Annotated in this window: 61 protein-coding genes and 4 pseudogenes (1 of these 65 cut by a window edge); 48 read left to right on the top strand and 17 right to left on the bottom strand. The window is 57.5% G+C overall.

The annotated features are described in order from the left end of the window. Positions 1-192, bottom strand: the start of a protein-coding gene (locus tag C451_RS02175) for a hypothetical protein (protein WP_007737155.1). 225 nt of this gene lie to the left of the window's left edge; the window shows 192 of its 417 coding nt (coding positions 1-192); it begins with the start codon at positions 190-192; its stop codon lies off the left edge, out of view. Between the two features lie 98 nt (positions 193-290). Continuing rightward, positions 291-1,205, bottom strand: a complete 915-nt coding sequence (locus C451_RS02170) for a sulfite exporter TauE/SafE family protein (RefSeq protein WP_007737154.1) — start codon at positions 1,203-1,205, stop codon at positions 291-293. Between the two features lie 279 nt (positions 1,206-1,484). Between C451_RS02170 and C451_RS02165 the strand changes: the two genes are divergently transcribed. The 4 genes and pseudogenes from C451_RS02165 (at position 1,485) to C451_RS02150 (ending at position 6,374) form a co-directional block, all read left to right on the top strand. After that, a complete protein-coding gene (locus C451_RS02165; RefSeq protein ID WP_007737153.1) occupies positions 1,485-1,820 on the top strand; it encodes a hypothetical protein in 336 nt (111 codons plus the stop codon). Between the two features lie 30 nt (positions 1,821-1,850). Continuing rightward, a complete protein-coding gene (locus C451_RS21575; protein WP_241431149.1) occupies positions 1,851-3,797 on the top strand; it encodes a transposase in 1,947 nt (648 codons plus the stop codon). Positions 3,798-4,056: 259 nt separating this feature from the next. Continuing rightward, a pseudogene (locus tag C451_RS24250) lies at positions 4,057-4,593 on the top strand (DUF7342 family protein). A 239-nt stretch (positions 4,594-4,832) separates the two neighbouring features. Then, positions 4,833-6,374: an aldehyde dehydrogenase family protein gene (locus tag C451_RS02150; RefSeq protein WP_007737150.1), complete on the top strand. Its 1,542-nt coding sequence runs from the start codon at positions 4,833-4,835 to the stop codon at positions 6,372-6,374. A 374-nt stretch (positions 6,375-6,748) separates the two neighbouring features. Here the strand turns inward: C451_RS02150 and C451_RS20510 are convergent. The 5 genes and pseudogenes from C451_RS20510 to C451_RS02125 form a co-directional block, all read right to left on the bottom strand. Then, positions 6,749-7,141, bottom strand: a pseudogene (locus C451_RS20510) (alpha-hydroxy-acid oxidizing protein); the annotation flags it as partial. Positions 7,142-7,183: 42 nt separating this feature from the next. Beyond that, complete coding sequence (locus C451_RS02140) at positions 7,184-7,495, bottom strand: 2Fe-2S iron-sulfur cluster-binding protein (RefSeq protein ID WP_007737146.1); 312 nt, start codon at positions 7,493-7,495, stop codon at positions 7,184-7,186. Further along, the gene (locus C451_RS02135; protein WP_007737145.1) at positions 7,492-7,779 is read right to left on the bottom strand and encodes a hypothetical protein; all 288 of its coding nucleotides are present in this window, start codon (positions 7,777-7,779) and stop codon (positions 7,492-7,494) included. The genes C451_RS02140 and C451_RS02135 overlap by 4 nt, the downstream gene beginning before the upstream one ends. Then, complete coding sequence (locus C451_RS02130; RefSeq protein WP_007737142.1) at positions 7,779-8,828, bottom strand: ribonucleotide-diphosphate reductase subunit beta; 1,050 nt, start codon at positions 8,826-8,828, stop codon at positions 7,779-7,781. The genes C451_RS02135 and C451_RS02130 overlap by 1 nt, the downstream gene beginning before the upstream one ends. Before the next feature lie 55 nt (positions 8,829-8,883). Continuing rightward, positions 8,884-9,579: an SCP2 sterol-binding domain-containing protein gene (locus C451_RS02125; protein ID WP_007737141.1), complete on the bottom strand. Its 696-nt coding sequence runs from the start codon at positions 9,577-9,579 to the stop codon at positions 8,884-8,886. Positions 9,580-9,767: 188 nt separating this feature from the next. On the opposite strand from C451_RS02125, the gene C451_RS02120 reads away from it, so the two are divergent. Further along, positions 9,768-10,778 (top strand): carbon-nitrogen hydrolase family protein, encoded by a 1,011-nt coding sequence (locus C451_RS02120; RefSeq protein ID WP_152420342.1) that lies wholly within the window; start codon positions 9,768-9,770, stop codon positions 10,776-10,778. Positions 10,779-10,862: 84 nt separating this feature from the next. On the opposite strand, the gene C451_RS02115 is transcribed toward C451_RS02120, so the two are convergent. Continuing rightward, positions 10,863-11,291, bottom strand: a complete 429-nt coding sequence (locus C451_RS02115) for a hypothetical protein (protein WP_007737139.1) — start codon at positions 11,289-11,291, stop codon at positions 10,863-10,865. A 946-nt stretch (positions 11,292-12,237) separates the two neighbouring features. On the opposite strand from C451_RS02115, the gene C451_RS02110 reads away from it, so the two are divergent. The 3 genes from C451_RS02110 (at position 12,238) to C451_RS02100 (ending at position 13,896) form a co-directional block, all read left to right on the top strand. Then, the gene (locus C451_RS02110; RefSeq protein WP_049912709.1) at positions 12,238-12,738 is read left to right on the top strand and encodes a hypothetical protein; all 501 of its coding nucleotides are present in this window, start codon (positions 12,238-12,240) and stop codon (positions 12,736-12,738) included. A 212-nt stretch (positions 12,739-12,950) separates the two neighbouring features. Continuing rightward, complete coding sequence (locus C451_RS02105) at positions 12,951-13,163, top strand: hypothetical protein (protein WP_007737137.1); 213 nt, start codon at positions 12,951-12,953, stop codon at positions 13,161-13,163. Positions 13,164-13,443: 280 nt separating this feature from the next. Further along, the gene (locus C451_RS02100) at positions 13,444-13,896 is read left to right on the top strand and encodes a RidA family protein (RefSeq protein ID WP_007737136.1); all 453 of its coding nucleotides are present in this window, start codon (positions 13,444-13,446) and stop codon (positions 13,894-13,896) included. Between the two features lie 235 nt (positions 13,897-14,131). Here C451_RS02100 and C451_RS02095 read toward each other — a convergent pair whose 3' ends face one another. Continuing rightward, entirely contained in the window at positions 14,132-14,392 is a 261-nt protein-coding gene (locus tag C451_RS02095; protein WP_007737134.1) for a bacteriophage holin, read from the bottom strand. 220 nt (positions 14,393-14,612) lie between these two features. Between C451_RS02095 and fer the strand changes: the two genes are divergently transcribed. Next, positions 14,613-15,254, top strand: a complete 642-nt coding sequence (gene fer / locus C451_RS20505) for a ferredoxin Fer (RefSeq protein ID WP_007737133.1) — start codon at positions 14,613-14,615, stop codon at positions 15,252-15,254. Positions 15,255-15,567: 313 nt separating this feature from the next. Here the strand turns inward: fer and C451_RS22425 are convergent, their stop codons facing one another. From C451_RS22425 to acs, 3 genes are all read right to left on the bottom strand, one after another. After that, on the bottom strand, positions 15,568-15,711 hold the full coding sequence (locus tag C451_RS22425) for a hypothetical protein (RefSeq protein WP_161605818.1): 144 nt from the start codon (positions 15,709-15,711) through the stop codon (positions 15,568-15,570). 113 nt (positions 15,712-15,824) lie between these two features. Continuing rightward, positions 15,825-16,439 (bottom strand): acetate uptake transporter, encoded by a 615-nt coding sequence (locus C451_RS02080; protein WP_007737131.1) that lies wholly within the window; start codon positions 16,437-16,439, stop codon positions 15,825-15,827. A gap of 26 nt (positions 16,440-16,465) precedes the next feature. Then, the gene (acs, locus tag C451_RS02075; protein ID WP_007737130.1) at positions 16,466-18,445 is read right to left on the bottom strand and encodes an acetate--CoA ligase; all 1,980 of its coding nucleotides are present in this window, start codon (positions 18,443-18,445) and stop codon (positions 16,466-16,468) included. Positions 18,446-18,752: 307 nt separating this feature from the next. Between acs and C451_RS02070 the strand changes: the two genes are divergently transcribed. The 7 genes from C451_RS02070 (at position 18,753) to C451_RS02045 (ending at position 26,508) form a co-directional block, all read left to right on the top strand. Continuing rightward, on the top strand, positions 18,753-20,465 hold the full coding sequence (locus C451_RS02070) for an amidase (protein ID WP_007737128.1): 1,713 nt from the start codon (positions 18,753-18,755) through the stop codon (positions 20,463-20,465). 405 nt (positions 20,466-20,870) lie between these two features. Next, positions 20,871-21,686: a superoxide dismutase gene (locus C451_RS02065; RefSeq protein ID WP_080503435.1), complete on the top strand. Its 816-nt coding sequence runs from the start codon at positions 20,871-20,873 to the stop codon at positions 21,684-21,686. 378 nt (positions 21,687-22,064) lie between these two features. Then, positions 22,065-22,805 (top strand): catalase, encoded by a 741-nt coding sequence (locus C451_RS23975; protein WP_007737123.1) that lies wholly within the window; start codon positions 22,065-22,067, stop codon positions 22,803-22,805. Then, positions 22,789-23,745 carry a catalase gene (locus C451_RS24245; RefSeq protein ID WP_007737121.1) on the top strand — a complete coding sequence of 319 codons (957 nt, stop codon included), beginning with the start codon at positions 22,789-22,791 and terminating at the stop codon, positions 23,743-23,745. The genes C451_RS23975 and C451_RS24245 overlap by 17 nt, the downstream gene beginning before the upstream one ends. Positions 23,746-24,152: 407 nt before the next feature. Continuing rightward, positions 24,153-25,220: an IS1595 family transposase gene (locus C451_RS02055; RefSeq protein WP_080503434.1), complete on the top strand. Its 1,068-nt coding sequence runs from the start codon at positions 24,153-24,155 to the stop codon at positions 25,218-25,220. 560 nt (positions 25,221-25,780) lie between these two features. Next, a complete protein-coding gene (locus C451_RS02050; protein ID WP_007737118.1) occupies positions 25,781-25,948 on the top strand; it encodes a hypothetical protein in 168 nt (55 codons plus the stop codon). 251 nt (positions 25,949-26,199) lie between these two features. After that, complete coding sequence (locus tag C451_RS02045; RefSeq protein ID WP_241431147.1) at positions 26,200-26,508, top strand: hypothetical protein; 309 nt, start codon at positions 26,200-26,202, stop codon at positions 26,506-26,508. Between the two features lie 116 nt (positions 26,509-26,624). On the opposite strand, the gene C451_RS02040 is transcribed toward C451_RS02045, so the two are convergent. Next, positions 26,625-26,930: a hypothetical protein gene (locus C451_RS02040; protein ID WP_007737114.1), complete on the bottom strand. Its 306-nt coding sequence runs from the start codon at positions 26,928-26,930 to the stop codon at positions 26,625-26,627. Positions 26,931-27,091: 161 nt separating this feature from the next. Between C451_RS02040 and C451_RS02035 the strand changes: the two genes are divergently transcribed. Beyond that, complete coding sequence (locus tag C451_RS02035) at positions 27,092-27,373, top strand: helix-turn-helix transcriptional regulator (protein WP_007737112.1); 282 nt, start codon at positions 27,092-27,094, stop codon at positions 27,371-27,373. A 66-nt stretch (positions 27,374-27,439) separates the two neighbouring features. Here the strand turns inward: C451_RS02035 and C451_RS22420 are convergent, their stop codons facing one another. Continuing rightward, positions 27,440-27,604 carry a hypothetical protein gene (locus tag C451_RS22420; protein ID WP_161605817.1) on the bottom strand — a complete coding sequence of 55 codons (165 nt, stop codon included), beginning with the start codon at positions 27,602-27,604 and terminating at the stop codon, positions 27,440-27,442. A 328-nt stretch (positions 27,605-27,932) separates the two neighbouring features. Here C451_RS22420 and C451_RS02030 point away from each other — a divergent pair, with 328 nt between their 5' ends. The 10 genes and pseudogenes from C451_RS02030 (at position 27,933) to C451_RS01990 (ending at position 35,811) form a co-directional block, all read left to right on the top strand. Then, a complete protein-coding gene (locus tag C451_RS02030) occupies positions 27,933-28,859 on the top strand; it encodes a hypothetical protein (RefSeq protein ID WP_007737110.1) in 927 nt (308 codons plus the stop codon). Beyond that, positions 28,860-29,450 (top strand): annotated as a pseudogene (locus C451_RS24490) (RPA family protein); the annotation flags it as partial. A gap of 749 nt (positions 29,451-30,199) precedes the next feature. Further along, the gene (locus tag C451_RS21565; RefSeq protein ID WP_152420341.1) at positions 30,200-30,379 is read left to right on the top strand and encodes a hypothetical protein; all 180 of its coding nucleotides are present in this window, start codon (positions 30,200-30,202) and stop codon (positions 30,377-30,379) included. Positions 30,380-30,689: 310 nt separating this feature from the next. Further along, positions 30,690-30,863 carry a hypothetical protein gene (locus C451_RS22415; protein ID WP_161605816.1) on the top strand — a complete coding sequence of 58 codons (174 nt, stop codon included), beginning with the start codon at positions 30,690-30,692 and terminating at the stop codon, positions 30,861-30,863. 317 nt (positions 30,864-31,180) lie between these two features. Further along, entirely contained in the window at positions 31,181-31,537 is a 357-nt protein-coding gene (locus C451_RS02015; protein ID WP_007737106.1) for a hypothetical protein, read from the top strand. Positions 31,538-32,227: 690 nt separating this feature from the next. Continuing rightward, positions 32,228-33,157, top strand: a complete 930-nt coding sequence (locus C451_RS02010) for a ParA family protein (protein WP_049912716.1) — start codon at positions 32,228-32,230, stop codon at positions 33,155-33,157. Next, the gene (locus C451_RS02005) at positions 33,154-33,639 is read left to right on the top strand and encodes a hypothetical protein (RefSeq protein WP_007737101.1); all 486 of its coding nucleotides are present in this window, start codon (positions 33,154-33,156) and stop codon (positions 33,637-33,639) included. Before C451_RS02010 ends, C451_RS02005 begins: the two co-directional genes overlap by 4 nt. A gap of 57 nt (positions 33,640-33,696) precedes the next feature. Continuing rightward, complete coding sequence (locus C451_RS02000) at positions 33,697-34,416, top strand: ParB/RepB/Spo0J family partition protein (RefSeq protein ID WP_007737100.1); 720 nt, start codon at positions 33,697-33,699, stop codon at positions 34,414-34,416. Then, positions 34,413-34,619, top strand: coding sequence for a hypothetical protein (locus C451_RS01995; protein ID WP_007737098.1), 207 nt, complete (start codon positions 34,413-34,415; stop codon positions 34,617-34,619). Before C451_RS02000 ends, C451_RS01995 begins: the two co-directional genes overlap by 4 nt. Before the next feature lie 178 nt (positions 34,620-34,797). Continuing rightward, positions 34,798-35,811 (top strand): IS110 family transposase, encoded by a 1,014-nt coding sequence (locus C451_RS01990; RefSeq protein WP_080503439.1) that lies wholly within the window; start codon positions 34,798-34,800, stop codon positions 35,809-35,811. A 377-nt stretch (positions 35,812-36,188) separates the two neighbouring features. Here C451_RS01990 and C451_RS01985 read toward each other — a convergent pair whose 3' ends face one another. Further along, a complete protein-coding gene (locus C451_RS01985; protein WP_049912713.1) occupies positions 36,189-36,626 on the bottom strand; it encodes a transcriptional regulator in 438 nt (145 codons plus the stop codon). 128 nt (positions 36,627-36,754) lie between these two features. Between C451_RS01985 and C451_RS01980 the strand changes: the two genes are divergently transcribed. The 4 genes from C451_RS01980 to C451_RS01970 all read left to right on the top strand — a co-directional run bounded on the left by C451_RS01980 (position 36,755) and on the right by C451_RS01970 (position 41,385). Further along, positions 36,755-37,360, top strand: a complete 606-nt coding sequence (locus C451_RS01980) for a hypothetical protein (RefSeq protein ID WP_007737093.1) — start codon at positions 36,755-36,757, stop codon at positions 37,358-37,360. Positions 37,361-37,526: 166 nt separating this feature from the next. After that, on the top strand, positions 37,527-37,655 hold the full coding sequence (locus tag C451_RS23960) for a hypothetical protein (protein ID WP_275039307.1): 129 nt from the start codon (positions 37,527-37,529) through the stop codon (positions 37,653-37,655). 149 nt (positions 37,656-37,804) lie between these two features. After that, on the top strand, positions 37,805-39,577 hold the full coding sequence (locus C451_RS01975; RefSeq protein ID WP_007737092.1) for a metal-dependent hydrolase: 1,773 nt from the start codon (positions 37,805-37,807) through the stop codon (positions 39,575-39,577). After that, positions 39,574-41,385 (top strand): hypothetical protein, encoded by a 1,812-nt coding sequence (locus C451_RS01970; RefSeq protein ID WP_080503432.1) that lies wholly within the window; start codon positions 39,574-39,576, stop codon positions 41,383-41,385. The genes C451_RS01975 and C451_RS01970 overlap by 4 nt, the downstream gene beginning before the upstream one ends. 494 nt (positions 41,386-41,879) lie before the next feature. Here C451_RS01970 and C451_RS01965 read toward each other — a convergent pair whose 3' ends face one another. Beyond that, a complete protein-coding gene (locus tag C451_RS01965) occupies positions 41,880-42,386 on the bottom strand; it encodes a hypothetical protein (protein ID WP_152420339.1) in 507 nt (168 codons plus the stop codon). A gap of 157 nt (positions 42,387-42,543) precedes the next feature. Between C451_RS01965 and C451_RS23215 the strand changes: the two genes are divergently transcribed. After that, positions 42,544-43,068, top strand: coding sequence for a hypothetical protein (locus C451_RS23215; protein WP_206536661.1), 525 nt, complete (start codon positions 42,544-42,546; stop codon positions 43,066-43,068). 274 nt (positions 43,069-43,342) lie between these two features. Here the strand turns inward: C451_RS23215 and C451_RS22410 are convergent, their stop codons facing one another. Beyond that, a complete protein-coding gene (locus C451_RS22410) occupies positions 43,343-43,486 on the bottom strand; it encodes a hypothetical protein (RefSeq protein ID WP_161605815.1) in 144 nt (47 codons plus the stop codon). A gap of 13 nt (positions 43,487-43,499) precedes the next feature. Between C451_RS22410 and C451_RS01955 the strand changes: the two genes are divergently transcribed. The 16 genes and pseudogenes from C451_RS01955 to C451_RS01885 all read left to right on the top strand — a co-directional run. After that, positions 43,500-45,329 (top strand): hypothetical protein, encoded by a 1,830-nt coding sequence (locus C451_RS01955; RefSeq protein WP_007737088.1) that lies wholly within the window; start codon positions 43,500-43,502, stop codon positions 45,327-45,329. A 54-nt stretch (positions 45,330-45,383) separates the two neighbouring features. Next, the gene (locus C451_RS22405; RefSeq protein ID WP_161605814.1) at positions 45,384-45,971 is read left to right on the top strand and encodes an HNH endonuclease; all 588 of its coding nucleotides are present in this window, start codon (positions 45,384-45,386) and stop codon (positions 45,969-45,971) included. 236 nt (positions 45,972-46,207) lie between these two features. Continuing rightward, the gene (locus C451_RS21555) at positions 46,208-46,876 is read left to right on the top strand and encodes a hypothetical protein (RefSeq protein WP_152420338.1); all 669 of its coding nucleotides are present in this window, start codon (positions 46,208-46,210) and stop codon (positions 46,874-46,876) included. Between the two features lie 219 nt (positions 46,877-47,095). Next, entirely contained in the window at positions 47,096-47,311 is a 216-nt protein-coding gene (locus tag C451_RS01940; RefSeq protein WP_007737076.1) for a hypothetical protein, read from the top strand. 6 nt (positions 47,312-47,317) lie between these two features. Then, a complete protein-coding gene (locus C451_RS20480) occupies positions 47,318-47,611 on the top strand; it encodes a type II toxin-antitoxin system RelE family toxin (RefSeq protein WP_080503430.1) in 294 nt (97 codons plus the stop codon). 234 nt (positions 47,612-47,845) lie between these two features. Then, positions 47,846-48,994: a hypothetical protein gene (locus tag C451_RS01930; RefSeq protein WP_007737073.1), complete on the top strand. Its 1,149-nt coding sequence runs from the start codon at positions 47,846-47,848 to the stop codon at positions 48,992-48,994. Between the two features lie 3 nt (positions 48,995-48,997). Further along, entirely contained in the window at positions 48,998-52,300 is a 3,303-nt protein-coding gene (locus C451_RS01925; protein WP_007737071.1) for a helix-hairpin-helix domain-containing protein, read from the top strand. Then, complete coding sequence (locus tag C451_RS01920; protein ID WP_007737070.1) at positions 52,300-52,632, top strand: hypothetical protein; 333 nt, start codon at positions 52,300-52,302, stop codon at positions 52,630-52,632. The genes C451_RS01925 and C451_RS01920 overlap by 1 nt, the downstream gene beginning before the upstream one ends. Further along, on the top strand, positions 52,629-52,817 hold the full coding sequence (locus C451_RS01915) for a hypothetical protein (RefSeq protein ID WP_007737069.1): 189 nt from the start codon (positions 52,629-52,631) through the stop codon (positions 52,815-52,817). The genes C451_RS01920 and C451_RS01915 overlap by 4 nt, the downstream gene beginning before the upstream one ends. Next, positions 52,817-53,191, top strand: coding sequence for a hypothetical protein (locus C451_RS01910; protein ID WP_007737068.1), 375 nt, complete (start codon positions 52,817-52,819; stop codon positions 53,189-53,191). The genes C451_RS01915 and C451_RS01910 overlap by 1 nt, the downstream gene beginning before the upstream one ends. After that, on the top strand, positions 53,188-53,580 hold the full coding sequence (locus tag C451_RS01905; RefSeq protein WP_007737067.1) for a hypothetical protein: 393 nt from the start codon (positions 53,188-53,190) through the stop codon (positions 53,578-53,580). Before C451_RS01910 ends, C451_RS01905 begins: the two co-directional genes overlap by 4 nt. Continuing rightward, positions 53,580-54,890: a hypothetical protein gene (locus C451_RS01900; protein WP_007737064.1), complete on the top strand. Its 1,311-nt coding sequence runs from the start codon at positions 53,580-53,582 to the stop codon at positions 54,888-54,890. Before C451_RS01905 ends, C451_RS01900 begins: the two co-directional genes overlap by 1 nt. Further along, entirely contained in the window at positions 54,883-55,173 is a 291-nt protein-coding gene (locus C451_RS21550) for a hypothetical protein (RefSeq protein ID WP_152420337.1), read from the top strand. The genes C451_RS01900 and C451_RS21550 overlap by 8 nt, the downstream gene beginning before the upstream one ends. Continuing rightward, positions 55,166-55,528, top strand: coding sequence for a hypothetical protein (locus C451_RS01895; RefSeq protein ID WP_007737062.1), 363 nt, complete (start codon positions 55,166-55,168; stop codon positions 55,526-55,528). The genes C451_RS21550 and C451_RS01895 overlap by 8 nt, the downstream gene beginning before the upstream one ends. Beyond that, the gene (locus tag C451_RS01890) at positions 55,521-55,985 is read left to right on the top strand and encodes a hypothetical protein (protein ID WP_007737061.1); all 465 of its coding nucleotides are present in this window, start codon (positions 55,521-55,523) and stop codon (positions 55,983-55,985) included. The genes C451_RS01895 and C451_RS01890 overlap by 8 nt, the downstream gene beginning before the upstream one ends. Next, positions 55,982-56,200 (top strand): annotated as a pseudogene (locus C451_RS01885) (hypothetical protein); the annotation flags it as partial. The gene C451_RS01890 and the pseudogene C451_RS01885, both read left to right, overlap by 4 nt.

Genomic DNA, 56,200 nt, shown 5'->3' with positions numbered 1-56,200 from the left:
GATCGCCACGCTGGACGCCCCGAGTAGCATCCCACCGAAGATGGCGATGGGTGGAAAAGTATCAGCTACCTCGGTGAATATCCCCATCTCGTAACCGGCATACCCCACGCCGAGGAGTCCACCGATTCCGACGAGTACGTCGAAAACGAACGCTTTCGTTTCGTCAATTCCTCGATTCGGGTCAGTGTTCATGGTTGCTGGTCGGTGTTCGTGCAATGATTCAGCCGCCGCAAATCGAACTCACCTCGAAGCGGACGAGGACGGTCGCGGTTGGCGGCGATTCGGACAGACTAAATGAGGAAATTCGTGACGACCAGAATCACGGCAATGGCGAGCGCGTATCCGGGAATGACGTACCGGTAGATTTTGTTCGGGATCACCCGCACGCTGTATGGTGCGACGACCGCCGCGAGGAGTGACCCCGCGAGAAGCGACGGGAGCAGCATGAAGTTGAGGTCGGCACCTGCCGCCTCGATAGCGAAGTACGTAACGACACCCACGAGCGACGCAAGTCCTTCCGAGATAGACGAAATTGCCGAGGCCGCCTTCTCATAGACGCCGGCGTACAGTTGACCCATGGTCGTGACAGGACCGAACCCGCCACCGCCGATACCCTTATTAAAGCCCGCAATCGCCGCGAATCCGACGAGTGACCTCGGGCGATACTCCGCATCTTCTGCGGGCTTGAAGTGTTCGCGGAACAGCACCGCAACCGCCATCACGAACACCAAAACTGTGACATACGCGTTGATAATGGTACTGTCGAACTGGATAGCGAAGTACGCGAGCAACACGGAGGCAATCGTCCCGAGCACCGCAACGCCCGTAATCAGACCCACAGCCTTCGTCTCCTCGCCGAGTGGGCGTTCAAGCGAGATGCTAACGTTCTCGAACTCGTTGTGCATCCAGCCCGAAACCAATCCGGTGAGCGTCTCCGACACCAAGAGGACGGGCACGACCGCGAGCGGGTCGAACCCGAGCACGATGAGCAGCACCGGCGAGAGTGCCGTCCCGAAGCCCATCCCCGCGGCCGAATCCATCGTCTCGAACAGAAACGCAAGCACGACGACTGACGGCACGAACGACCCGAAGACCGCCGCGTCGGGTGTCGGCAGGTCGAGGAACGTCACGATAGCTCCAATCGTCACGACGTAGAGAACGCCCAGTAGTCCAAGGCGCTTCAGCGTCCTCGGTTCGAGACGCATTCGGTCGCCAAGTGGCAACTCATTGATCGCCCGTGCGGCAGTCCCCGTTACGGTTGACTCATTGGATGAGGTCGAGGTCGTTCCTGTCGATGTGGACGGAGTGCTCACGGCACCGCCACCGTCCGCCTGCGCTGACTGTGAATCTGATCCACTCATGTGTGAACTCATTCAGCTATGAGTAGCCCCCTCTAATAAGTCTTGATGGTTCTTTCTAGCCACTGTATGACCACTCCATAACTTACGAGAAGATATAAGACCGCATGGTCTAATAGCACAGGTATGCCGGTCGCCAAACGAGAGTGGGTGCAAGCGGGCGAGCAGTATGATATCGTCACAGGAGTATACGAGATATTAAACGAGGGGTCGCCTCGCGCCTACTGCATCGACGATTTCTTTCGGGATGTGGGATCGGGTAGCCCCCACGAACACGGGTTACTGAAAGCGTTCAAGCGGGCTGTCCTCTGGCAGATGTCGAGAAGGCGCTCAAAGGCACTGGTTGAGAGGGCACTGGAGACGTTGGTCTCTCTCGGCGAGGTCGAAAAGCGGTCGATACCACGCGCTGGTAAGTCAGTCACCCACTATCGAATGAAACCAGCAGTCGAGAGGCGATTGTAGAACAGATACCACCTCCTGCTCGTGGCTGTCATGATCAGCTACCGAATTCTGGGCGACTCCCAGAGACGATTAGTTCGCAATCCAGAGCTAGCTATGATCACCATACACTGTCACTCTCTCCACTCGCTTCCCTGTACTCCGGGCCTCTCTTGCGACATCTACCTTTCAAGTGCCTACGAGCCACGCCCTCTCACCTCCACGTTCGACGACACATTCCCGTCCTCACTCGCCTTCCCCATGTCCGATACCGATACACCATCACCAGTTGCACCCCTACTTGCACAGGCCGAAGAGTTGTGCGGTTTCCACGACCACATCACACGGGTGATTGCCGACCTCGATATTCCCGAGGCAACGTTCTCTGACAGATATCCTCGTCCCGGCAAGGCTGATTTCGAATTTGCATCGGTCGTTCTGATGTTCCTCTACCAGCATGCTCGCGGGTTCGACCAGAGCGAATTGCACCGGCAGTTGACGGGCACTGCCTACGTCTACATCCGCTTCGGCTTGTCTCGACCGCCTACACAGCAGGCTGTCAGTTACATCTGGCGCAACCGGCTCTCACTCGCGGATCGTTGCACGATCAAGTCTACCGCACGAGAGATACGAGACATCGCCGCCGACCATGATATCGTCTCCGACGACGAACCGCGCCTCAATCCTGCTGAGATTGCTGATACTGAAATCACTGACGAGCTCATCATGAACGCGGTTGAAGCGGCACGCGACCGTGGTCTCGACGAGTTTGACAGTGACCGAGCAAGCAATGCTACGTTCGGGGATTTGGTGTTCTTCGAGCGCCAAGGCTACCTGAACATAGCTGATCGGGGTACAACGACACGCTCAGAAGGATCGAGCAAGCGGTTCGAGCGCATCAGCGACCGCAGAGAGACACCCCACGGCGACACCCACCTCCGCACAATGAAAAAGACCGCCGCTCCTCCCGAGCAGACCACGCTCGACGACTACGAGGACGGTCGGCGACCGAGGGATTGGCAGCGTATCCGCGACGAGGTGCTCGACCCATTCCATCGAGGAGTCGCAACAATCCTCGAAGGGGTCAGAGAGAACGGTGGTATCCGGGAGCCGGTCATCGCCGCTATCGACATCACGCCGTGGCCAGTCTTCACCTCTCCCTACAAGAACAACGAAGATGTGGCACGTAGCGACGAGCCAGTAGTAGTGAACGGGGAGGAACGATATCCGCGGGAGGAGTACCCGGAGATGGTACACGGGCTGAAAGAGAGTCACGAGCGCGGATACGAGATGGCGACGATCACCATCATCGGAGAAGACACGCCGATTGTCCTGGGTGTCGAACCAGTACGACGGGAATCCGATTGGGAGACAGAAGATGCAAGGAACACATCACAAGCGCGTATCGTCGAGCGATTACTGAAACAGGCCGAGCAGCACGTCGATATCCACAAAGTGTTCTGTGACCGCGGATTCGACGCGCATAGCGTTCGGGACACAATCGACCGCCACGATACGACCTACCTCATCCCGAAGCGCAAGTACCAAGCTGAAATTGAGGACATAGAGGAACTGGAGCGAGAGTCCGTTACCGGCGCGGGTGTCGTGCGAAACGTGCCACACGGGCATGACGGCCGGGTTCATACCGGGAGCATCATGTACGTGCCATCGACGGAGGAAGAGGGAGCCTACGCGGTGTTCACGACCAACCGCAATGTGCCAGTGGAACAGGTCCAAGGATTCGTCGGCCAGTACACGCAGCGCTGGCGAATCGAAAACGAGTATAAGTCAATCAAGAAACACTTTCTGCCGGCGGTGGGGTCGATGGATTACCGAGTGCGGTTCCTGTATTTCGTGATCGGCGTCGTAATGTACAACGTGTGGCGGCTCACGAATCTCCTGTTCCGTGAGGCCGTAGACGTGCATCTTGGGGAGCACCCGCCGATTCCAGCCGGTGAGTTCATCGAGATACTCGCGTTCTGCATCGTTCCGGGTGATTGAGGAGGGTCACTCCATTGTCGCGTTCATCTCGTTCTCGATAGCTGCGGGACGCGCCTGTAGACTCTATTCTCGGCGGCTCTCGACGATTGAGCAGTAGACTTGTATCGTTCAGCGGGTTGCATCCGGCGTACCCATTTCTCTCAGCCACGAGAACAGTCACTCTTCGCCGGTTTCGCTTGTAGAATCAGTCATCCTCCGAATCTCTGGTCGAATATCTGCGCGTTCCAAATGCATTACAAAGAAGCGTGTACTCCCCTCTATGGCTGATTTTGACCCAACACCATCCGAAGACGATATCAACACAGTGCGCCAGCGCTGGTCCGAGAACACCGATACGCTCGGGCGTGTCTACAACACTCTCCTCGGCATCACCAAACCAACGTCCTATCCTGACATCGCAGAGATCGCCGACTGCTCGCCCAACGCCGCGAAAAAGCGCCTCGAACGCCTTGCGGAGATGGGCATCGGCTGAGCCGACCGCCAGAGCCGCCCCGCTCGCTATGAGTGCAATGACGGCTCCCTCGAATGGCAAGATGCGAGCCGTCTCGCCGACGAACTCAGGATCGACGAGATTATCGATCGCGTCGGGCAGCTCGAAGATCACCGAGAACAGTTCGAACAGCGCTTCGAGACGGACGATCTCTCCTCAGTTTCAGTGTTCGAGCATGACGACCACGAGGCTATTCACGAGCGCATGAACGCCATCAGCGACTGGCAGTCGGTCAATCGCGATATTCGCCTTTACGAAATTGCACGACAACTCTCTGAGAACGACGGCCATCTTTTGCCGGCATAGATGATCCCTCCCAAGCGATAAGCCATCATCAACTGGTCGCCCGCGAATATCGAACCGAGCCAACCGACCGCAGTGGCTCGTGACCGCATCGGGAACCTTTGACACAGTAGGCATAGCCGGTACCCGATCATCAAACCCCGACGCCGTCGTTCATTTGCAATAGAGCAGATTCGTGGGTCTCTAAATCACCGTACATAGCCGTGAGAATTGCTATACAGGATACATCCTGTGTATACAGCATGCAAGAGGGACACGCCGACCGGGTGAGCGAGGAGATCGTCGACAAACACCGCAACACGGCCGAGGATGTCCTCACCGACGACGAATACGGCCATCTCATCGACGGCGAGTGGATCGACTCGGGAAGCAAGGAAACCATGATGGCGACTGACGCCACCACGGGCGCGGATCTCGCTCGTTTCCAACGTGGGACGCCCGACGACGTCGATCGGGCGGTGGCAAGCGCACGCGAGGCCTTCGAGGGAAGTTGGAGCCAGAAATCGCCGCGACAGCGCTCGGATCTCCTCCTCGAAGTGGCCGACGAACTCGAAAGTGAGAAGCTCCGCATTGCTCGCATCGACAGTCTGGAGATGGGGAAGGCCAACCAGCACTCGGCGTTCGTCGACGCAACCATCATGGTTGAGCAGTTCCGTTTTTTCGCCAGCCTCGCCCGCACCGAAAGCGAGGGACGGCTCCCGCCAATGGGATCGAACAAACTCGCCTACACCAAATCCGAACCACACGGCGTCATCGGCCAGATCAGCGCGTGGAACTTCCCCGCGATGTTCGTCGGTTGGAAGATGGCCCCCGCACTCGCTGCCGGCAACACTGTCGTATTCAAACCCTCCTCGCGAGCGACGCTCTCGACGCTCGAAATCGTGAACATCGTGGATGAAGTACTCCCATCGGGCGCGGTGAACGTTGTTACGGGTACAGGCAGCGAGGTCGGCGACGCCATCACCGCCCACCAGGGTATCGACAAGCTCTCGCTCACCGGTTCAACGGGAGCCGGCGAGCATGTGATGAAAAACGCCGCCGAGACCATTACCCCCGTATCACTCGAGCTCGGCGGGAAGAGTCCGAACATCATCTATCCCGATGCCGATCTGGAGAAAGCGGTCGAGGGCGCAGTCATCAGCATCTGGTTCAATCAGGGCGAGCAGTGTACCGCCGGCTCCAGACTGTTCCTCCACGAAGACATCGCCGAGGAATTTCTCGAACTGTTCGAGGAGCGAACCGCCGGTCTTACTGTCGGCGACCCGCTCGAAGGGAAGACTGACATGGGGCCGCTCGTGGACGCCGATCACCTCGATGAGGTACTCTCGTACGTCGAGACCGCCAAAGCCGAGGGCGCGACGATCCGATACGGCGGCGGTACGCCCGACGATCCCGCCCTCGATGGTGCGCCGTTTGTCGAACCGACCATCATCGAGGACGTCGAAAACGACCACACTGTGGCCTGCGAGGAGGTTTTCGGGCCGGTGCTCTCGGTGCTCGAATGGAACAACGAAGAGGAGATGCTCGCGGCTGCCAACGACACCCAGTACGGACTGGCCTCCGCCGTGTGGACCGAGGACCTGGAGACCGCCCATAGCGTTGCCGACGAACTCGAAGCGGGGACCGTCTGGATCAACACATATAACGATCTCTTCGAACCCGTTCCCCACGGAGGCTACAAGCAGTCGGGGCTCGGCCGTGAACTGGCCGAGGAGACTTACGACGAATACACGCAGACGAAATCGGTGATGATGAACTTCGGCAATCTGCCGCGGATGGGCTGACCGGCAGCGAACAGTGTATCGCGAGTCCATTCGTATTCGGTGAAGGAGGTGAATCTCAAGTCGATGGCTACCTGTGGCCGATGAGGAGAGGTGTGATGGACGAACGGCCCTCAGAAGCGATTCGTCATCACCTGACTTCGATGTTTCCCTCGCAAATGGCCGAAGACCTCGAAGCGGGGCACGAGGTTGTCGTCCGTGATCGGAAAATCGACGGCAGAATGCTCGTCTGGGCCGACTCATTCTCCGACGGTATCGCGGACGTGATAATCGGTGACGATGATCTCCAAGTCGGGTCGGCTTCGGCACGATCGGTTTGCGGTGCGTTCGTGAGGACGGTCCGCTTCACAACGGTGCAACAATCGGTAGAATCGCCGTCACTCGAACCGCGAAGCCCGAACGAGTGCAGAGCGGTCGACATCCGTGACGGTCGCGTGACCGGTGAGAGTGAAGGTCAAATCGAGATCGGCCCGGACGTTCTCTACTACCGCCTTCACGCCCTCCTCGCCACCGAGAGCGAGGCCGTAGACGTAGGGCCGGCCGAGCAACACCGCCTCGGCTCCAAGTGCGATGGGTTTGAGCATGTCGCTGCCACCTCGAATACCACTATCGAACAACACCGGAATCCGGCCGTCGATCGTCTCAACGATCTGCGGGAGCGCCGTCAGAGCGCCGATCGCGCCGTCGACCTGCCGACCGCCGTGATTCGAGACGACGATCCCGTCCACACCATGCTCGACCGCCAATTCAGCGTCGTCGGGATGAAGGACTCTTCCTAACATCTTCCGTGCGGTAATATTGTGTGAGTAATGTTAAAAAATATCAATCCCGAGCATATCCTCTTGTACCTTCCCGCCCGCTTGGACATGGCACTTGTCTTGAGGATACGCACTACAGAGCAATACGTATCCGTCTTTCCGGTCTTTCTTATCAAGCGCCGTCCCCTCACTCTGGTCGACCTCACCGTCAAGCAGTTCGCCGGTGCAGGTAGTGCAGTTACCCTCTCGACAGGAGAAGGGAAGATCAAGACCGCTATTGAGTCCAGCGTCTAAGATGTATTCGTCTTCGTCAACTTCGAGTTCGTGAGTCTCGTCTTCAAATTCAATGACAACGATATGACTCATAATTGCTGTCTGAGTTTGTACATTTCGAGCGCTTCAAGCCGCGGATCGCCCGTACTCCGGGTATCGTCTTCGAGGCTCGCACCGCTCACCATCTCATTGAAGGAGGTGCTGACGCCCTCCTCTTCGAAACTAGAATCCATAATGTATGCAACGTTATCCCGAACTTCCTCCTCTGATTCGTCGAGTTTGTCAGCGGCCTCGGCGATGGCCTCTTCGACTTCCTCGTCGCTTGCGGTGAACGACGCACCGCGGGCGAGTTCGCGGAGTTCGCGGTCCTGTGCCATCAGTCGTCGCCCCCGTCCATTGCGACGCCGCGCTTTTGTTGGTAGTGGCGCTCCTGCTCCTCAAGGCGGCTTTCGAGATCCCACTCGGAAATTTCGTTGTAGCGATCGCTGACGTTGTCCATGACCTGCATATAGTCGATATCACACCCGAGCGTCTCGTTGTACATCCCGTCAATCAGATTGCCACCGCGCATCAGCGTTGAGTCGATGTCGAAATCGAGCGGGTCACCCACCGCATCGGTATACATGTACGCGAAATCGGCCATGTACGGAACATCTTCGTAGAGCGTGCTCACGATGTTTTCCTCGACGCCCTGATAGGCAGGTTTGCCGGCCTGTTCCTTTTCAAGGAGTTCTTTCAACAACTCAACGCCGTGGGTGATGTGGCGACCCTCGTCGGTGCTGATGAACTTGAAGGCGTAGTTCAGCAGTGGGAGGTTCGCCCGTTCGGGCAACCGACTGATCGCCGTCGAGCCTACCCGCGCGAGGATACCCTCGACGTTGAGATGGTAGTTGGTCGCAGCCCGGGCGATGTCGACCGGATCGTCGGTTTGTGCAGCCTTCGCAGTCAGCAGCCCTTGATGTTCGAACACCTCGCCCAACCCCGTGGCCTGAACGATAGGGACGCGCGTCCCCTTTCGCGGATCGAGTTCGGCGTAGTTGTCGCGGTCATCCATCACCTCGTTCATGTAGATGTCAAGAAACTGAGTGTGCTTGTGCTCGGTGAGCGTGAGCATCGTCATGAACATCTCCTTCTGTCTGTTGCCCTCTAGACAGTCAGCACCCATCGCCCGCGAGAGATTGGTGGCAGCGTCACCGGCGACTTCGGTTTCGCCATCGAGAAAGCCCGACAGCAGATATCGAATCTGGGCGCGCTCGTCGTCTTCAAGCGACTCCCACGTCTCTTTGTCCTGCTTGAAGCCGATTTCGTCGAACAATTTCTCGACGTTCCACGTTCCCAACTCGACACCCTTCTGAAACAGCTGGTACCATTTGTCATCAGTATCTACGCGCTGACCACTGTACGACGGTTTGGTAGACTCCACCATACCCAGATATAGCACAGGAACGAGTATGATGCTTGATCCTGCAATATGGGGTAGTTTAAAAAAGATATCGGTCGTCAACTCGCCCGGCGGTGTCGCCCAATTCCTGTGCGGCTTCGCTGTACGGGAGAATCGTCGTCGTTGAGCCGTCAAGTTCGAGATCTTCAGAAAAGATAGATTCCATCACGTCTGCGCCTTCGAGGAGGTCCTTCCAGTGAGGGTATGGCCCGATGATGGCAAATCCGGGGTCGCGTGCCTCGGGGTCTTGGAGGACAGTAGTCTCGAGGCACTCGCCATCGTAGAGGTCAATATAGGCGTAGATGGTGCCGTCGTTGAGGTACTGCTCCAACTGGTCAAGTAGATTATCAAGGTCGGCAGGATATTCCTCACGGAGCGCTGAGAACGTCACTTCGGGGATATCCGAGATGGATGTCGAGAGCACCGCCGCGACGAGTCGCTCGTGGTCGTCACCGTCCTGTTCACCCATCCGTTCTTCAAGTGCCGACGGTGCGTCAGTGAGGAGTTCATCAACGTGTTCGTCGGATAGCGATTCGAGGTTTTCACGAAATTCACCGGAGAGGTCCTCGGGAAGGTCTGCGATAGTGGTTTCGGTAGGGATATCTGTGATTTCAAAGACGAAGTCACCGTCAAAATCGACACCCCAGCCTTCACTCGCTTCTCGATAGGTCTCGTTGTTGTTCAGCGCCGCCCGATACGTGTGAAGCCATTCGCGCGACGGAAACCACTCTGCCATAGTGTGCCTATTGGTACCACTGTCTGCCGATAAGCATTGGTGCCCCCAATAGCCGGCTATTTATACTGAGACTGATTGGATAAATCCGCTCGTGAGTTTTCTCCGATCCATTATATGAAATCTGTTATCAAAACTATATTCCTAATAGGAAGTAACTTGCATGTTGAGGATGAAAGTCAACAACACCCATGAATAGTGATGGACGTGATTTGTCGGTCGCAGCCATTCAGATGGAAGCCAGCGTTGGTGACGTTGCGAGGAACATTAACCAAGCAGAGCGCCTCGCCCGCGAGGCACTCGAAGAGGGGGCAGACGTAGTCGGTCTCCCCGAGTTTTTCACATCTCGGGTCGTGCTCGACGACGCGGTTTGGGAGGCAGTGCTGCCGACCGATAACAAGGCAGTGGCGATGCTTGAATCGCTCGCACAGGAGTACGATGCGACCGTCGGCGGTTCGATGCTCATGCACCGCGATGGCGATGTCTACAACACCTACTGTCTCGCTGGGCCTGACGGGACGGTTCGGACCCATGACAAGGATATTCCGACGATGTGGGAGAATGCGTTCTACATCGGTGGGGATGACGATGGCGTCGTCGAGACGGCGCATGGGACTACCGGGCTAGCCGTCTGCTGGGAGTTGATCCGGCAACAAACAGTGGATCGCATGGCCGGACGGGTTCAGTACGCCATTACCGGGAATCATTGGTGGACATTACCTAATAACTGGCCGGGTGTCGACCGGTTGCTTGGTTCCGTCCGTCAGTACAACCGCTATCTCTCGGAGCAAGCCCCGGTCGAGTTCGCCCGTGAGCTCGGCGTCCCGGTGATCCACGCTAGCCACTGTGGCGAGTTCGATGGACGCTTTCTTCTATATCCTGGCGATGAGCATGGTCTGCCCTATCGATCGTCGTTCGTTGGTGCGACACAAATCGTCTCCGCTGATGGGACGGTGCTGGCTCGCCGGGATTTGGATAAGGGCCCCGGTGTCGTCTCCGCAAACATAGAAATACCAGCCCATCCACCAACGCCCGCGACCCACGATCCACCTGATCAGTTTTGGATCCCGGAACTGACAGCCTCGCACCGACTGTACTGGTCGCATCAGAACGTCTGTGGATCAGCGTACTATCGAAACAACAAGACCGAATCACTCTCAACGCGTAGCCACGTAGCTGTCGAATCCAGCCCTGAACAGTAGCAGGCACCGATGTGGTTCAATGATCGAGTTCGATAGTCCGCGGTGGGTTTGTAATCCAATTCCAGCGGAATGGATGTGATTGACTTAAACTAGCGTCAGTATAACTCCGATAAAAAGCACTGAGAATCCACCGATTTCGGCAACGATCAACGCCCACATGCTACCGCGGAGTACAGTCGGATTGATTATGCCGGAGTCTCGAAACTGGTTATCCGTGTCACCCAAAAGCCCGTGGGTGATGTATGAGCCTACAGCAATTGCAAAGAACAAGATCGGAGCAACAACCGCAATTAGATTTACCGTCGTCGAAAACGGGCTGCGTTGGACGAATTCATAAATAACCAGTGAGGCAAACGAATAGAGAAGTGCAGCACGGTGGGCGACATTCACATACGTCGGCGCAGTACCCTCGTCGCTCCCCATCATGTGCCAGTATTTCCACACACCCGTGAGAAGACCGATTAAAAGGAACCCACCACTCGAAAAGAGCGCCAGCAATACAGGCAGTTTCATTGGAAAACTCCGATGAGTAGTACTAGTGTCAATAAGAAGCACCCATCATGATGCCGTCTGGTTGAGAGTCTTCTTGACGAGTGTTCATCCATCGAGCGCTTGATTCGACCAATCATGGTCGTAGTATGCCTAACTCGTTGTAGTGGTATCGCCACGTATGACCGATATGAATGTTTCCATCGTTGATTAGAATTATCCCTTCCATGGAAGGATGATGACATTGTGTCAGTGAAACCCCCTCATCAAGGTTCGTACGTGTGTTCGCATTAGACTATTCACTCGGCTCTGCACGGCGGTGGCGCAGAATGGTTCTCATAGGGTGATGGTTGGACCGGCGATGTCGTTGTCTCGTTCGTGATTTGTGAGTGCAACTGCGAGCCGAAGACACAGCGCCAAGAAGACGTGAGATTCAGCTCTATTGAAAACGACACACGGCGTCGGGATTGTTCGGTATTCGTTTGAGGAGATGTAGCCGAAGAGTCGGATATGGCGATCGTCCTCCTCGACTTCGTTTCCTCAAACTCTTACGGAGCAATCCCGTTGCCGTCGTCCATTTTTAATAGAGCATCGAAAACCGACATCTAGTATTATTGCAATTCAGCTTCGGCAGTAGCGGCGCTTTCTGGTGCTGGCTGAATACCATGCTAACTGTTCTATGACACCTTTTAGAACGGATGGGTGGCACCCGATCCATTCGGGAGGCGACTCCCTCCCGGCTCCTGCTGGCCGCCTAGCCGGACACACCGTGTTCGGAGTGAAATCTCGCCGCTTGGACGTGCTTTCGTTCGGCCGGAAGGCAGAAGGTGCATATCGGCGTAGCGAGGATATGGACGCAGACGAGCTCGACGAGTGCGTTGGCCGGTCTCGATTATATCGACTTGCGAGCATGGGAGAACCGATTGATGAGTAACGAGTGGGATGTTCTCGACCCGGAGGACCACTAGTAGTGAATCAAGAAACCGGAGACGGGTCAAGCCAGTCCGTCAGCCAACAGTCGGGGTCATCTGGGAAGATACGTTTCTATAACGAACCGCCAGCCCCGGACAGTTACTACTACGAATATTTCGACGGTGGGATGGTTCTCACCCACGAGACCCGCGACGAAGTTGGGTCGCCTGAAAACGCTGTCCGCGTTGAAGTTGACGAGCGCTATGACCCCGGATTTTCGCGTGAAAAGCTCGCTGCGACCCAAACGACAGTAAAGAACCTGTTGACATCGGCTCTCGTCAACGTGCTCATCGCAATTATCATCGTTTACACTGTTGTCACGAATGCACAGGTGGTGCTTTCGGCCGATGCTTCGCTCTCGATAGTGAACTGGATTGTGAGTTGCCTGTCCGTCCTTGTTGGTGGGTACGTGCTTTTTCACGGAGTCCGGGGATTTCGGAACCTGTATCGGTTGCAGGGAATCGGGCGGTCAATGTCACTCACCGATAATCAGCAGTGACCTTCCCGCTCCATTTTGCACTATGCTTGTCAGGGTTCCCAAAGCAGAGGCGATAGGCCGGTTCATGCGAGATATTGGCATGATGAGGAGCCGCCAAATCCTCCGAGTTTGCGGAGTCATCCAAGGATAATGCACTCGGTGACTACGAATGAGAGAGTAGAGCCGCTTGCTGGTCGCCCGTCGGATCATGGGGAGCGGTCACTCTGCACCGTATGAACTGGGAACGGCGAATCCCGCCGTTCGCCGAAGACGCTCTTGCGGTGCTCCAGGAGTCGGTCGGTGATGACGACGAAAGGCTGTTGAACGACGAGGCGGCCGCTGTACCGGTCGCTGATGAGCGGTTTGCGGAAGCTGATGCCGAATACGCGCTCGACGTGTTGCAGAGTCGGGAGCGTGTCATAGAATTCTCCCCACACAATAGTTAATATGCGTACTATTTTGTGACTAAACGGGTTTAGAGATCCGTGCACCAAGTGTACGGCATTCTAATCCAGTTAAAGAACACCATTTTATTTAATATTTCTGCCCTTTTGAGGCTGGCTACTCTGATTCGACTCTGAGCAAACAAGGTGTTGCGAGGATGGCTTCGGTACTTTCGGGACTATTGCCTCCAGATCCGTTGTTGACCATGCGGATCTTTCTATGACACCCTGATGAAAGCTATATCGGAAATCACTATCCCGGAGCCGCTCATGCTTACTCGAAATGCCGATCGACCGTACCAATCCAGACGAGATATTTACACCACCCGACGAAGCGAAGTACGCTCAAGTCCTCTCGACGGCTGGAAACACGCACGTATTCGTTGCAGGCGTTCTCTCGAAAAACGCTCACGGGGAGATGATCGGTGTCGATGACATGGAAACTCAGACCCGAACAGTCTTATCCCAGATCGAAACCTGTCTCGCCGTCGAAGATGCCACCATGGCTGACGTGGTTCGCCGGCGAGTCTTCACCATCGACATCGATCGTTTCCTCGCAATCCAGGGCGAGGTCTACGATGACTATTGGACTGATGGTGCGGTTCCTGGATCAACGCTCGTGCAAGTCGAATCGTTAGCCGACGCCCACCATGATGGAGTTGCACCAAGTGAACCAACCGACGTTGAACCGCGGTTCCTCGTTGAGATCGACGTGACGGCTGTTCTTGACGAGTGAAAACAAGCACTGCGCCATTGCGGAACCCGGCTGGCTGCTTGCTACGGATCGAGAGGACACGGATTGCTCGCTAACCGAGTAGTCCAGACGTTCACACCAGCGCACAACGGAACTGGGAGACACGACGACACAGATTCATGGGACTTCAAGCTAGATTAGGCGAAATATGACGGTATTGCGGTTAGATACTGCGCTTTCAGCCGAGAGTCGAGAGCGAAAATAGTGTGAGTAGTCCCTACGATTCCGCGGCAAATCGGTTGTACAACCTAGCAACGATATATGCATCGAAAACCCCATCAAGGAGAGCTAGGAAGCCGCCGATAACGAGTCCGGAGACTGTCTGATTGTATCCGGGATACAGATCCTCGAAAAGCGACTCCCAACGCGTTCCCCAGCCGAGTCGGGACGTAATCCCGACGAAAACCACAAGCGCTGACCAGAACAATCCCCATGCCTTCCCCAGTGCTTTCGGGTCGAGAGCGGTTGATTGAGTCATATACTAATTATCTATGGGTAATCACTTATGCGTTAGGGCGCTGATTCTATGAGTCTTCTGTACAAGTCTATCAAACGTGAGCATGGGAGAGTATAAAGATCGACAGTAGATGTGCTCTCTTCAGTAGTTTCATCGGAAATCCAGTGAATAAGACAGTCTTGGATCAACTCTGATCAGACGACATTGGGTCTAAATAGACTCGGGAGTAGGATAGAATGGTATGGTATCTCCATTCGACGTACTACAGATTGATTCGGGTGCGGACGAAGAGGAGATAGCACAAGCATACCGACAACGAGTAAAAGAAGCCCATCCTGATCAGGGCGGATCAATCAGCGAGTTTCAACGAGTCCAGACAGCGTACGCCAAACTCGAAGGAGATTACAGCGTTGAAGACCATGGCAGTGAATCCGTCGACGAATTTGATCCTCAACGGGAGAAGTCTCGAATCGAGTACCTCAACTATGAGATTCTCGATGATCACGGATGGAGCCACACCGACGAGGACTTGTTCGAAAAAGCGGCCGCTGTAGATCTCGATCCGGCCGACTATGGCGAGTTCCTTGCACAACCACATGAGTCACTTCTGGAGGCGGCCGAAAATCGCGGCTTCGTGTGGCCATACGCTTGCCGAGGTGGAGCGTGCGCCAACTGTGCGGTTGGTGTTGTCGAAGGGGAATTGGAGATGCCAGTTAATACCATCCTGCCACCGGCGATGATCGAGCGTGGCATTCGACTCTCCTGTAACGGCATGCCGGTCACTGCCGAAATGAAAGTCATCTACAATATCAAACATCTTCCGGAGCTTGACGAGCTTCGATTGCCACCCCGTCCATTTGAGCAGGCACATGCAAACGACTGATCCAACTTCGATAAAATGACAGAGTGTCATAGAACAGTTGGCATGGTTTTCGCGTATCGGTCGAGAGGCCCGCTACTACTGGCTCTAGATTGCGACAATACTGACTGCTTCTCAGATACCGTTTCTCGGGCTCTTGGTGAGGTGTGTGAAGAGTTTTATGGTTACTAGAATGTGATGGAAAAATACATCCAGATGACTTCCGCAAAGTCGTCCAACACCTCCATAGTAAGGACCGGACAATCTTCAAGTAGTCTCGTACTCAGACTGGTGAGACAATATCGGCTCACTCCACCTGCGCTCCTGAGAGCAACTTTCAACCGTCTTCTTTTTCTTCTTCGGCCGGAGAAAAGTCAGTGGCTTCCTCCTCGTCCTCGTCTTCTTCCTCGGCTTCATCTACCGGGGAGAAATCGGTAGCTTCCTGTTCGGATTCTTCCTCTTCTTCGTTCTCATTCGACATACGGATGAACGTATTCCCACCCTGTCGATAAACCTTGGCGTGACATACTCAGGCATATTATGTGGTGGCTGAGGGCCCGACGATTCTCATCGTCGAGAATCGGATTTCGAGGGTTAGTCGGCCGTATCGGCAGTTGTCTCGCTACTACTGTCAGCGATCGGCGCACTACCGATCGGCGCGACCGTTCGGGCGAACGACCAGTTCACCACTTCGGCGAAGCTCACGTACATTGCAAGCGCTCCAGAGAGGATACCGACGTAGCCACCGGCGACGCCCAGTGCGCCGATACCGAGCAGGTCGCCGAAGCCGAGCAGTGCGAACGTGATCCACAGCGTGAGGAACACGCTCCAGAGGCCCCAGTTGAGCCTGAACGTGGCGATCCACATGTAGAACGTGAACACACCCCAGAGGACGAGCGCCGCACCGAGCGTGGGGGTGTGGATCGACAGCCAGCCGTTGCCGTCGAAGAGTACGAGTAGGCCGAACCACCACCAGAACGCGCCGTAGCTGAAAAAGGCCGTCTGGCCGAAGGTGTTGCCGGTGCGAAATTCGAGGATGCCAGCCACGAACTGCGCCGTACCGCCGAACGCGAACGCGAGCGGCAGTACGACCGCCTCGCCTTCGCCGGGAAGGAGGCCTGCGTTGACGAGACTCAGGAGAACGGTCGTGAGGCCGAATCCCACGAGACCGAGCGGTGCCGGATTTCCGCGTTCAGTGTCGAGTGGCATTGTGTTTGTCTTCCAACTAATTTGTTTTAGTCCGCCTGTAGTTGATCCCGGATCGTCTCGGGCACGCTCGGGTCGGCGAGCGTGCTCGTGTTGCCGAGTTCCTCGTCGTTGGAGATGTCCTCGAGGAGTCGGCGCATGATCTTCCCCGAGCGGGTCTTCGGCAGTTCGTCGACGAAGAGCACGTTCGACGGCCGGGCGAACTTGCCGATACCCTCCTCGACGGATTCGACGATGCGCCCGCGCAGCTCCTCGGTTTCCTCGACGCCTTCCCTGACGGTGACGTAGACATCCGGAACCTCACCTTTCTCGGTGTCGTCGCGCGCGGCGACGGCCGCTTCGGCGACATCCTCGACCTCCGCGACTGCGCTTTCGAGCTCCATCGTCCCTAGACGGTGGCCGGCGACGTTCATCACGTCGTCAAGCCGGCCGAGGACCCGGTAGTAACCGTCCGCCTCTTGCATGGCAGCGTCGCCCGCCTCGTACACCCAGTCGGCGGAGTCGCCGGAGTCGGTGTCGGAAAAACGCTCCCAGTACTCCTCGATGAATCGCTCGTCGTTGCCGTAGACGGTCTGGAGCATGCCGGGCCACGGCCGCGTGATGGCAAGATTGCCCGCTTGGGCGGTTCCAGCCTCGATTTCGTCACCCCTGTCGTCGAGGATGGCCGGTTCGATACCCGGTGCGGGGCGGCCGGCGCTGCCGGGTTTCATGTCGTGAATCGCCGGGAGATTCGTGATGAGGTGGCCACCGTTTTCGGTCTGCCACCACGTATCAACGATAGCAGCACTCTCGTCGCCGATATGTTCGTAGTACCAGAGCCACGCCTCCGGCTGAATCGGCTCGCCGACGGTCGTCATGTGTCTGAAGTCGAAGTCGTAGCCCTCCAACTCTTCCTTACCCCACTTCATGAACTGGCGAACCGCCGTCGGGGAAGTGTGGAAGATGTCGACGTCGTACTTCTCGGCGATCTCCCAGGTCCGTCCCTTGTGCGGATAGTCGGGCGTCCCTTCGTACATTACCGAGGTGGTGCCGAGCGAGAGCGGCCCGTAGACGATGTAGCTGTGACCGGTGATCCAGCCGATGTCGGCCATACACCAGTAGGTGTCGCCGGGTTTGATGTCCTCGACGTAGTTCGCGGTCCCCGTTGCGTACGCGAGATAACCCCCGGTACGGTGCTGACAGCCTTTCGGGACGCCCGTCGTCCCCGAGGTGTACATGAGAAAGAGTGGATCCTCGGCGTCGCGGCTGACCGGCTCGACGCGTTCGCCCCGGTGGTCGGCGAGGAGTTCCGAAACCAGCGTGTAGTCGTCGCTGATGTCGGTCTGTGGCTCGTCGTGGCGCGTCCACGCGAGCACATCGGGATCGCCGTCGAACTCGTCGGTCGCCTCGTCAGTCTTCTCGATGTGTTCCAAGAAATCACCACGGCGGTAGTAGCCATCGATGGTGACGACGTGCTCGGAGTCGGCGGTGTTGACCCGTTCGGCGAGCGCGCCCGCCGAGTAGCCGGCGAAGACGACGCTGTGGGGTGCGCCGATACGCGCGCACGCGAGCATCGTGATCGGCAGCGCCGGCACCATCGGAAGATGGATCGTGACGATGTCGTCTTCCTCGACGCCGGCCGAGCGCAGCGCGGCAGCCATCTCGTTGACCTCGCGATAGAGATCCTGATAGCTGATGTTTCGCTGCTCGCCGCCCTCACCCTCCCAGAGCAGTGCGGTCTGGTTCTTGCGCTCGTCGAGATGGCGGTCGATACAGTTGTGGCTGGCGTTCAGTTTTCCGCCGACGAACCACTCGTAAAAGGGCGGGTTCGAATCGTCAAGCACCTCGTCCCAGTGCTCGTCCCAGTCAAGCATCTCGGCGTACTCCTCGAACCCCTCGGGGAACTCGTCGAAGCGGTCGTAGACCGCAGGATCGGCCATATTGGCCTGTCCGACGAACTCGGTCGGCGGTTCGAAATACTCCTGTTCGGCCAGTTTCGATTCGATCGTCAGATCTTGTTCGTTCGACATTTGTTATCTCACTTCATATCTAAATGTCGGCGGATATCATATAATGGTATCGCCGCCGTCATCGGTGGTGTCTACAACGAAAGTGTGCATGTTATTTGCCGAAATTCTGCTTTCATAAATGTATGACAGTGTAGAGATTTCATGGTTTACTCAGATTTGTATGTTGAGGGTGACACATCTAAGCGGTGAGAATCGGAGTACGAAGCAGTCTTTTCCGTGATTTCTGCAAATTCGACAAATTACAAAACAGTTCACGCCACCAAACAACCAAACTATTTACAATAATAGAATGTACACATAGTATGGTATGGCAATCGATAACGATTCACTGTTGTCGGACCGACGGGGCTATCTCAAAGGACTCGCCGCCGCGAGCGCGCTCCTCTGGGGTGGAACCGGCACGGCTACTGCGTGGGACAATGAGAAAAGCAATGGCGACCACCACAGTGACGGCGACGTCAACTTCGACATCCATTACACCTCCGCCACGACGCTCGCGGTGTTGATTCGGACCGGGGACGTTTCGCCTGTGGACCTTGTGGATGCCACACTCAAACGTCTCAATAACCGCGAGGACGCGACCAATATGTTCATCACTGTCACGGGAAAGCGGGCCCGGAAAGCCGCTAAAGACGCCGAACACGCGGTCGAAAACGGCGACGAACTTGGTCCGCTGCATGGGGTGCCAATCGCGGTCAAAGACCTCCAAGCCGTCAAGGGCGTGCGGTGGACCTCTGGTGCTGCCCCACTTTCGGACCGGGTTGCGGACGAAACCGAACTCGTGGTCAAGCGACTGTTCGACGCTGGCGCAATTCTTATCGGCAAAACCAATACACCCGAGTTCGGGTACACCGGGAAGTGCGACAACAAACTCATCGGCCCGACATCGACGCCGTTCGACCTTGACCGAAACTCCGGCGGGTCATCAGGCGGGAGTGCTTCGGCGGTCGCAAGCGGCGTCGTGTCAATCGGGACCGGCACTGATGGAGCCGGCTCACTGCGTATTCCAGCCTCATTCTGTTCGACCTACGGATTCAAAACCACCTTCCGACGTCTTCCCGACCCCGTAGTGTTCCGAACCGGGACCACATACAAAGACAACGGCGTCGAAACTCGGACGGTGCGAGACGCCGCACTCGCGCTGTCGATAATGGCGGGTCCTTCTGACGTGCCACAGGATCAGCTCGTGCTGCCAGACTGCGATATGGACTTTCTCGGAGCGGTAGAAAAAGGAGTCAAGGACATGAAGGTCGGATACAGCCCGGATTTGGGTGTATATCCGGTCGATGACCGTGTTCAGAACGTGGTTGGTGAGAACGTCGATGCGATTGCCGACGCCGGCGCGACCGTCGAACGGATCGATGTTGACCTCGGTGTGAAATATGACAAACTCATGCACAGCCTCAGAATCATGTGGGGGGAGGCCTACTGCACTCTCCCTGAAAAACTCGCAGAGCACGACATCGACATGCTCGGCGACGACCGCGATAAGTTCCCGAACGAACTCCTTGATTTCGTGGAATTCGGCCGGGATGAGCTCAGCACAGTTGCACTCAAGCGCAACGACGAGACCGTCCGGAAGACCGTGTTTAACGCGGTTCAGTCGATTTTCGAGGACGGTTACGACATCCTCGTCGCGCCAACGGTTGCAGTTCCCCCAATTCCGAACGATGTCGTTGGCCCGACCGAAATCAACGGGACGGAGATCGACCCTATCCTCGGATGGCTCATCACAGCAGTGTTCAACATGACCGGCAACCCGGCGGCGTCGGTGCCGGCGGGATTGACTGACGACAAGGAACTCCCGGTTGGAATGCAACTCGTCGGGAAACGACTGGCTGACGAGACGGTGCTCGCCGCGAGTGCCGCCTACGAACGAGTCAATCCATGGCACGACGATTACCCAAAACAAATCCAATCCCCGAACACGGAGACCAGCCAAACCAGCAGCAATACCAAAGACGGCGGGAACGGAAAGGCGAAACGCGGGGACAATTCGTCGTTAGCTAAGTCCATGTAGTCGAGCGGTTGCGTCGCGTGGCAATCCTTACAGGGACTATTTAGCCGGATCACGCCCGGATCGTCCCTGTCGCTGCTCTCTTCCCTATCGATATTAGACGCCAGACTGCTTCTGCCCACGATACGGCACCTGGTGTACGTGCAAAATTGAGTATTCAATAACTATTCCATCAGCATGTCATAGAACTCTTCACATACCTCACCAAGAGCCCGAGAAACGGTATCTGAGAAGCAGCCAGTATCATCGTAATTCAGAGCCAGCGGTAGCAGGCCTCTCGACCGATACGCGGAAACCATGCCAACCGTTCTATGACACCTGCTATGAATCGTATTTTCGAGTAGTGTTGTTGATTACACACAATCTTTTATTGTGTGCACGTGCGATAGAGGTTGGTGGCATGATAGAATGACCGATGAGAAACCTCAATCAGCTCAGCCCTTTGAGCAGCCGACGCGTCGAACAGCACTTCAAATGTTGGGTCTCACAGGAGCTGCTACGATCGGCGGTGCAGGTGTTGTGTCGGCCCACGACAAAGGTAACAATGCTGATAGCGAGAGCGACTCGGATGCCGTCACCAATGAGAGTGGTATCCCTCGCTATGAACTTCCACCACTGTCGTACGATTACGACGCGCTGGAACCTGCGATCAATGCTGAAATCATGCGTCTCCATCATGATAAACACCATCAGGGCTACGTCGATGGTGCAAACAGCGCACTCAATTCGCTCGAAGAGATGCGCAACAACAACGATTTCAGTGAGATCAAGCACGTGAAACGTGATCTATCGTTTAATCTATCGGGCCATGTTCTCCACACGACGTTTTGGGAGAACATGTCGCCGGATGGCGGCGGCAAACCGAGCGGATATCTAGCCAAAGCCATCAACAAGTATTTCGGTTCGTTCGAGAATTTCAAGGCAGAATTCAATGCAGCTGCGAAAAACGTCGAGGGTTCAGGATGGGGGCTACTCGTCTACGACCACCTCGCGGATATGCCACTCGTGACTCAAGCTGAGGATCACAACGACCTCGCAGTGCAAGGAGCAACACCGCTGCTTGTTCTCGATGTCTGGGAACATGCATACTATCTCCAATACAAAAACAATCGTGGAAAGTACGTGACCAACTGGTGGAATGTAGTTGATTGGGATGACGTTACCCAGCGGTACGAAGCCGCGCAGTACGCGGAGCTATCTGGAGACGGTGCACCCTCCATCTGAAGTCATTGTCTTCCTGCGCAATCAGTTGGTTGATCGCCGATCTACGCACACTCATGGAGCGAAATGGGCATTCTCACGTTGTCTGCTCCGCGTTCAGAATGGCTCTTATAAACATGCAAAGCTGAGTTGTTAGCAAACAGGCGATTTGTAGAAGCCCATCCCCGAATCTCTGGAGATAGTGGCTGTTCTCACTCTATCGTGTCTATTGTTACATGCTATTCCGCTAGTCTACACAAGAGCGGGACGCGTTGTTCTGAGCTGCTCGTCCGTCAGTATCGGATATAGGTTCTGGCCATAAACCAAAGAAAATTCTCCTCACAGAAAACTATATTGTGAGGGTTTAAAGTCATTCGGGACAATAGAAAATCGTAGGCAACGATGGCAGAGGACAACCCAAAACACGGCATGGGCGAAGCGGATTACGAAAAGGACGACCCCGAGCGCGAGACGCTGACGACGAACTCGGGCGAGCCGGTCCCCGACAATCAGAACAGCCGCAGCGCCGGTCCCGAGGGCCCCCTCCTGATGGAGGATTATCACTACTTCGAGAAGATGGCCCAGTTCAACCGCGAGGAGATCCCTGAGCGGATCGTCCACGCGAAGGGAGGCGGCGCGTTCGGCACATTCACCGTCACAAACGACGTTCTCAGCGACTACACGATGGCCGACATGTTCTCCGAAGAGGGCAAGGAGACCGACATGGCCGCCCGCTTCTCGACGGTCGCCGGCTCGCGCGGTGCGCCCGACACGGTGCGCGACCCGCGCGGGTTCGCGCTGAAGTTCTACACCGAGGAGGGCAACTGGGATATGGTGGGTAACAACACCCCCGTGTTCTTCATCCGTGATGCCTCGAAATTCTCCGACTTCATCCACACACAGAAGGAAGTCCCCAAAAACGGGCTGAACGATCCGACCCCGCAGTGGGACTTCTGGTCGCTCTCACCCGAGTCGCTCCACCAGATCACGACGCTNGAAGGAAGTCCCCAAAAACGGGCTGAACGATCCGACCCCGCAGTGGGACTTCTGGTCGCTCTCACCCGAGTCGCTCCACCAGATCACGACGCTATACAGCGAGCGCGGCATCCCCGCCTCGTGGCGCACGATGAACGGCTACAGTAGTCATACGTACTCGCTGTACAACGAGGACGGCGAGCGCCACTGGGTCCACTTCCAGTTCAAAACCGACCAAGGCATCGAGAATCTCGACCCCGACGAGGCCGAGAAACTCGCCGGCAAGAACCCACACTACCACCGCGAGGACCTCTGGGAGGCCATCGAGGAAGGCAACTACCCCACGTGGACACTCAAAGTCCAGATCATGCCCGAAGAAGAGGCCGAGGAAGTCGATTACAACCCCTTCGACATCACGCGGGTCTGGCCTCACGACGACTATCCTCTCATCGAGGTCGGAACGATGGAACTCAACGAGAACCCCGACAACTTCTTCCAAGACATCGAGGAAGCGGCGTTCTCACCCGCCCACACGGTTCCAGGGATCGCCCACAGCCCGGACAAGATGTTACAGGGTCGCATCCCGTCCTACGACGACGCCCATCGCTACCGCATTGGCACAAACTTCGAGGATGTCCCCGTCAACCGGCCGAAGAACGCCGACGTGTCGAACTACCACCAGAACGGCACAATGCGTTCGGACGGCAACAACGACGGCGGACCGAACTACGAGCCGAACAGTTTCGGCGGCCCTGTCGAGAAACCCGAGGTCGAGCAACCACCGCTCAGCATCGAGGGCGATGCGGACCGGTATGAAGCCGCCGAACGCATCGATGATTTCAAACAGCCCGGTGATATGTTCCGGGATGTGATGGACGAAGAACAGAAAGAGCACCTCATGGACAACTTCGCCGACGACATGGAACCGGTCGACGAGGAAATCCAGCAGCGACAGATCGGCCACTTCTACAAGGCCGACCCGCGCTGGGGTCGCGGCGTCGCCGACCGCCTCGGCATCGACATCGAGGCGGCTATCGACGACGAACTGCTCGCGATCGACGACGACGAAATCGCTCACGCACCGATTGTTGAGGAACTCCGCGAGTAATATTCACAGCAATATGAAGTGATTCAGCGAGCTCCAACACCGAATCACTTCACGCGCTATGCTGGTAAATCTGAGTTTTGGTAGTGAGTTGTACGGTTACGTCTCAGGTATCATAGAATGGTTGGGATGGTTTTGGCTCTCGGCTAAGAAGCCTGCTATCGCTGCCGTGTTGAATTGGAGGACGGCGCGCTGCTCACAGCTTCTCACAAACTTGTTCGATGTTCGAGATAGCGGACATCAAACGACGCTCTTGCCGAGTCTGGTGAAACAGTCGCGTAGGAACTACAGCATCCCGCCGTATGCTAGTGGATGTGCTCCAACGGACAGCTTTCGGCGGGATGCTCCGAGAANGACGCTCTTGCCGAGTCTGGTGAAACAGTCGCGTAGGAACTACAGCATCCCGCCGTATGCTAGTGGATGTGCTCCAACGGACAGCTTTCGGCGGGATGCTCCGAGAAGTTGTTGAGCGCCAAGCAATAATGTTCCGCCCTGAGCCACTCGACGCCATTGTCGAGCGGCGCTGCAAGCGTGCGTGGGAGCAGGCTCCCTGTCCCGAGTGTGGGGAAACAGCTCTCCAGACTCGGGACGGCAGTCCCCGAGTCTGGTGTCGCAACTGCCGCTATAGCTTCACATACACCCGAAACACGCCGTTCGCAAACACCGGTCTTACACCCGGTGAACTCCTTCTCATCTTCATTCTCTACGCTGATACCTTGCTCAGCATCAACCAGATCGCCCAACTATTCGATTCCTGCTACGACACGATCCATACGCAACTCCGCGATGGGGAAGCCGCGTTCGAACGCGGCTTTCCCCTCGTCTGGGAGCGCATCCAGCACACCGTTCAGGGACCAACACAGATCGATGAAACCGGCTCGAAGTGTTCGGGCTACAAAGGTCAATCGCCGCCGCGGGACGGTCTCTCCCGCGGCGGTTCTGGGGAACCGGGCCGATCACGTTGGGAGGGAGCACCGGGCGACAAACTCACGCTCGTCGCGGCGAGCCGCGACGTGCTTCGGGTGATCTCAGCCGAAGAAGGATCAAAATACGACGAGAATCTCGGGCCAGTGATCGAGGAAGCAGGCGATCTCTCCCAGCCGCTGGGAGAGATCTGGACCGACGAACTTCCCGCGTATCAGCAGATGAACCACGAGCATCGAACCGTTGTTCACGACGATAAGTACGTCTCAGACGAAGGCGTCCACACAAATCAAGTCGAATGCCTCTGGTCNATGAACCACGAGCATCGAACCGTTGTTCACGACGATAAGTACGTCTCAGACGAAGGCGTCCACACAAATCAAGTCGAATGCCTCTGGTCACTGATCCAACCGTGGCTGGAGAAGTTCCGCGGCCTCTCCAAACCAGGATTGGAGCAGTCCGTCCGAACCTACGGGTTCGTACGGACGTTGAATCTCGTCGGAGCACCGCTACACGGCCTCGTTGACTGCTTCGCCCTCAACGTGTTTCACTAGATTCGGCAAGAGCGNGTACGGACGTTGAATCTCGTCGGAGCACCGCTACACGGCCTCGTTGACTGCTTCGCCCTCAACGTGTTTCACTAGATTCGGCAAGAGCGTCAAACGATCTCACAGAACCCACGATACCAAGAATCTCGCGGAGTTCGCTGAAACAGCGGAGGCGATTTTCCGTTTCGCGGTAGCTGTGGTCGTCTTCAAGTCGATAACCGTGGATGGCCAGGTGCTTCCAGCGGGTAAGCCCACTCGGCGGGCTTGCCCGCATCGGTCCCAACGCTTGTTTGGCTGGCCGCCTACAGTTTCTGGTGAAGTCGAGGAGATCCACTTCGACCATGGCACCTTTCTCGGCTTCATCCTTACCGATATAACAGTCTATCCCGCCGCCGTACCCCCTATTCAACAGAACACTACAATGCAACTCTGTTTCTCACAACCTACGTAACAGCATTTTAGACACCGTTCGCTGAGCCACATGATCTTGCCAAGCCGAAGTGCTGATTTTACTTTCATCACGCTTTGATGAGGTATAAGTACGAATAGCCGGGAGTACAGGTTGCATGACGAATCTCATCGTCAAAGCGGCAGTCAAAGAACAGCTCGCAGACCAGAACGTCTCATCGGATTTCTACGACGCGCTCGATAGCGAAGTAGCGGACTTGCTTGCGGATGCGGCACGGCGATCAGATGCCAATGATCGCAAGACTGTCCAGCCGCGCGATCTCTGAGCAGGGATTGTTGAGACGGTACTTCTCTCAACTCGTGCCAGTCAGTTCCAGAGTGTGATCACCCGTCTGATCGCAACTTCTCCCACCAGAGTGAGATGCTCGTCGCGTGAGTGATACTCTGGAGGCTGACCACTCCATCTGAGAACGGGCGATTCCAGCTGCCGGTGCCGAAGCGATGTCGTCGGGCGCGGCACCCAGTCCGCCGTGGTGAGAGCGGGAGTATTATGTGTCTCTCTTGTGACCAGTGACTCATGCCGCTTGATGAGTCGGACTGGGAGCAGTTGGGACCAAGCAAGTCACAGATAGCGATCATGCGCGATTTCCTCGAAGACAACGCACCGCAGGCGTACACGCTGGAAGAAATCGCCGACGAAACCGAAGTCGTCATGGCCTCAAGCAGCGGGGGACAGATCCCCATGAGCAGTCCCGAGCAGGGTCTCGCCCAGGCAATCGGGCGCGTCTACCTCGAACTGTTGGCCGAGCCGCTAGTCGAAGATACCAACGTCGAACGCCGCGCCGACAGTAGCGGTGTCGAGTATTATCGGTACAACGTCGAGTAAGACGGTTACGTCGGCCATCCCGCGCAGACGTTCGCTTCGGGACGCCGCTGAACACTGCGTGAGAAGATGTTCCTTGTGGCGATATCGCGTATATCTGCTTGTCCTGCTGACCCGGGCTACTGGCTCATCTCGCCTGTCGTGTCGAGTTTCATCTCAGCGAGTTTGGTGCTCACCGCGTCGATCCGTCCGTCGAGTTCGTCAACGAATCCACTCGTCTGGTCGGTCGTGATCGCGCCTTCGCTGGACGGTTCGATCAGGTTCTCCTCTTCGAGCACGCGCAATGAGTAGCGGATTTTGTGATGAGCGTAGCCAGTTTCGTTCGACATCCTCACGATGCCGATCGGTTCGTTCTCGATCACCATCCCCAGCACCTGCAGATGTCGTTCCAGCTTATCAGCCTCCTTCTCCAGTCGATCTATCATGGTGTCTGTTGTCTTATTTTGTATAAAGTAAATCTTGTTATCGAAGAACGAACTGAGGAAGCACGTCACGGGTGAGATCGGTGGATATGAGAGCTATTCCCCGATAAATTGACGTTTCGAGCATCAACATATTTTCCCGTGGGAATAACCAACAGTAGGATATGTACGATCTGACTGGGTTCCAGCGCGACCTGCTGTACGCGATTGCAGGACAGGACAAGCCGAAAGGGCTCGCAATCAAGGATGAACTCGAAGGCTACTACGAAAGCGAGATCCACCACGGCCGACTCTACACGAACCTCGACGAGCTGGTCGAGAAAGGACTCGTCGAGAAGGGCGAACGCGACAAGCGGACCAACTACTACGACCTCACCCAGCGTGCCCATCGCGAGATCGATGCTCGCCGCGAGTGGGAAGACCAGTACGTCGCTGCCGAGACTTAGGCCGGCTGTCTGACACAGCTACAGAGAGACGAGTCACCGCCCGCCGTCGGTTGGTGGTTTGGCGTGTCAATCGGGTGGTGACTGTCGGCGGTTCTTCTGCCTGCACTCTTTGCAGAGAATCCGCTTGTCGGTGAGAGTTCCGACGCGCAGCACGTCGGGTGTGTCCTCGCCGCATTCTTCGCACGCACCCCAGTCACTACCGAGGTCGAGAGCGTCGTCCACGTCGGTCATGGTCGGTGGTTGAGCGTATCGTTATTCTCAGTCGAGTCGCTTTCGGTGATTTCTGGCCCGCCAGTGCTGAATCACTCCGACGTGATCCGGTGACATCCTCGGTTCAGAGTCACGTACAGCCACTGCGCCGCATCAGTCAGGACTCAGTTCCACTTTCACATCCCTTTCCGGGCTTTTTTGCTTGAGAGTGGCGAACAGCCAGTGTCTCCCATCGAACACACGCGGAGGCAGGAAATACCATGCCAGATGTGCAATCGCACGCCGAAGACANTGAGAGTGGCGAACAGCCAGTGTCTCCCATCGAACACACGCGGAGGCAGGAAATACCATGCCAGATGTGCAATCGCACGCCGAAGACATACACGACCAGTTCGCCGACCAGATGGACATCACTGTCGAGGAGGTCGAAGAGCGCCTCGACACGCTCGTCAACGAGTATCAGGTGCCCATCGACGAAGCGCGCCGCAGCGTCACCAGCAGCTACTACGATGAAGCCGATGCCGATCCCGAATCGGTGGGTGACGCGAACGAACAGCGCGAAATCGGCAGTGTCAACACAGCCGAAGAATGGATCGACATCACCGCGAAAGTCGTCGAGCTGTGGGAGCCACGGAGTGATTCCATCGCACAAGTCGGCCTCGTGGGTGACGAAACCGGCCGGATCAAGTTCACCTCGTGGGCGAAATCCGACCTGCCCACACTCGAAGAAGGGTCGGTGTACCAGCTCGGAAACGTCGTCACCGACGAGTATCAGGGCCAGTTCTCGGTGAAACTCAACCGGACCACTACCATCGAGGAAGTCGACGAAGAGATCGAAGTCGGCGACAACACCACCGAGATCGAGGGTGCACTGGTGGATATCCAGAGCGGGAGTGGACTGATCAAGCGCTGTCCCCACGAGGACTGTACGCGCGTGCTCCAGAACGGCCGCTGTTCAGAACACGGCGAGGTCGACGGCGAGTTCGATCTCCGAGTCAAGGGTGTCCTCGACAACGGTGCCGAAGTACATGAGGTGATCTTCAACCGGGAGATGACCGAGGAATTTGCGGATATTACGCTCGATGAAGCCAAAGAGCGTGCGATGGACGCGCTGGATACCACTGTTGTGGCCGACGACATCAGTGAGAAGGTTCTCGGTCGATATTATCGAATCAGTGGACCTGAACTCGGCCGATACGTACTGGCCGATGAGTTCGAGCAGCTCGGCGCGCACACGGATTCTGAAGAAGTGCTGATCACAGCGAGGTCGCTGTAGATGAGCGCAAGTTCAGACGCGAGCGAGTCGGCAGGACGGGAGGTCGCCAAGCGATTGTTCGCCCGCGAGTTCAACGACGCGACGTACACGTTCAAGGAGTCCGAGGATGAACTCGCGCCGAACTACACGCTACTCCCGACAGGTGATCGTGTGAATCGGCTGTTTTTCGCAGGCACGCTGACCGAGACAAACGATGTGGGATCGGATTCGGAATACTGGCAAGGGCGCGTGGTCGGTCCAACGGGGACGTTCTACGTCTACGCGGGCCAGTATCAACCGGAAGCGGCGAGCGCGCTGCGGCAGATCGAGACGCCCACCTATGTGGCGGTCGTCGGAAAACCCCGNTTCTACGTCTACGCGGGCCAGTATCAACCGGAAGCGGCGAGCGCGCTGCGGCAGATCGAGACGCCCACCTATGTGGCGGTCGTCGGAAAACCCCGTAGTTACGAAACTGATGAGGGAGAGACGAACGTCGCTGTGCGGCCGGAGTCGATCACCCAAGTGGATGAACCGACCCGCGACCGCTGGGTGGTCGAAACTGCCGATCAGACCATCGAACGCCTCCAATCGTTCGACGAGGAAACCAACGATTACGCACAGATGGCACGCGACGAGTACGGTGAGCGTCTCAGCCCGTACCGTGAGGCGGCTATCGAAGCGCTGGAAAGTCTCGATGCCACCGATGCTTCGGCGGCTGCCACCACAAGCGAGGCAGCGTCGGATGCTGTGGATGACGACTCGGTTGCTGACGATACCGAACAAGCCGACGAAGATGCTCACTCTCCCGGTGAGACTGGTGAGAGTGTCGGGAGCGATGAAAGCGTCGAGAGCGAGGAGACGAGTTCTGATGAACTCTCAGGNTTGAGGACCCGTCCGAGGATACTGGACTCGGCGAATACGAATGAGACAGTGTCGCCGCCTGCTGGCCAGCGCGAGTGTCGTACGGAAGGAGTCGATACGTCCCGTATGAACGGGCCGCGGCGAATTCCGCCGTTCGCCGAAGACGCTCTTGCAGTGCTCCGGGAGACGGTCGGTGATGACGATGAGGGTCTGTTCAACGACGAGGCGACCGCTGTGCTGGTTGCTGACGAGCGGTTTGCGGAAGCCGACGCCGAATACGCGCTCGACGTGTTGCAGAGTCGGGGCTATATCTACTACGTCGACGAGCAGGTCTACATTACCCCAACTGACGACTGACCAGTGGACAACGATAGCAGATATGACTCTACGTCGCTGCATGATTCGACTGGTTGAGAGATCATCCGCCGACAGAGAATCCCTGTTTCAGTCCTTGAACTGGGGGTGATGGACTTACTTGCTGGTAGGCCTGACTGCGGGGTATGGATGTTCCTGAGCTTCCAGCATCGGTGAGAGTGCAGCTGACCGACGGCGACACGCTCCGTGGGACGCTCCTCGAAGAGCAGTCGGATGGGTGGCTGCTCGACGAAGAGAGCGGCCGGTTGATCCATGTGTACTCGGAGGAGGTCGATCAGATCACCCCGCGTGATGAGTCGGAATAGCGTCCCGCGGTGGGGAGCAATTGAGATTGTTCTTTCATCTCGATTGCAGGGCAAGTCGGCCGCGGCCACTGCTCCGCCGACCGAGGCGCGTATCTGTTCGGACAGAGAACCGACTCTTGCCGCCCTCGTGTGGGAGGCATTGGTCCTCGCTTGGGAGGGGTCGGCTCCCTCCCTGGCTCCTGCTGTCCGATGTCTCGCCGCACACCGTGTTCTGAGTGATATCCCGCTACGGTCGTGGCTTTCTCTGAATGACGACACCGCTCTCGGGTCCACCAGAAGGTTGAGTTCGGCTGAGACTGGAAGTATGAATATGGCACCGAGCGAAAAGAGGCTGCTCCTCCGCTGCGTACAGTGTGGTGGGCTGTACGTGGGGTCGCTGACCAACGACGGCGACCTCGTCCCGGATAGCACGGCGAGCGGTGGGCGATGTCACGAGTGCGGTGGCGACGAATTCGAGCACGTCACGCTCACACCGTCCGACTGACTCTGTCGCGTTTCCACAGTTCACTTGGCGCTTCCTTAACTGGTATTTTCGTGCCTTCGCGTTTTGAGCGTAAATCGCAGGGAGCTGGCTTGTTGATGTCGAAATACCCCAAGAGCATCGATAATTTACTTTTGGCTCATAATCCTCACAGAGAGTCATGACTTCACAGATGGCACAGACCATTGTGAGATCTGTGATTTGTGGGTGAGTGTATCTCAAGATGCTCATAGAGAGCTGCGGAACAGGGTGGAGCCAACGAGAGATACAAAGGTGCAGTGATCAGTAACAACAATCAGTCCACGAGACGAAGGCGAACTATGATCGTCAGTATTCACCACTACGAATTGGCAGAGTCAGCGACTGATCAGGAGTTTCACGATGCCATCCGTGAGGCTGAGCGGCAGGGATTGTTCGATCTTCCCGGGCTTGTGGAGTACCAGTTTTTGCGAGGGATCAAAGGGACCCGGAAAGACGGGTATACGGCCCTCTGGATGTATGAAAGCCGGCAGGCTTGGCAGGCTCTCTGGGGTCCCAGTGAAGACCCAGTGTCGCAGGAGGAATACCCCGACAAGTGGAAACAGTGGGAAGAGGAACTCCTTGCACCGCTCATCCCCGGCAACCCGGATAACATCGATCATACATCATATGAGACAATCGATAGTAGCGACGATTGATTAGTTTCGCTCTCAAACCGACCTCACAACAAGTGAGAGGTCGGCCCTCGTGCTTTTTGAGCAGAATGCAAATGCTCGTGGAGCCGTCAATCCGCCGCCGAAATGTTGCGTACTCAGAACAGTAATGCGCCGATAGCCGGTGGACTTGACTTAGGGCGTACGGTCATGTGAGAATATATTGCCAATGGACGAGAGTTGTACGCGATGTTTGTACCTGTCTGAGAACGTGTGGGTGCGGAATTCGACGATCCAGTTGTTGTTCCCTGTCTTGCGTCCAATACCTCGCCAAACTCACCGACACATTCGTCGTCGGCATAGTCCCTCACTATCTCAATCGCTCTGTCCGCGTCCTCTATCTCCTCCGCCATAGAGGAACTATTCGTCTCGGAGATCATATACTGCTGGAGAAGACGGATGAATCGTGTCAGCCACCGCTGTTCCTTGTCCGATCTGCCAGACTGGCTATCGGCGTAGATGGCAATCAGCAGTGTATGTGCTCCTGAGTTCATGCTGGTGACCCGGCGGTTTCTCTGTGATCTCACAGAGCATACAGATGTCATAACAGTCTGTGATCAATGTCAGAGCTGGGTATTCTAATAACCCGTAAACGATAATCGTCGGCTGTATTGGACGATAAGAGCGGCGTCGATAGCTTTTTGATACAGCGTTATGACTGTTTCACAGAGCGCAATGACTTCACAGACAGCACAGACCTCACAGCAGTCGAGGATTTGCGTGACGAACGCAAAGGGTGGCACTGGGAAGACAACCGTCGCGATCAACATCGCCGGCGCACTAAATGAACGTGGGCGGGATGTCCTATTCGTGGACCTTGATCCGCAAGGGAATGCATCGGAGGGACTCGGACTTCAGAACGCCTACGACGCTGAACCGCCGACAATTTTTGACGCGCTCACCGATCATCACCAGCGGGGGGTCATCAATGATCTCATCGTTGAGCACGAGGAGATGGACGTCGTTCCTGGGAACGTCGACCTGCTGCAAGCTGAGCATGAACTGACGATTGCGGACCTGATGGCCCGAGCCGCCACCGATCCCGATCTCGACATCGACCCCAATGCACTGACGCCGCTCGCGTTAAATGTTACACCGGAAGCCATCACTGGGTCGCATGCGAAGGATCAACTTGACCGTGCGCTTGCGGCGCTCGACCACGAATACGACTATATCGTGATCGACTCGCCGCCGTTTTTCGGGGAACTCACCGACCTCGGTATCTATGCCGCTCGGAAGGTGCTCATCCCGGCGTTGACGGAAGCCGCATCCGAACGCGCTATCGAACTCCTGTTCGACCAGATCGGCAGCCTCGAAGCCCAGACTGAGATACGGGTCGAGGACATCGGCGCGGTAGCGAACCGCGTCGAGACTACGAACGAAGACGAGGAGATGATCGAGTGGTTGAACACAGTCTTTGCAGATGTGCCTGTGTGGGAGGTCCGCAAACGGGTGGCGCTTCAGCGGGCGTTTTCGGCCGGCGAGTCGGTTCTCGCCGCTGACCCTGAGTGCGACATGGCTGAGGTATTTCGAGACATGGCCGCCGAACTCGACCACATCTTCGAGAAACCGACCCCAGAGGAACAGGAGGTGGAATCAGCATGAGCGACGAGGGTGAAAGCGAATCCGACGACCGAATGGGACGCGCCGACCGCATCCGCAACACCCGCGAAGGTCGGCGGGACAGTTCCCGACGCTCCCGCTCAGGTGATAGCGAGTCATCCGCGCCAGACGAATCAACGAGCGAAGAACAGACAGCACAGACCTCCCAACGCTCCCAACGACCACAGAACTCCCAGACCTCACAGAAGGAACAGAGAAACGAACAAGATACGCAGAAACAGCCTGTGAAGCAGCGGCCCCATCGAACGATCTACCTTCCGGACGACCTTGATGACGAGTTTGAGTCTGTGATTGATCGGCTTCAGTACGAAACGAAAAGCGAGGAAGGGGTGAAGTTGGCGAAGAACCGCCACACCTACCCACTCATCGTCTATCTCGGTCTCGAACGTGCGAGTGATATGACGCCAGATGAAGTGCTCACGTCCCTCACCGAGACGGATATCCTCGATACGCCAGAATCATGATAGCCTACCAATCGGGCGAGCCGAAAAGCACCAACACCGACGGAAGGGCCCGATAGTATGGGTAAGAATCCGTTTCACGAGGACCTCGATGACACGTTCCGCGGCGTGCGCGTGCGCGCCCACACCGACGAACATACCTACGAAGGATGGTGCGGGCGGTGGTACTACAACGAGCACGCGGTGGTCATCTACGACGCCGAACGCGACGACGGTGAAGAGGTCGGCGCGGTCACGCTCTCCGAACCGGAGACAGTCGAGCGTCTTCCGCCGACCGACACTATTGAGGAAGTGCGAGTCGCGGATATCGCGCCGTCGCCGTACACCTACCGCTCGATGGACGACGCCGCCCACCAGAAATTCATCAAGGAAACCCGCGAACGCGGGCATCTGTTGACGTATCCGACCGTGCGTCCGGTGGCTGGTGACGAACAGCGCGACCATGAGTGTGCCTACGAGGTGGTAGCGGGTCATCGACGGTTCAACACAGCCCAGAAGGCAGGACTTGAGACCATTGCAGTGCGAATCGCGGATCTCGATGCATGGGAGGCCGTCGAGCGGTTCGTCGACGACCACGTGGCGATTCAGGGCGGCGATGAGCGTCATATGTACGGCCAAGAGGAGATCGACCAGATGCTCGCGCGCCTCCGGAAGAATTGGGACGACGACCGCCTCCGAGAGATAGAGGTACTCACGCCGTATCTCGAAGAGAAACTGGCCGCGACGCGCTCGGAAGCACTGCGACAGGGATACCTCGCTGACGGAAGGGGCGACCGATGACTGACGGGACCGATTTCTCGCCCGGTGATATAGTCCTTGACCGGGATGCCGACGAGGAGAATCCGGCCTACGTAGCGACACTGCCAGACGCGACCGCCAAGGATTGGGTTGCCTACGAGGAGGCGGACGAGGAAATCACAGTAGCCGAGGACAATCCTGACTCTATGAGAATCGCGCTCAAGACCCTAGAGCGTGAAGTATGATAGGGAGTACAAAGGTCGATCGATACCACGCGCTAGAAAGCGCGTAATTCTGACTGACCTGCTATGCGAAGGAACAGGAGAATTGGAAGGGCAGCCGGGCTGACCTACGGTCAGCCTCGGCTGACAGTCCGTAGGGATGACGTTCCACTTCACGCATGCGCACTCCAGAGGAAAGAACATGACTGAACACTACGTAGGCGTTGATGTTCACAAAACGAAGTCACAAGTCGCGGTGATAGACGACAACGGAGAGATAGAAGAAGAGGTTCGCGTCAAAAACGCGAACCTCGACGAGATCGCACAGAAGTACGCTGGAGGCGAAGCTGCACTTGAAGCCACCAGCAACTACTTCACGATCTACGATACGCTGGACGAGTACCTCGACGTCACGCTCGCCAATCCGCTGAAAGCGAATTGGCTCGCGAACCAAAAGCAGAAAAATGACCGTGTGGATGCGAAAAAGCTCGCACGGTTTCTGCGGATGGATGAGGTGCCAGAGAGTTACGTCCCGCCAGAAGAGCTCAGGAAGTACCGCGCGCTTGCGCGCGGTCGAAAGAAGCTCACCAACAAGAAAAACGACTTCCAGAACGAAGTCCACGCACTGCTTGATCAGCAGGGAATCACGCACACAGGATCGTTGTGGTCCGATGAGGGGCGTGAGTTCCTCGCGGAACTCACGCTCGAAGAACCGTGGCAATTCCTGCTCGACCAGTGGTTAGAGGCGATCGATGAATTCGATATGAAGATCACACGGTCGCAGCGGAAGATCGAGACGATAGCGAAGGAGTTGGAAGAGATGGATATCTTGACATCAGTTCCAGGAATCGCCGCATATTCCGGACTGATGATTTACGGAGAGATCGGCGAGATCGATCGTTTTGATCGAGCGAACGAACTCGTGAGCTATGCTGGCCTCGATCCAGTTGTCCGCGAGTCAGGCGACTCGCGGACTGAAGGGAGCATTAGCAAGCAATGCAACAAGTACTTGCGATGGATCCTGGGTCAAGCAGCGAAGACTGCGGTTCACAACTGTAAGGATCCGTATCTGAGCGAGTTCTACTGGCGGTTACGAGACGGAAAGAACAAACCGGCCAAAGTGGCGCTGGTAGCGACTGCACGGAAACTACTCGTCTCACTCTATCACATGCTGACAAACGAGGAGGTGTATGATCCACCAGAGGTGAGTGCCTGAGGGACGCCTGAGCGGCGTCCCTCACTGGCGGGCATACGGCGGTCGTGAGCAGCTGGTACCTCTACTGAGGTTACAGACAGCACCGCCACAGCACCGACCGCATGAAGATAGACCGCATCGCCTTCCGGCGGTCTTCCTCTGCTCGTTCGAGACGAGAGATACCCAACCCAAACGACTATAGCAATGGCGGTAGTTTGCTCAATCAGCGCGATTCTCAGGGATGGCGGTAGTTTGCTCAATCAGCGCGATTCTCAGGGATGGTATCGTGAGTTCCGAGAAATCGTCCTGATGTTCGCTATCTCGAACATCGAACAACTCTGTGAGAAACTGTGATCACCGTGCCATCCCCCAATTCAACACGGCAGTAGTCTCAACTCCTATGCACCAGGCCGGGGCATCTCCTCGATCTCTCGAATCCGAGCCGTTTTCTCGACAGCCTGATACTGACGTTGCCATGCTTCTTTCGGGAAGAGACCATTCCGGTCAAACAATTCCCGAGCCTCCTCAGTGAGTTCGTAGAACTTGTAAGGGTAATCCCGAAGCCGCTCGCCCGACTTGAACTCACGCTCCCGAACGACACCAACGTCCTCTAATGTATTGAGATGTCGGCGGATGGCGTCGTCACTGAGGGGCGGATTCATGTAATCAAGCTCTTCAACGCTGGCGACTCCGCTCGGATGACCGACGATGTCCGAGATGATATCGGCTCGCTTCTTGTCAGTCGCCTTCTGAAGAGCACGCCAAGAATCGAACTCCCCGTCGGTGACGCTCTGAGGACCTTGGGTCGGGTCGGCTATCTCTGCATCGGGCCTCATGTGCCTCTCTTGGAGAGCCATCAACATAAACATTTGTGCCTAAGTGAGGCCATAGTCAAAAATGATACCACAAATAGTTCCACGGAGAACACACAATTGATAGTGTTTGGGAGTACTATACTCGGATAATGGATTCAAACGAAGACAGCCTCGACACCGGCGATACTGAGGATGGAGAGATACCGGGCGAGGAGGAAGTGATAGCCGAAATCGAAGCGATCAGTCTCACTCCAAGCGAACACCAGCGAATCAAAGATTTGGTGAACGGCAAGCAAATGGACCACATCAAGGGCTACGACCGGCGGTATCTGGTCGTCGGAGCGGGCGGTGAGACCGGGGCCGCGACTCGCCGCAAAACCGTCTATGACTTGCTTGACGCACGAACAGATCCACCGGCGGTCGCCATGCAACTCGAAGACTTTGGACTCACACCCGAAGAGATTCGGCTCTGGACCCGTGTGTTCGATATTCTCTGTGGGAGAGCGACACATACCGTCGGCATTATCGAAGATTTCGACGGTGGCTACGTCTGGGAGTTGGGGCTGCTGTTCGCTCCATCCTACCGAGAGATCGTCTGGATACTGAAACGGCAGTATCCGAACAAACAAACGGAACGTGAGCGGTACGACAATGGAATGGCTGCGTCGTACGTCGAGCTACTTCTCACTGGCCCTCAGTGTTATGAGTGGGTCGATACCGATGAACTGCGGGACGTGGTAGACGAGGTTCCCTAAAATCCATAACCAAGAAGATGAATTCCTCATGAATTGCCGCGCACAGGACAAGTGGTGCGCTCGTCTCCCGTTCGGCTTCATCGTCAGTCCCGAGTGTCACCTGATGCCGAACGGCAACTACGACGGCCGTTACAATCCTTAACGAACTCGATAGGGGTGCGAGTACGTGCTTGACGCGCTTCATGGCGGCGATCTCTCGCGTTCCCACGCGCTACTAGATGAAGCGCGGGCAGCCGTCGAGTGCGCTCAGCACGACGACGTAGAACAAGCTTACCGTGAGACCGCCTACGACTGACGATTTGCTGTGATGATTTCGCTTCACGGACGCAGCCTCTTGTCACCGGAATGAAGAGGATTGATTACAGTATTCAATATGCAATACATCGTACATCTTTACAGTGCTCTCGCCCGGAGTTGTGGCTACACAATCCACTCTCACCTCCCATGTATCGGCTTGGTCATACTGGCATCGCGCTGCTCGTGCTCGCACCCCTCGCCTACGTTCTGGGAGAGGCGCACAAACCCCTGCTTGCGCTCATCACTGCGCTCGGAGTGCTGGCAATCGAACCACTCCCCGACCTTGATTTCAAACTGCCGTTTCTCGATCATCGCGGCGTCAGCCATTCGCTATTCGCCGCGGTGTGTATCGGCGGCTTCCTTGCACTCTGTGGCTGGTTCGCTACCGACCAACTGGCCCCTGCCCTCGCGTCCGTGTTCACTACCGTCAGCGGGGCCATCACAAGCGGCGCTACGGCGCTGCAATCGGTCACACCCTCTGGGGCTACCGGACGCTTCGCCGACCTGTTCAGGACGATTGCGGACGGTCTCTCATGGATCAGCACCCAGTTGCAGGGACTTGACCGACAGCTAGTTGCCGAGTACGGTTGCGCCATCGGGACGGGCGGTATCCTCGTTCATCTGCTCGGCGACGTGATTACCGTGAGCGGTATCAGACCGTTGCTGCCGATCTCGTCGCAGCGGGTGTCGCTGAGTTCACTGCGTGCGAACAGTACGCTCGGGAATACAGGCCTATTCGCGGGCGGTGTCATCGCTATCGCGATCGTACTCTCACTGACAGTCGGCGGCGCTGGCATCGCTATGCCCGCCGATCTCTCGCCTATCGGCGCTGCTCATGCTCAAGATGCGGCAGTTGACACGCAGAATGATCCAATGCAGATCAATTCCACAACGGCGAATCAGACGGGCGCGCAAACCGCCAGCCAGAACCAGACTCAGAACGCCAGTAGCGCCACCGCGACGGTCGAGTTCGCCAACCAGACCGCGAATGGTTCGACGGTCGCAATCAGACGGGCAACACTCCCCGAGGGTGGATTTGTCGTTTTGAGCAACGATCCCTACGAGGAAATCGGCCTGCTCGAAGAGAGCATGATTGCGGTGTCACAGCCGCTCTCGCCCGGTACCCACCGAAATATCACAGTGAATATCAGCCACAGCCCTCCGGGCGGCTATCAGAATCAGACGACGCTCAATACCACCAGCGACTATTCCGTGGGGCTGTACCGCGACTCGAACAACAACAGCCGCTTCGAGTACGTCACGTCTGCCGGCACCAACGATAGCGCGTATGAGGTCGACTCTGGCACCCAGCGGCGGTTAGCTTCGGATGCAGCCTCGATCACTGTTCCGGGGTCGGACACGCCGACACCGAACGCGAGCGTTCGGTTCACCGACCAGTCGGTGACTGATTCGACCGTCACCGTGCGGTCGGTCACGCTGCCAGAGGGCGGGTTTGTCGTCGTTCACAACGAGAGCTACTTCCGGTCAGGCACCGACCCGACGCAAACCGCTATCGGTCTCTCCAGCTATCTCTCGGCCGGTACGCATCGCAACGTCTCAGTGACGCTCACGAACGGCTCCGTCCAGCACGAGCAGACGCTTATCGCTATCCCTTCGCGGGATACGAACAACAATCACACCTACGATTACGTGCGCTCGGACGGCTTTCAGGATGTGCCCTACACGGCTGGCGGCGAGGTCGTGACCACCAGCGCGAGCGTGTCCATATCCGAGGGACCATCACCAACAGCAGCGACGAGCACGGCTGCATCCACCGACGATTCCCAGCCGACAGCTGAAGCAGCTAGCTCCGAGGGCGATAACAGCGGGTGGTTCTCCATGAACCCCCTCATCATTGGGGCCGGCATCGTGCTCGCCCTCGTCATCATCGGCGTCGTCACCCTCAGCCGACGGGCATGAGCGCAGGCAGAGAAGTATCACGGCGGACGTTCATAGCTGGCGCAGCAACCGCCGCCCTCGCTGCCAACTCCGAGAATTCGCTTGTGAGAGCGTCAATGACCGAGTCACGACCGGACCCGCAGCCCGCCAAGTTCGATCAGCCCGGAAATCCATCTCGGAAAGCCCACCGTGTGTACGCCGAGACAGAATACGATCACTATCAGCAGATGGGCGAGCGGCCCGCACAGCAGGGCAGTTCTGGCGACGGCAACAGCAGCGGAACCAGGAGCGGAGGAGGTGGGAATGGATCGGGAAAGCCGACCGCGCCGAAGTTCTCACAGACTGTGGACGCCGTGGAAGAGTTCGGCGTGGACCCGAACGGGAACCGGCCAATCGGTGAGGATATTGATTCGGTGCCAGAAGATACGCTTGTCGTATTCCCCGGTGGAACATTCAAAGTATCTGGCCGAACCCAGTTCCGCGCAACCAAAGCCGGAGTAGTAGGAGCGAGCTACCAGGACAAGAAACCGCCATCCGGCGACGGAAAGAACACCACGACGTTCGTGGCAGAGCAGGGAACGTTCGCAGCCCTGGATTTCAAGATGGACACCGGCCTCGTCGGGGGGTTCATGCTCGATTTCACCGCGACGAAGGCGCTGATAACGATGAATGCGCGGAGTTCGGGGTTCATGCAATATCGGGATGTTGTCTGGAATGGCCTCGTTGATAGGGTCGGATCGCAGGCAAACGACAGCAAAAACGGCGATTACCTATGCGCGATGCAACCCGACGAAGGCGCAACGTCGCGCGCGACCCGGTTCGTGATGAAGAACAACGGCATTCCGGGGTCGAAAAATATCGGCGGGCGGAATGGATTCTGGTGCGGAGAGTCGTGCAAAGGCACAGCGCAGATCGAGGACTGTGTAGTGAGCGCTGTCGCGGACAATGGCGTGTACGGGGGGAGAGCGCCCGGTGACGTACAAATCAAAGGCGGAGAGTGGGTCAACAATGAAGTCTCGCACAATCGGTACTCAGGAAAAGGGAGTTTCAGCGACGGTGCGACGATGGTCCTCGACGCGGACAATTACAATGGACCAACGGGCGAATATGGAAAATGGAACGATGAAATCGGGACTCATGCGATCAAGATCGAGCGCGGCGACAATGGAATCAGTAAGCCCTCGGGTGCAGTCCTCCGCAACGCCGAGATACAGTTACTGAGCGCAGGACCGCACGGGTTCGGTGCTGGAATCAGGGTTCGCGGCAGCGGTGGCGCGCTGAAAATCGAGAACTGCCGGATCACCAATAATGTTGACTGTGCATCAGTAGTTGCTGAATCGCCCGGTGACGGCTACTCCGGCTACAAAGCGCCCTCACCGCACAACATCACGATTACCGACTCGCTCTTTCAGGGGACAAACGCGGAGTCGATTGTCGATGTGAGCGGGCGGGAGAACTCGCTGGTGAGAAAGACGTGTTTCAAAATCCCCGGCGCAAGCTCATCGAATATTACCGGCATGACAATCGGGAGCGGCGTCGGGTTCGGCAAACAGTGTAAGTCGGGCGGTCTCAGCAATCCGAAGAAAGTCGGGAGCGGCGGTAACCTCTCAGCAGCGAACTTCTCGGCTCCAAACGCGAGTTCCACCGGAAGCGCAAGCACCAGCAGCGGCGGTGGGAGCGGGTGGGCTGGAAAACTGCTCGGCGGTCTCGCAGTGGCCCCGCTCATCGGAATTGCAGTCATAGCCATTCCGTTCATTTTCGGGCTGTTGGTGCTCGGCGGTGCCACCTTCGGTGGCCTGCTGCTGTTTTTCAAGAAGTTAAGTAGTTGAGTGTCGTAATACTGTTTCTCCCGGCTGTTTCCGAAAATATCTGTCAGGAATTGATTACAGTATTCAATGTGCAATACACCGCACATATTTTTAATCTCATGGACGGACCTAGCTGCTATGTCCGATGATAGGACACGGGTGACGGTACGGCTTCCAGACGACGCTTACGAGGAACTGTGTGATGAATTGCCAAGCTTTAGCGCCGATACATCCCGCTTTCAGTTTTTGGTGCAGTTTTATCTGGATTATAAACAGCTTGAACAGGTGCCCAGTTGCCGATGTGCCTCCGCGACTGATGGTGGAGCACCAGCACTGGATGAACCGAATGAAGCAACCGCAACCAGTGGTAGCGCAGACTCCCCTTCCTCACGGAGCGAGTCATCACGGCATCCATCACAGAGGCCCGAACAGCAACGTTCTGCTAACGGGGCTGGTCACGGCCGGAAACCAGACCAAGGGACAGAGAGGGACAGCTAGGGACTCGGTGGGGCGCGTTACTCAGCGCAACTGGCTTCAATAAGATCGTCTGTGTTGATGGAACCAGCCCGCCGATACAGGCATTCAGGGATGATTTTCAAGTACACGACTTCTTCTTCAGCTATCCCGGCCACAATCAGCGGTTCGGTATCGGTCGTGAATCGGTCTGTGTCGCATTTGTCGGGAATCGTCACCAGTTTCTTTCCGGCCCCGTCAGTTGCCTCAGCGCCCCAAATCGAATACACATCTATCTTTTCGTCAGTGATTTCGGTGCCTTCGTCGGTTCTCGTTTCTGGCTCCGTCCCTGGACGGCCAGCGACCTCGGCAGCGAGCGGCACCGCTTTCAGAAACACGACACGGCCACGGTGCCGACACGCATGCAGCCGCACCGACGTTTCGATACTCAAATCCACCGCACTAGGTACTGTTGTTACGAGCGAATTGCCTTGCTCATGGGCGGAATATCCGCCAAACGAACGCTCAACCGCCCCCTTCTGTCCCAGTCCGCCGGCAGCCTGAGCCATAGTCACAATGACGCATCTCCCCGCCTTAAATGCTAGGAAGTATTCAATAAAGAATACTGTAATCAATCCATGACAGACAGATGGGAGAAATTGATTACAGTATTCAATATGCAATACATCGTACATATTTAACCGGCTTGCGTCCTCGATTTTGGGTATGGGTGATGACGCTACCACACCCGAGACGAACGCTGTGACCGTAACCGAGGCGGGGAGCGTGCCTTCCCGTCTCCGGCAGTGGATTACCACATATCGTAACTCTCTCCCGTCGAAACGCCGAGTGCGCGGGAGACTGATTACGGCAGCCTACGGCCTGCTCGTCGTCGCCAACCTCATTGGCGTTGCCGCCGCTCAAGAGAATGGGAGTGGCGGTGGAGGCGGCGGTGGCGGCGGAAACATCGGCAGTGAAGTCTGTGGCACGGCGATTACGAAGACTATCAACGGTATCGCGCCGATTGTGTTGTTCGTCGTCGTTATCGGGGGACTCATGCTCGCCTACTTGCTGCACGCATGGGCGGGCTTCAAGAAAGATCCGCAGCAGGCGAAAACGATCAAGGATTGGCGGAACCGCGCCGGTATCAGTGCGATCTCCGCCCCGCTGCTCGGCAAGGCTCTCGAAATCATGATCGGCATCATGGGACTGGGCCTCGCTGGCTGTATCGACATCGTGCCGGGAATCTAACGAGGTGTAGTCTCAGAATGCCATTCTCTCGGCTGTCACCAACCTCTGAGCAGCTTCGCCAGCGGGTTCTCGCGGTGGTTCTCGCCGTGGTGGTTCTCGGTGGTCTGACGGTCGCTCCTGTGATGACGGCCAGCGCCCAACCAGCGAATGGGACGACCGCACCGAACGCGACGACCACGACGAGTAGGACGAGCGGGACGACAACCGCAACGACCACGAGCAGTCCTGGATCTCCATCCGCCTCTGGAACTTCCACCCCGACCGCAAACGGGAGTCAGAACACCACCCAGTCGGCGAACGTGACGAAGACGAATACGAGTGCAGGTGCCGGCGGAAACACGAGTCGCCTGTCGTCGGGGAATTCGACAGCAGCCTCTGGCTCTGGGTCCGGGTCGTCTAGTCTCAGGTCATGGGTCAAAGACCTCGCAGGGATGAGTAAGAGTCAGGCCAAGCAAGCCGTCACGGACAACCCGCAGAAAGCCGACCAACTGGCGAAGGCGCTGGGTCAAGCTGGCGTCCCGAACCCGAATAAAACCGTCCAGCAGCACCCGCGACGGGCCGCTCAGCAGGTGTCGGGCGTTCTTTCGATAGGCAACTCATCGGCGAACGGGAGCGCTCAGAATAATTCCTCGGCCGGTGGGCAAGTGAAATTGCAGAAATGTTCGGGTGGCGGGTTCATCGACTCGGCGATGTGTAAGGCGAAAAACGCCCTGTTCGGCTGGGTCATTGGTGGCGTCGTTGATTTCGTGCAGGGGATCATCAGCGGCATCGTGAACGTGATCGTCGGTACGCCCGTTCCCAAACACAACGAGTCGCCCGCGATTTTCCAGCCACCGACGAATCAGCCAATGAAAGGCGTCTATAACTCGTGGCTGACGTTCTCGATGCCGCTGGGTGTCATCGAATGGATACTGATGGTGCTCGGCATCCTGTTCAGTCAGGTGTTCATCTCCGGGTCGTCGGAAGAACTCAAACGCCGGGAGATGAAAAGTCGGTCCTGGAAAGTCCTGCTCGGTGTGCTCGGCTCATGGGCTATCGGAGCAGCGATTCTTCACCTGTCGAACGGAATCACGCTCGCGGTCGCACCCAACGGAGAAGACATCGCCTCGAACTTAGCCGTCTTTGCCGGGAACATCGGCGCGGCAGGAGCCGCCGGCCTGCTGTTGTGGTTCTTTGAGGGGGTCCTGTTCCTGTTCATCCTCCTGTTGGTGCTCTCAAAGTACGCCGTCGTGTTCGTGATGATGTGGTCGCTGCCGATACTGTTACCGCTCGCAGCATTCAACGTCGGGCCGATCAAGATCCTGTCGAAGCCCGCACGCGGAATCATAGATATGTTCATCCCGTTCGTGTTTCTGACACTGCCGATGGCGCTGGTCCTGCGCGTCGGCTACGTGGTCGTCAATAGCATGAATCAGGACCCTATCGCCCAAGCTGGCATGCACTTTTCCGGCGCGAACACGCTGCTGATCCTCGGGTTCTGGATCATGGCAGCTGTCTCGCCGCTGTTCGTGTTCAGTCACACTGGCCGCATCAAGGGCATGGCCGCCGGGATGCTCGGCGCTTCGTTAGCGACGAGTAACATCCAAGAGAAGGTCCAAGACGCCAAAGAGCGCGTCGATACGAACCCACCACCGAACGTCAGCGAGACGACGGACATCAACCCGGATGGAAACGACGGTGAATTCGGCGGCCCGCTGCCGAACGGCAACGACAGGCCCTCGATGCTCGAAGCAGGCACCAATCAGGATCTCGGACGAGCAGAGGACTCATCGCTTGCGGAAACGGAGGCCGAAACGCAGTCACCGCACGGCTGGGCCTCCGATGCAACAGCACCCGAGACGGATGAAGCCGGCGATCCCGAACTTCCACCCGGCGGTGGTGGTGCGACAGCGAGTGGATGGACAACGAATACCGCCAATGGATCGGGAACAACGTCGGGTGTAGACCCAGTATCGGCCAAAGACATAACGCAGGTCCAGCACCCCCGCGATCTCCCCTCGGGGACCAAGTATCGGATGGGGCATCTCAAGGACAATGGCGAGTTCCAGCCATCAGCTTTCAACAAGGGGCAAAGCCGCTCGATGTTCCTTAATGGAGGCTACAATAGACTAAATAACAGGACAGAAAGGTACGAGGACGAAAAATTGCTCTTACAATCGCAAGAAGATGGGTCATTCTACGATTTGGACTCGATGACCTATCGTGAGCAATCTTACGAGCAGATGAGCAGGGATACGTCCGAGAAAGTGTTGAATAGCTAACCATTATTGGCCAAGAACATATATATAATGACAACCAACACTACTGCACGAAACATGGCCGATAGCTCGACGGGCCTGTCGCTCTCGCAGAAAGATGAACACCACTTCATCTTTGAGCGTGATGGGGGGCGATGCGCCGTCTGTGGTACGCTTGGGCATCCGGGTGAGTTAGAAGATATAGACCAGTTAGCGTATCCTCCCCACCCAGACCATCATCCAAATGAGCAAATTCCCCTCTGTGGCGATTGCTTTATCACTCACACGAATGAGCAGTTAGACGAATGCGTTGCAGAGATGCAAGAACAGCAGCGCGCGCTCGAAGAGGACCCCGGAGACTACGAGGAAAACCGCGAACGCGCGTTCGAGCGCGACGATCATGCCTGCCAGTTGTGCGGGGAAGAAGGCTACCCGAAGACCGAACGCGGCCTCGTCGCGTACCCCGTCTGTGCGGGGGACTATCATCTCGATAATCTCGTGACGATCTGCAACGACTGTATCACCGACACGCTCGATAGCGACGAAGACGACCAGAAGGCAGCCGACCGCTTGCGGCTTCAGGCTGCCCGCGCGAAAGAATGGATCAGTTCAAACGATCCCAATAGCGAACGCACCGAGCAGACCGACAACGCCAAAGACTCTTGATAACCGCCGCTAACCGGCTTTGCTGAGGAGACACACGGTTTTATCACGGAGCGGATCAACAGCCGATACGCAAAGCTAGGAGCACGACCGCGCGCAGAAAGGGTATCCTTGGAACAGATGTCCCTTTCTGCCCCCGAGATAAGTAGTTTGCCCTCGTGTCGAGCGGCGGCACTGTCTCGCGGGGCGACGGTCCACCCACCGTCGGCGTCTATCCGGGAAAGAGCAACAGCACTGGAATGTCCACAACCGACGCCGAGAGTACGCAGACGAGCGAACACGCACAGGTCGAAACCACCGAAGTCGATGGCGAGGTAATGGTTCCGGCGAATCAGGTCAAACAACTCGTGCGGAACGAACTGACCCGATTCATCGAAATCCGAGGTAACGAAGACAGTCCCGGTTTGGAAGATATTTGGCTAGCCGGCCAGCCTCTCGGCAAGATAGTCGAATCGAACCGCCAAACAGCGAAATCAGCCGAAAAACAGGCCCGTGCAGCCGGGTCTTCGGCTTCGAAACCCACAGATAGTGGTGGTGAAGACGGGAGTAGCAATGGTCTCCTCCCCATCGAACGGTTGGTACGCGGCGAAGACCGCGATGATTGGTATGCTGGAAACGCTACCGAGTCCGTCGAGCGTGCCAAGGAACTCTACCGTCACTTCCAGGACTGGTCCAGCAACACCCAGAAGGGGCGAGTTATCAAGACCAGCGGCGGCAAACGCGGGACGGCCACCCTGAAGACGCTGTTGAATACCGTCCTCGACGAACCCGAGATCAGCTGGAAACAGGTGTATCGCGCGTGCCAGAAACTCGAAGAGTGGACGAAAGGAGCCATCCAGTTCACCGACCACCGCCGCCACGGGAAGATGCTCGTCGACGGACGAGCGTCGTCAGCGGCAAGCGGGTGAATTCCCGTCAGAGAGTCGCGTAACATTCAGACACCCTAATACGAACCGAATCCTTCCGTAGGGAGGGAGGTGAAAGGAGTGGTCGAGTAGCGGTGGGTATATCTCCTGTTTCGGCTGTTTCGGCACTAGGAGGGAACAGTTGTGGATGCTCATTTTCTGCCGACGAGCGTCAGTCAAACCTGACTGTTAATATTGTCCGGATTGTAAGGATTGGTAGTCATGTCGAAAGCCGAAAAGCGGATTCCAGTCACGGAGGACCGATTTCAAGAACTCGGCGAACTCAAAAACGCCGGGCAGACGTGGGACGAATTGCTCGGCGAACTCGCTCAGGCACGAAAGGAACAAAACCTCGCTCGGATGTACCGCGAATCCAAGGAAAACGACGAATTCATTCCGCTCCGTGAAGCGTTTCCCGATGACGAAAACGAGGAGTAGTGCGGCGTGACATACCAGGTTTTGTTGGGCGATCAGCCCCGTGAATTTCTCGATTCAGCCGATGAGAAAACATATCGCATCTGTCGCCAGAACCTCTTGAAGCTCGAAGACGGTCCGTATCCGGGAGGCGGCAAAGGCGATAAAGAACGTCTGCTTGTCGATGGCGAAGAACGCTATCGGTTGCATATCGGCCGAACACACACCGCTTTCTACGACATCGAAGAGAGTAGCCGTGAAGTGTTGATACACGAGATCACGGACATCGACACCGCGCACAAACGATACGGAGTAGGTCGGTAACGCGCCCGACTCCGAAAGCGTCGAGCAGTCCGAGACTGTTACCGACACAATCGACTAACGGCAGAGAATCCACGGGTTTGAACCGATTGTTTGTGGAGCGATTATCCCAGCGTCAGCTATTCGCTAGCCATTGCAGCCGGCACTATCCATCAATAACCCGAGAGAAATTGATTACAGTATTCAATATGCAATACATCGTACATATTTAACCGGCTTGCACCCCCGGTTTTGGGTATGGGTGAGCGCGATACGACACGGCGCATCCTCGACCAACTCGGAGAGGACGAAACGCTTCTCAGTACGGATTACACGGCCGCTGACCTGAAATTGTTCGGGCCGGCGTTCCTGCTCGTGATACTGGTTGTCGGGGTGATGCCGCCCGGGTGGGGAATTCTCGGCTTCGCGCTCGGTGCGTTGGTGCTGATCGGCACGGCCGGTCTCATCTGGAAAGCGCCGCCTCACCGTGTCGCATACGACTGGCTCACCGACGTAGTGGCCTTCCGCTACAAGAAATTCCGAGGGAAAACACTCATGCTTCCACACGACAGCGACGATGATTCGGACACTCGCACGCTCACCAACGTCGATACCGTCCTCCGACGCTGGAACTCCGTCAAGCGTACTGACGGCGGCCTCGTCGGTGCAATGCGCGTTCATCCCGCGAACATGGCGCTCGGTGACGAGAGCGACTGGGAGACGGCGGCCGACGCGCTCGCGGGATTCCTCCGCAGCATCTCGTTCGACGTACAGATTTACAGTACCGCGCGGCCGGTCGATGCCAGTCAGATCGTCGGCCCGTACCGTGATCGACTGGACGATCCCGACGTGCGCGATAATGACCGCTTGCGCGGTGTGATCCGCGCCTACCGCGATAAGCTGCCCAAAGAGTTCGAGCGGCGGCGCACCAGCGTCCGCGAATACTACATCATCATCTCTGTCCGCGAGATGGACGTGAAGCTCGCCAATCAGGGATGGCTGGATACCCTGCGTGACGCGCCCTACGTTGGCACGATCTTCGAATTCATCGGATCGGGCCGCAGCGACCTCAGCGACGGTGAGGTTCTTGTGCGCCAGCAGCGCGAACTCAACCGCCGGTTGCGAAGCATCCGGCGCGGGATTACCGGCCTGCCGGACTGTCGGCCAGAGGAGGTCAGCGCCGCACGCCTGACCGATCTGCTTGAGGAGTATTGGACCGGCGAGCCGAGCAACTACGACGAGGAAGGGGCGGGGAGCATCCGCAATCACGAACTCCCGATCATTCGCCCGGACCACGAGCAGGACCCTACGACCGGCGAGACGGACGACGCAACTATCGACTCACTCGATTCCATGACCGACTCACAACAGCTAGCCACCGATGGTGGCACCGACCGAGGTGCATAGTTCATGACTGACGACCGCGACGTAACCGCGATCTCCGGTATCGGCGAGACGCGCGCCGAAGCGCTTGCTGAAGTCGGCTTCGAGACCGTGGCCGACGTGCGCGCGGCCGACCCAGCCGCGTTGACCGACGCGAAAGGCATCGGCGAGAGTCGCGCGGACACGCTCATGAGCGCCGTCGAGGAGATGGAGACGGTACAATCAGAGGAGTCAGCCGACTCTCCCTCCGGTGAACCGGACGCGGACAGCGAGAGCACGGCAGCCGACACCGATACCAGGACAGCTACCACGGCGTCGGCGAGTTTCAGCGAGAACGGAGCCGAGGCCGACCAACGCGGGCCGATTGGCCGCGTCAAAGAAGCTGTCAGCGCGACACTCGGTAGTCCGCGAGCAGACGCAGACGAATCGGACCTGACTCAGATTGCCACGGTTCGACCGCAAAAAGCCGCAGCCCTTCGGGAAGCCGGTTTCGAGACGATTGGAGATCTAGCTCACGCCGATCAGACCGCGCTCGCAGCCGTCGAAGGTGTTGACGAGGCGAACGCCGCCTATCTCCAAGAGGCAGCCGCACAGCTAATCGAGACACCGGCTGGAGACACCGAGGAGATCGAGAACAGCGACGCTGGGGACAGTAGAAGCGTCGAAGACACCGAGGCCGAGAACAGCGGGGTTGCCGAAGACACCGACGACGAGCACGGGCATGCACCGCAGACTGAGCCTCATGGTGGGCATGGTGCGGCGACCGACACTACGGCTGACGATGCGGATGGCGTTGAGGCTGGCATCGCCACCAAGAGCGCAGGCGCGGTCAAGACAGCCGCTCGCGCGGTTGCTAACCCTGCTTCGGTCATACAGGATGATGGAGCCACCGCCGCTGAGAACGGCACTCAGCCCACCGCAGCCGACGGCGATCAGTTGGGCGACGAAGCGATTGCCGAAATAGCGGACGCGGCGGATGTCTCACCATCGAAAGCCCGCGAGTTGATTCAGAACGCCTCCGAGAACGAAAGCGTCGGCCTCACTGCCGATCAGAGCGCCGCGACCGCGGGTGTCACTACCGAGAACAGCGACATGGAGGAGACCTACGCGGCGGACCTCATCGCTCCGGCAAGCCTCCGTCTCTCCCCGTCGAGTTCGCAGACCAGCGGTGTGCATACGAAGACCATCTACGTCGAAGGCTATCCCGAATACGCCGAGACGAAGATGTTTGAGCAGCTATTCGCGGAATCCGACCACGTTGACGTGGATATGTCGATTCACGTCGGGACGCACGACCGCCTCGATGCAATCGGTCATATCCGCGATGCAATCGAGGATTTGCAGGTCCGAGTCGCCCAGAAAGACGACGAGAGCGATGTGACGATCCGCGATACCACCCGTCGGCTTGAAGGTCACGAGGACATGTATGACACCCTTTCGACAGGTCAAGACGAGGCCTTCGATGTTGGCTTCTACATCATCCTACGCGGGAACAGCGAGAGTGATGTAGAGGACGCGGCTGATACCATCGAAACGAAGCTCAAAACCAAGCAACTCACGGTCAAACCCGCCGATTACGCCCAACAGGACGGCCTCATGGCGGGTAGTCCCGTCGGAGCCGACCGCCTAGATCGCACTACGACGATGATGGGCGGCGCGGTCGGCTCGATGTATCCGTTCTCCAGTACCTCACTCATCGAACCGTCGGGCGTGCTCATGGGCTATCACGCGCTTACGGACAGCCCGATTGTGATGGACCGCTACGAGCGGTCGAACTACAACATGATCGTCGCCGGGGAACTCGGCGCGGGAAAGTCGTTCAACACGAAACTCATGCTGTTGCGGATGCTCGCCCGCGATCCTGAAACCATTGTCATCATCATCGACCCACGCGGCGAGTTCAGCGATCTGGTTGATACCCTCGGCGGCAACCGCATCGCCGTCGGTGGAACCAGCCCGATCAACCCGCTGGAAATCGAGGCTACCCCCGAGCACGTCCGCGACGAGATGGATACGAACGAGTATAATCCCTTCCGACAGGGCCGCTCGTCGGCGATGGACATCTTCGATTCGTATTTCCAGATGAACTCGACAGCCGGCGAGGGCGGCCTGTCGGCCGAGCGGCGGTCGGTGCTGGGCTTCGCGCTCGATGTGACCTACGCGATGTGCGGGTTCACGACCGACCCGGCGACCCACACGAACCAGAGTCCGGTTATCCCGGATGTGCGGTCGGTGCTCGGCGCGATCAACCGCAACCCAGAGCCGTTCATCCGCCTGTCGAACCGACCGCTCCAAGTCACACCCGACGTCGTGGACGAGCTACCGGGGATTGACGTTGCGAACCGCCGCGTGACAGCTGGGAGTTCGCCGGAGATTGCGCCGGTTACGGCGCTGCCGGAGATCACCGAATCCTATGCCGATCAGTTGGCCGACGCCGGGATCGACACGCTTGGGGACCTGTCGGCGAGCGATCCGCCGACCGTGGCACGAGCAGCCGATGTGCGCCTCAGCGAAGCCGACGAGTGGCTTGAGCAGGCGGTCACGCCCGGTGCCTACGCCGAAGCCCCGGCGACAGGCGGCGCGACAGCAGCCCCGGATGGCGGGACCAACCCGGCCGGCACGCCCGCATGGATGGACGATAACGAAGAAATCGAAATTGCCGATCAGACGGTCGAGGACTGGGAGAACCATGCGTCAGGGCTGAAAATCGCGCTCGCACCGTTCCGTCCGGGCGGCGCACTCGGCCATCTGGGCCAGCCCACCGACATTGACATTTCCGACGCGAATGTGACGCTGCTCGATTTCCAAGCAGCGGACACGGAAACTGAAATGTCGCTCATGACGAAAGTGCTATTCAACGCGATCTACGAGCGCGCGAAAACCAGCGAGAAGCGCATTGTCCTGCCGATTGACGAAGCGTGGCGGCTCATCAAAAACTCCGAGAGTCTGACATGGCTTCAGCAGGGTACGCGATTTTCGCGCCATCACGACCTCTCGATCCAGTTCATCACGCAAACGCTGGACGAGTTCTACGACCGTGAGGACGCGAAGTTCATCCTCGATAACAGCGCGACGAAACTGCTGCACAACCTCGATGGAGGCCTAAGCGACGAACAGGCCAACCATCTCAAACTGACCGACCGAGAGGCCAGATACGTCAACAACGCGACGATGGGCGAGACGGGTGCAGGCTACTCAGAAGCGTTGCTGATGGTCAAAGAGGAGGGCAAATACCCGCTGCGCGTCGAAGCGCTCTCCGAGGAAGTCCCGCTGATCGACCCCGAAGCGGCCGAGGAGATGGATATTGCGAGCAATGGAGGCTACACGTAATGAGCTACGCACAAACCAGTCCGACCGACGACCGAGACCGCGAGCACGAGTACCGCCATGACAACCACGATCACGACGACCGCCATCCGGCGCTCACCCCGCTGGTTATCGACGTGATTCCCGATCAGACCCGCGCGGAGTTAGAGGCAGTTATCGACGAGCCGCTGGCTGTTGAGCGGTTCGGCCGACACAGAGAGGGCGGGGACCATCACTCGTTCACAATCGGGACCGTCGGCGCGGGCAAATCGGTTAGCACGAAAGCGGAGCTTCTGGCGGATTCGCGTGAGGACAGTGAGAGCGGCAAGCACACCAACGATAGGAGAGAATCATGACCGACACCAGCGACACGGACGGCCAGCGAGTGGATACCGAACAGAGCACGCCCCAGCGAATCACGACAGCGAGAGAGTTCTTCCGCGAGAAGTTCGCGGACGCGGACGCCGATGAAGATGAATACGGGGAGATTGGCCCGTTCATCGACCCGAAAGCCGACGATAGAGAGGAGGTGAGTACGTGATGGCACACTCACGCTCGTCTCAGAGACCGATTCAGGTACGCTCCGAGCCGGGTGACCCGTGGTTCAGCAAGGAAACCGAGGCCATCGCTACGGACCTATTGACCGAGACTACCCCCGCAAGCGAGACGGGTGTCGAGTACGAGATGATCGTTCCCAGTTCTCGCACGCACGCCCTCGCCGTCTGGTTGGTGCGGACGGTCGCACGCCGTGGCGAGCCATTCACCGTTGAGGACCTGTACCGCGTAGTCGAGCGCGACAACGTGCCCATGCCGCAGGGGACGACGAGGGCCGATGTAGAGCCGTTACTGCGTCGGCTTGAACCCGACGGCGAACGATTCTCCGCTCCGCAAGCGGAGACAGGAGGCCAATCATGAGTCAGACCCCGCCCTCTCCCGATCTCAGCCGGTTCACTGTGAGGAATGAACGCGCTCGCACAACGCTTCAACTGCTTTCACAGACGGCCGCGATGACGGTGCTGTGGGTCGTGTCGTGGAAATGGTTCGCGCCGATGCTTGGTGTGCGAGTGCTGAATCCGATTGAGCTATTCCAAACGCTCTCCGCAGAGGTCGTCCCCGCGATTTTCACCGGAACGAGTGCATCGGCGTCTATTTCGGTTGTTGAGTTGATGCTAGGGGCTGCGATCTGGATGTTTCCCATCGCCGCGGGAGTGTTGGGAGTGGCGACTCTCAGCGCGGCACTCTGGTATGTCGTCGGCCGACTCATCGACCCGTCAGCAGCGGCAGACACGGGAGGTGAGGCATAATGGCCCTGTTCGGTAGCAGCGGCTATCCGGTCACGGCTGTCAGCGACGATCTGCGTTCGCACGTTGACACGGCGACCGAGACGATCACCCCGACGACCGATCCCAGCGCACTCAATGGCGACGAGCACGCGCTGGTTCACGTCCGCCCGTATGGCGATAGTGATGGGTTCGACGCCGCTGTTGAGTTCGTCCGCGACCTCTATCGCTCGCCGAACAGCGAAACGGGCGATCAATCCATCGCGTCGATGGAGTGGTGGTTTACCGACGGCCAACTCAGCCAGCGATTCTGCACGACGACTCCCGACCGGTTCGACCAACTCCTGGATTCACGCTATCAGAACTCGTCAGTGCATACCCCCGACCGAGCGTTTCTAGAGCTGTCCTCCGACGAGTACGTGGCGAGCGCGCGGTTGCATCTCCGCCAAGACTGTGCGTTCCCACTCTCCCACCAGAACGCCTCGGTTGATGCGCTCGCGACCGACCCGTACACGGCGATAGCGAGCGCGCTGGTCGGTCCCGACGACACCCGCGCGCTCGTTCAGTGTACGTTCATGCCAGTCGGCAAGCAGACGTGGTATCAGCGAGGTACGCTTGCGTCACTCCGCGGCCACGACGTTGATGGCATCGCCGAAAACCGCAAAGAAGGCACGGTCAAAGGCGAGGTCAACCCCCGAATTGTCGAATCCCGTACCGACCGTCTCACCGCGAAGGATATGCAGCGCCAGCGCGGCCGCCCCGCGTTTCAGACTGTGGTCCGCATCGTAGCGACCGGGCCGAGCAAAGCGAACGTCCGCACGCGAATGGACGATCTCGAAAGTGCCTTCGAGGAGTTCGCGTACCCCGCGAGCGAACAGGAGTTCGTCGCCGAGCCACTGTCAGGCCGGGCGCTCATCGACGGTATCACAGCGGCTGCCGGGCGCGAACTCCCGATGCAGGGCCGCATCAGGCGGACGCTGTTCGGCCGTGAGAGCGTGTTGACCGACGACGAACTCGCCGGACTCGTCCATTTGCCCAATCGGGAGATCAACGCGCCGCTGCTCGACTGGCAGCGCATGGAAGGCGGCGCGGGAAGCCCCGGCGCGAAACACCAATTCGGCGACACTACCCCCGAACCATCCACCCAACAGCCCGCGTCATCATCCAATCAGTCCGCGAGCGACGAACCCGCCGCGACGGAGAGCGGCCAGCAACAGGCCGAGTACGCGCCACAGTCCGCCGAAGGCATGGAGCCAGCCCCAACCGACGACCATGCGCCCGACGCCGAGAGCACCGCCGCTGACGGCCAGACAGGAGGCGTCGAGCATGAGTAACCCGAGATACCGCCAGCAGCGTGAGCGATTGGCGCGCTTCCGTCGAGCGTGCCGCCATCTGTTCAGTCGCGGGGTCAAATGGGCGGTTCTCAGCTATGGATTCATCGCCGTGTACGGCGCGCTGTACGGCTCCGAACCGGTAATGGTCCATCGCCTCGGCACGACGCTGGCAGCGCTCTCTGGCGGATTCGCCGGCCTGTTCATCAGTTTGGTCGTTCTCTCGAAACTCGCCGGAGCAGTGACCGCGTGGCGATACCGCCGCAGGAGAGCAGAATATGGGTAGTAGCAATGGCCGCCCGTACCTGTCGCCCGACGGCCAGCCGCTTATCCGGCAGTACCTCATCCGCGCGGCGAAAGCGTATCTCTGCGTTGGGTGCTGGTTCGGGGTGTGCGCGCTGCTGCTGCTCTACGGGCCAGCAGCCCTCAGTGTCCCGACCGATCCAGCCCGCGCGACTGGAGTCATGGCAGCGGTGAGCGGAGTCGTGCTGTCCGCCGGGGTTGCGACCGTTCTCACAATCGTTCTCGCGGTTGGAACGGTCGCTGTTATCGACCGCCGTCGGCGGAACCAGAGTGCCAACGAGCAGGAGCAAAGCGCTCCCGACGCGCCCGACAGTATGGAGGACGAAACTCATGCCTGACCAGTCTGCACCGGATGGAGATCGACCACCACACGAGAGCGAGCGTGCGACCGACAGCGACAGTAGCAGCGATCAGATTCTCAATCCCGAGACGCGCCGGGCGCTCCGCGAGTGGGGACGGCGATGCTACGCGGTCGGCGTTGGCGCGCTCACAGCTGTCTTCATGCTCATTCCGACCACCCTGACGACAGTACGGCCGAGTGGGGTGCTGTTCCATCTCGCCGTGACGCTCGTTTCCAGCCTCAGCCTGCCAGTCGTGACGGTCTATGTCGCGGCGAGAGCCTACGGACTCTCCCACCACGAAGTCGTCTCTGTGGCCAGACACGCGGCCAGAGAAGGCGCTGCTGCAACTGCCACCCTTGGCGCACACCAGCGAGCCGAACAGCCAACCGAACCCATCGAACCTGACGCGACGCAGTTCACAGATACCAACACCGACACCGACGAGACACAATGAGCTACGACACCACTTCCATCGACCGAACCGAGCAAAAACAGGACTACGATTGGCTCCACCTCACCGACGACGAGACGGTACTCTGGTCGGGCCGACCGAGCCTCTACACCATTGCACCGGGGTTGCTGGCTGGGCTCGTGCTGGCCGTCGTCGGCCTTGCTCTCACCGTTGCGGTCGCACTGTCGGTAGCCTGTCTCTTATACACATCTCTGAGC

Source organism: Halococcus thailandensis JCM 13552, assembly GCF_000336715.1.
Taxonomy (GTDB): domain Archaea; phylum Halobacteriota; class Halobacteria; order Halobacteriales; family Halococcaceae; genus Halococcus; species Halococcus thailandensis.
This window is presented reverse-complemented; position numbering and strand designations above follow the sequence as displayed.

Coding starts and splice junctions, on each gene's coding strand:
- C451_RS02170 (WP_007737154.1), bottom strand. CDS start 1,205: ATGCGTCTCGAACCGAGGACGCTGAAGCGCCTTGGACTACTGGGCGTT.
- C451_RS02165 (WP_007737153.1), top strand. CDS start 1,485: ATGCCGGTCGCCAAACGAGAGTGGGTGCAAGCGGGCGAGCAGTATGAT.
- C451_RS21575 (WP_241431149.1), top strand. CDS start 1,851: ATGATCAGCTACCGAATTCTGGGCGACTCCCAGAGACGATTAGTTCGC.
- C451_RS02150 (WP_007737150.1), top strand. CDS start 4,833: ATGCAAGAGGGACACGCCGACCGGGTGAGCGAGGAGATCGTCGACAAA.
- C451_RS02140 (WP_007737146.1), bottom strand. CDS start 7,495: ATGAGTCATATCGTTGTCATTGAATTTGAAGACGAGACTCACGAACTC.
- C451_RS02135 (WP_007737145.1), bottom strand. CDS start 7,779: ATGGCACAGGACCGCGAACTCCGCGAACTCGCCCGCGGTGCGTCGTTC.
- C451_RS02130 (WP_007737142.1), bottom strand. CDS start 8,828: ATGGTGGAGTCTACCAAACCGTCGTACAGTGGTCAGCGCGTAGATACT.
- C451_RS02125 (WP_007737141.1), bottom strand. CDS start 9,579: ATGGCAGAGTGGTTTCCGTCGCGCGAATGGCTTCACACGTATCGGGCG.
- C451_RS02120 (WP_152420342.1), top strand. CDS start 9,768: ATGAATAGTGATGGACGTGATTTGTCGGTCGCAGCCATTCAGATGGAA.
- C451_RS02115 (WP_007737139.1), bottom strand. CDS start 11,291: ATGAAACTGCCTGTATTGCTGGCGCTCTTTTCGAGTGGTGGGTTCCTT.
- C451_RS02105 (WP_007737137.1), top strand. CDS start 12,951: ATGAACTGGGAACGGCGAATCCCGCCGTTCGCCGAAGACGCTCTTGCG.
- C451_RS02100 (WP_007737136.1), top strand. CDS start 13,444: ATGCCGATCGACCGTACCAATCCAGACGAGATATTTACACCACCCGAC.
- C451_RS02095 (WP_007737134.1), bottom strand. CDS start 14,392: ATGACTCAATCAACCGCTCTCGACCCGAAAGCACTGGGGAAGGCATGG.
- fer (WP_007737133.1), top strand. CDS start 14,613: ATGGTATCTCCATTCGACGTACTACAGATTGATTCGGGTGCGGACGAA.
- C451_RS22425 (WP_161605818.1), bottom strand. CDS start 15,711: ATGTCGAATGAGAACGAAGAAGAGGAAGAATCCGAACAGGAAGCTACC.
- C451_RS02080 (WP_007737131.1), bottom strand. CDS start 16,439: ATGCCACTCGACACTGAACGCGGAAATCCGGCACCGCTCGGTCTCGTG.
- acs (WP_007737130.1), bottom strand. CDS start 18,445: ATGTCGAACGAACAAGATCTGACGATCGAATCGAAACTGGCCGAACAG.
- C451_RS02070 (WP_007737128.1), top strand. CDS start 18,753: ATGGCAATCGATAACGATTCACTGTTGTCGGACCGACGGGGCTATCTC.
- C451_RS02065 (WP_080503435.1), top strand. CDS start 20,871: ATGACCGATGAGAAACCTCAATCAGCTCAGCCCTTTGAGCAGCCGACG.
- C451_RS24245 (WP_007737121.1), top strand. CDS start 22,789: ATGAACGGCTACAGTAGTCATACGTACTCGCTGTACAACGAGGACGGC.
- C451_RS02050 (WP_007737118.1), top strand. CDS start 25,781: ATGACGAATCTCATCGTCAAAGCGGCAGTCAAAGAACAGCTCGCAGAC.
- C451_RS02045 (WP_241431147.1), top strand. CDS start 26,200: ATGCCGCTTGATGAGTCGGACTGGGAGCAGTTGGGACCAAGCAAGTCA.
- C451_RS02040 (WP_007737114.1), bottom strand. CDS start 26,930: ATGATAGATCGACTGGAGAAGGAGGCTGATAAGCTGGAACGACATCTG.
- C451_RS02035 (WP_007737112.1), top strand. CDS start 27,092: ATGTACGATCTGACTGGGTTCCAGCGCGACCTGCTGTACGCGATTGCA.
- C451_RS22420 (WP_161605817.1), bottom strand. CDS start 27,604: ATGACCGACGTGGACGACGCTCTCGACCTCGGTAGTGACTGGGGTGCG.
- C451_RS02030 (WP_007737110.1), top strand. CDS start 27,933: ATGCCAGATGTGCAATCGCACGCCGAAGACATACACGACCAGTTCGCC.
- C451_RS21565 (WP_152420341.1), top strand. CDS start 30,200: ATGGATGTTCCTGAGCTTCCAGCATCGGTGAGAGTGCAGCTGACCGAC.
- C451_RS22415 (WP_161605816.1), top strand. CDS start 30,690: ATGGCACCGAGCGAAAAGAGGCTGCTCCTCCGCTGCGTACAGTGTGGT.
- C451_RS02015 (WP_007737106.1), top strand. CDS start 31,181: ATGATCGTCAGTATTCACCACTACGAATTGGCAGAGTCAGCGACTGAT.
- C451_RS02010 (WP_049912716.1), top strand. CDS start 32,228: ATGACTTCACAGACAGCACAGACCTCACAGCAGTCGAGGATTTGCGTG.
- C451_RS02005 (WP_007737101.1), top strand. CDS start 33,154: ATGAGCGACGAGGGTGAAAGCGAATCCGACGACCGAATGGGACGCGCC.
- C451_RS02000 (WP_007737100.1), top strand. CDS start 33,697: ATGGGTAAGAATCCGTTTCACGAGGACCTCGATGACACGTTCCGCGGC.
- C451_RS01995 (WP_007737098.1), top strand. CDS start 34,413: ATGACTGACGGGACCGATTTCTCGCCCGGTGATATAGTCCTTGACCGG.
- C451_RS01990 (WP_080503439.1), top strand. CDS start 34,798: ATGACTGAACACTACGTAGGCGTTGATGTTCACAAAACGAAGTCACAA.
- C451_RS01985 (WP_049912713.1), bottom strand. CDS start 36,626: ATGAGGCCCGATGCAGAGATAGCCGACCCGACCCAAGGTCCTCAGAGC.
- C451_RS01980 (WP_007737093.1), top strand. CDS start 36,755: ATGGATTCAAACGAAGACAGCCTCGACACCGGCGATACTGAGGATGGA.
- C451_RS01975 (WP_007737092.1), top strand. CDS start 37,805: ATGTATCGGCTTGGTCATACTGGCATCGCGCTGCTCGTGCTCGCACCC.
- C451_RS01970 (WP_080503432.1), top strand. CDS start 39,574: ATGAGCGCAGGCAGAGAAGTATCACGGCGGACGTTCATAGCTGGCGCA.
- C451_RS01965 (WP_152420339.1), bottom strand. CDS start 42,386: ATGGCTCAGGCTGCCGGCGGACTGGGACAGAAGGGGGCGGTTGAGCGT.
- C451_RS23215 (WP_206536661.1), top strand. CDS start 42,544: ATGGGTGATGACGCTACCACACCCGAGACGAACGCTGTGACCGTAACC.
- C451_RS01955 (WP_007737088.1), top strand. CDS start 43,500: ATGAGTAAGAGTCAGGCCAAGCAAGCCGTCACGGACAACCCGCAGAAA.
- C451_RS22405 (WP_161605814.1), top strand. CDS start 45,384: ATGGCCGATAGCTCGACGGGCCTGTCGCTCTCGCAGAAAGATGAACAC.
- C451_RS21555 (WP_152420338.1), top strand. CDS start 46,208: ATGTCCACAACCGACGCCGAGAGTACGCAGACGAGCGAACACGCACAG.
- C451_RS01940 (WP_007737076.1), top strand. CDS start 47,096: ATGTCGAAAGCCGAAAAGCGGATTCCAGTCACGGAGGACCGATTTCAA.
- C451_RS01930 (WP_007737073.1), top strand. CDS start 47,846: ATGGGTGAGCGCGATACGACACGGCGCATCCTCGACCAACTCGGAGAG.
- C451_RS01925 (WP_007737071.1), top strand. CDS start 48,998: ATGACTGACGACCGCGACGTAACCGCGATCTCCGGTATCGGCGAGACG.
- C451_RS01920 (WP_007737070.1), top strand. CDS start 52,300: ATGAGCTACGCACAAACCAGTCCGACCGACGACCGAGACCGCGAGCAC.
- C451_RS01915 (WP_007737069.1), top strand. CDS start 52,629: ATGACCGACACCAGCGACACGGACGGCCAGCGAGTGGATACCGAACAG.
- C451_RS01910 (WP_007737068.1), top strand. CDS start 52,817: ATGGCACACTCACGCTCGTCTCAGAGACCGATTCAGGTACGCTCCGAG.
- C451_RS01905 (WP_007737067.1), top strand. CDS start 53,188: ATGAGTCAGACCCCGCCCTCTCCCGATCTCAGCCGGTTCACTGTGAGG.
- C451_RS01900 (WP_007737064.1), top strand. CDS start 53,580: ATGGCCCTGTTCGGTAGCAGCGGCTATCCGGTCACGGCTGTCAGCGAC.
- C451_RS21550 (WP_152420337.1), top strand. CDS start 54,883: ATGAGTAACCCGAGATACCGCCAGCAGCGTGAGCGATTGGCGCGCTTC.
- C451_RS01895 (WP_007737062.1), top strand. CDS start 55,166: ATGGGTAGTAGCAATGGCCGCCCGTACCTGTCGCCCGACGGCCAGCCG.
- C451_RS01890 (WP_007737061.1), top strand. CDS start 55,521: ATGCCTGACCAGTCTGCACCGGATGGAGATCGACCACCACACGAGAGC.